The following is a 57671-nucleotide window of genomic DNA, read 5'->3' as shown; positions in this document are numbered from 1 at the left end:
CGGGTGGCACCGCTCGATTGCCGCATCTAGGGCAGCCAACGCAGCTTTTTCTTCGCTGCTTGCTGGAAATGCCGCCAAGAGGTTGTCCACTTCCTTAGGCTTAGCCATAGCTACGCACATACCGGGATCGTTGACTGGCTTTGTGCTAGGCATACTGACCTTTGCAAAAAACAATCCACTGACGCGATATAGACTTTCGGACGCCGCTCCAGCGAACAAGACCTGATTGAAACGCATATTTGCGACTCGCAAACAGGCCCGATTACGCTGTACTATGCTTCGAACTTCGCCATTTTGCGGCACAGCAAAGTTACCCTCTCTCAAAAAATGTATGACAGCTTTAGGCTCACGCGTAACGACGCAGTCGGCAAACGTAACCATGTCACGAAGCATCGTTGGGTCGTCCAATTGCACAACAAAAGGCGGACTTTCATTCGATGGGGCGTGCTCGATCTGCGTCGCTTGCGCAGAGCATTTGCCTTGAATTAGGCCATTGGCCGCGAGGGCAACTATGCAACACAAAATCCTCAACCTTCTACCTCCGGTTTAGCATCAGTTTTTCATCGCCAAGGTATGACTGCTATGTTGCGCGGTGGCCATATGATATTTGTATTTATTCTTCGTTCATCACGCGATCTCTTCCGCATCCTGTGCTTCAAACAACGTTTCTCTCTCTGCGACGTGCGTGCGTTCATTTTAAAAGAGTTTTCGGAGAGGTAGGTTCTGGTTCGATGGGGGCTTCCGCCCATGATTGGACATTGTTAACGGGCAAGGAAGCAACCCACCGCGTCGCCCCTCGGTCCGGGGAGCACCAAGTTTTTAACGCTCCCGACTGCCAACGCAAAGTCACCGCCTTCGCTTGGATCGTGAACGACAAAGCTCCCAAGCTCGTCGTCCGCAACTACGAATACCGCGCGGCTCTCTCCAGCATCGTCAGTGATTTGGACGGGATATGGGACTACCAATGCGGAGCGCATGAAATCGAGTTGTTCTGATATACACTCGCGTCCGGGTGCGCTGCCAAGGCCGAGGTTTGAACAGGACGGCGCAGCATAACCGTCGATTTCCTCTACGATACGTCGTGCCACAAGGATCAAGTCGGTCATTGCGCGACCTTAACGCGGACGTCCGCTAACCACCAAAAGCGGACATCAGTCCGATGACTTGCTTTTATAGAAGGGAAAGCGTTGGAGCGGGTAACGGGAATCGAACCCGTGTATTCAGCTTGGAAGGCTGCTGTACTACCATTGTACTATACCCGCACGACGTTGAAAAACCGGGGTTCTTCAGTCGGGGCCCATGTGCGGTCCGATCGGTGCACCGGTGGAATTCCGATGGCCAACCGCGATGGGCAATCGGCTCTTATGCAAAGCATCGCTGCGGTGCAAGTCGGGCCGGGCGGGATGTTTCATGGCTTGCTTACCAAAATCGGGTAACCCGGCGGCATGTCCGACGTTTCCCTGCCCGTCCAAGCCCCCATGCCGGCGTCGCAGCACCGTGGGGCGGATCCGCGTCCGGCGTCTGCGGTAAGCCATGGCGCGGGGCTGGCCGGGCTCGTCGGGGTGCTCGTCTGGGTCGGATGCGCGCGGACGTGGGGAATGGACGGGCCCTATGCGGCGCTGGTCGACCTTGTGGCGTGCGGCGTGCCGATGGTGCTGTGGTCGCTGATCGTCGACAAGGTGCACCGGCGTCCCAGTACGGGGATCGACTGGTCGCTGGCGCGGCCGTGGCGCGAGACGATCGACCTCAGCCTGACCAAGCTCGCCGCATTCTGGGCGACCTGGGGCGCGATCGCGGTGATCTACGGGACCGGCCGGTTCTACTGGGAAGGCAATTTCGCGTTCGCGATGTGGTGCTTCACCAATGTCGCGCCGATCCTCCTCGTCGCCTCTGTCCCCTATGTGATCTGGCTCGACCGGTATCTCGTCGAGCCCAAGGACGGCGCCTGGTCGCTTGGCGCGTGGCTGACGGGGCAGGCGGGCGTCGACCATGGAGCGATCCACAATCACCTGCGCAGCTGGGGCGTGAAGGCGTTCTTTCTCGCGTTCATGCTCGCGATCGTGCCCGGGGGGTTCGGCGAGTTCATCCGCGGCGACGTGCCGGTGCTGATGCGCGATCCGGTCGCGCTCGCCAAATGGCTGATCACCTTCATGTTCCTGATCGACGTCGCGTTCGCGACGGTCGGCTATATCCTGACGCTGCGTCCGCTCGATTCGCACATCCGCAGCGCCAATCCGTTCGCGGCCGCGTGGATGGCGGCGCTGATGTGCTATCCGCCGATCATCCTGATGAGCGACGGCGGGCCGCTGGACTATCATCCGGGCACGCGCGAATGGGATGTCTGGTTTCAGTACCACCCGGTGCTGCTCGCGCTGGTCGGCGCCGCGCTGGTCGCGCTGACCGCGATCTATGCCTGGGCGACGATGGCGTTCGGACTGCGCTTTTCCAACCTCACCAACCGCGGGATCCTGACGCACGGGCCCTATGCCTGGTCGCGGCATCCGGCGTATCTGTCGAAGAACCTGTTCTGGTGGCTGTCGACAATGCCCGTGCTGACGATGGGAACGCCCGTCGATGCGATCCGCGCGACGCTGATCCTGGCGGCAGTCAGCGGCGTCTATTACTGGCGCGCGCGGACCGAGGAGCGTCATCTGGGGCTCGATCCCGACTATCAGGCGTACAGCGCCTGGATGACGCGGAACGGGCCCGTGCCGCGGGTCTTCGCGTGGGTGTCGGGAACGCGCCGGGCAGACGGGGACGCGGCCGCGGCGGGACGGGATGGCGGCGAGCTGTAAGTCTTGGTGGCACCCCTATCGGGCGATCAACGTCCGGTAGAGGTCGGCATAGGCGCCGATGATCGTTGCGTGATCATAATCGCGGCGGACGCGCTCGCGCATCGTCTCGCCCATCGTGCGGCGCAGCTCGGGGTTCCCGGCGATCGCGACGATGCCCGCCGCCGTCGCCGCAGGATTGACCAGCGGCGTGACGATCCCGCCATGCCCGCTGTCGACGCCGCCGCGACCCTCGATCATCTCGCGGCAGCTGCCCACGTCGGGCGCGACGACGGGGATGCCACATGCCCCCCCTTCGAGGATCACGAGCGGCTGTGCTTCCGACAGGCTGGTGAGCACGAGCAGGTCGATCTTCGCCATCCAGTCCTCGATCCGCACGCGTCCGGCAAAGCTGAACACCGGCGTGAGATCGAGATCGCGCACCAGGCGCGCGCACTCGGCGGCATATTCGGGATCCTCGTCCTCGGGACCGAGCACGACGAAGCGCAGCTCGGGGCGTTCGGCATGCGCGATCGCGGCGGCGCGGATGAACGTCTTCACGTCCTTGATCGGCACGACGCGGCCGAGCAGGGCAACGAGTGGATGCGCCGGATCGCGCTGGTCGGGCAGCGCTGCGAACCGGCCCGAATCGATCCCGTTCGGAATCACGCGGACGCGGTCGGCGGCAGCACCCAGGCGGCGCTGGACCGCGGTGTTCTCGCCATAGAGCGCGACGATCGGATCGCAGCTGTCATAGCAGGCGCTTGCATAGCTTGTGAACGCGCGCACCCACAGGTCGCGCAGATCGCGGACGCTGCGGTCGAGTTCGAGCCCCGTGTCGACCTGATCGCCGATCCAGTCGGCCATCATCACCTCGATCTGGCGTTCGAGAAGATAGATGCCGTGCTCGGTGATGAAGGCGGGGCGTCCGGTCTGACGCGCGGCGCGAGCGGCGAGCAGGCCGGCGAACCCGGTCGATATCGTGTGATAGGCGCGTGCGGGCGGCAGCGGTGCGGTGAGCACGGACAGCAGCCCGCCGAGCAGCACGCGCATCGCCCAGAAATAATGATGGAAGGATGCCTTGGGCAGCGTCGCCTGATAATGGCGCCGCAACCGCGCGAACACCGCGGGATGCGACAGGATGTCGCCGGGTGCCAGCGTCCGCGGCGTGGCGCCGAGCAGGTCGATCAGGATCGTCAGGCGCGGCGCACCGCCCGCCGCGACGAACGCGATGAGCGCGTCCGCGATCGGGACCGCGATCCGGTCCGGGATCGTCCGCGGGATCGCGGCGGCGGGCGCCAGACCGATCTCGACGACACCGACGACGTTGGGCGGCGGCGTCAACCGGAACGGCAACGGTGCGCCGTCGGGTTTGATCGCCGCGATCACGAACCGCACATCGGGGGTGTGCGTGATCAGGTCCTGCAACCAGCCGGACACGCCGCCGATCACATAGGGATAGGCGCCCTCGACGATCAGGCAGACGTCCGCCTCTGCGGCGTCTGCCGGCGCGGCGCCGGTCGGCTCGGCGAACGCCGTCAGGGGAATCACGCGGTTGCCCCCGCGCGCCACCACTGCGCGAGCCTGGCCATGTCGCGGGTCGTTGCGTCCGCCGGCTGCGTCTCGATCGCCGCGACCATCGTGTCGATCGCGGCATAGTCGCCGTTCGCCCAGAATGTTTCGAGCAGCATCGTCTGCCGGTCGCGCGCGTCCGCGGTCCCGCCGCCATCCGGCGTGCCGGAAGCGATCGTCGCGGCCGCATCCTCGCGCAGGTGGATGCGCTGCGAATCGGACAACAAGACGTCTGCGCGGGCATGATCCGCGAGCAGCCTGGCCAGCGTCTGCGCGGCGTCGGGGTCGGTCCCGTCGGGCCCTTCCGCCGCCAGCGCGATCCGCGCGGACAGCCGTTCGCGCGCGGATGCCAGGTTCTCGACGACGCGCGCCGATGCGGCGGCGGCGAGCGCGCGGATCGTCTGGTCGCGATCGGTCAGGGCGAGCGCGATCAGCGGCGACAGCGCGGGTTCGAACGACCGCACCACGGTTTCGAGCGCACGGCGGCGCGCCGCGACATTGCCGTGCCGCATGATCGTGACGAGCGAGCCGAGCGTCTCGGGTGTCGCATGCCGGATCCGGCCGTCGAGCAGGCGCGCGACCGCGAGCCGTGCGCCGCGCCGCGCCATCCGCGGCGAGACCCGCCCAAACAAATCGTCGCTCGCGCGGGGGACACCGGCACGCGAAAGCCGCCCGAGCGGCAGCGCGGCGAGGAGTCCGATCGGCCCCAGCACGCCGAGCATCGCCGACGCGAACCCGCCGGCCGCACCGCGACGCAGCCAGACGGCAAGCCCGAGGATCGTCAGCGCGCTGTGGACCGCCATCACCCAGCCGACGTCCACGCCCATGACGAGATGCGCCGGCAGCAACAGTGCATCACCCACCGCGAGTGGCAGCAGGACGGCGATCACGCGACCAGTCCGGCGGGCCGTACCGTCGGGTGCGTCGCGCGCGCGCTGTCCGCGAGCAACGGCGTGAGCCACGATGCGATCTCGCAGAGTTCGGCGGTGCGGCTGGCGTTGAGCGCGTCGAAGGGCAGGCTGTGCAGAATTAGGCATCCGACGAGATCGCCGCCCGCGCGGTCGAGCAGCGCGATCGCGGCGACGCCGACGTCCTCCAGCATCGCCCGGTCCTCCATGTCGGCGACGTGCAGGATCGCTCGCGGCCGTCCGATGCAGGTGACGAGCCCGGCGGGAAGAACGTCGCGGTGGCGTACGGTCATCGCGCCGTGCAGCCACGCGCGGGCCTCGCCGCCGGCGACGCGGTAACAGGTGAAATCGGCGGTCCGCGCGGCGAGCGTGATCAGTTCGCCGATCGCGCCACGCCGCGCGGCGGGATCGATCGACGACACGCGCGTCGCGGTATCGATCGCATGCCCGATCGTATGCGCTTCGGTGGCGATCTGCACCTGAAGCCGCCGGTTGGTATGGGACAGCGCCGCAAAGGCCTCGGTCAGCCGGGCGAGGTTGCGCGCGGCGACCTGGCCGTGCTTTTCCAGACGGGCATGCCGCGTGGTCCGCACGATCGTGACCTCGCCGATCGCGACCGCGGCGGAGAACCACATCAGCGGTTGCAGCGACAGATGGAAGAGATGGTCGAGATAGTCGCGCTCGCCCGCATTCTCGTGTGCGTAGAGCAGCCACAACCCGGAGGCGATCGCCGCAGCGAGGACGCCGGGCCCGGTGCCGTACGCCAGCGCCATCGCGAGCACGGGAAGCCAGTATGGATTGGGCTGGACCTGCGCGAACCCGGTGCCCCCGGTCAGCCACCGGTCGATCGCCACGAGCATCGCGACCGCGAGCAGCAGTTCCAGCGCGATCCGCGCCGTGCGCCGCCAGCCGCTTCGCCAGGATCGTTGTCGAGGCTGTTGCGTCACTGCGTATCCCCCAGGCTGCGCGTCACCAGCGCGCGCGCGAAAAGCTGACGGCCCGAAAAACCGGGCCGCGTGATCGAGGTGATCCCGGCGCCCCCCTCGACGCGCCAGGCGATCGCGATCGGCGCGGCCAGCCCGATGCTCGCGGTCGGGCCGTCGCCGCCGAACCGGTCGACCGTCCAGCCCGCGAGCGCGGTAAGCTGCACCGCTCCCAGCGCGCCGCTGACCAGGCCCTGCAGCGTATGGTTCTCGCGGCTGGCGAGCGGGATGATCGCGGTGCCGTTCGCGCCGAGCATCATCCGCCGGACATATTCCGCCTCGAACCGGTAGGTCAGGCCGAGCGCGGGAAACTGGCGGCGGATCAGGTAATCCGCGCCCGCATTGGCCACCAGCGTATCGCTCGCGCCATCGTCGCCCGCGATCCCGTAGCGGTTGGCGCCGATGTCCGCCTGCGCGACGAGGCCCGGGGTCAGCCGATAGGTGACGCCCAGTAACGCGCGTGACAGATAGCCGCCGCCAAGCACCTGCGCGGGCGTCGAATAATCGGGCATGTGCCGCGTCACGCTGCCGCGGACCTGCGCGTCGGCCGACCCTGCGACGAATTTCGCGCCGCCGCCGGTGACCGCATCGTCGAGCGCCGCTGACGCGATCAGCTGCACGCGGACCGCCCCGTCGAACGCCGCGGCCAGCGTGGCGTCGACGACTGTTGCGCCGCTGCGCACGTCGCGTCCGATCGTCGCGACCCGGCTCTCGATGTGGCGGAGGCCGCCGCCGACGGCAAAGCGGTCATCGATCGCAGCGTCGATCCGCGCGGCATATTCGGCCTGCGACAGGTCGCTGCCGTCGCGCGCGCTGACGCCGATACTCGCCGTACCCGGCGCGGCGGCGATCGCACGCCGCGCGACGGGATCGTCGGCGGCCAGCGCGCGATACCCGCGACCGGCGGCTCGCACATCGCCATCCGCGAGGCGAACGTCGGCGAGCAGCCGTGTCACGCGGCGATCGCGCGGATAGCGTTGCGCGAGCCGGTTCGCCGCCCGCAGCGCCCGGCCCGGATAGCCCGCGGCTATCGCCGCTTCGATCGCCGCGATGTCGGTCTCGGGTGCGTCGCCGCCGCCCTGGTCCGCGCCGGTCGCGTCAGGTGTTGTGGGAACAAAGGCAAAGGCGAGTTCGGATCCCGTCCGTCGCCATGACATGATCCAGCCCGGTGCAGGCCGCAGCACCAGGCTCGTGTCGTTCCACCGCAGGTCGCCGACCGCCTCGCCAGCGGCATCGCGGAATGCCGCGATCGGCTCGGGTGCGATCGGTCGGTCGAAGCGGATCACGACTTCGTCGCCGGCATCCTGGATATCGAGCGTCGCATCGCCGGGCCAGCCGAGTCTGGCATCGGGCGCCAGCACGCGCGCGTCGGCGAACACCGTGCGCGGGACGGTCAGCGCAGGCGCATCCGCCATGCCGAGCAACAGCGCGATCATTGCGCGAGGAGCGCGCGTGCGCGGCCCGGCTGACCCCGGGCGATCAGCAGCCGTGCGTGCAGCGCAGCGAGCGCCGGGTCATTGGGCGTATCGGCGCGCAGCGTTTCGACGAGCGCCACCGCCTCGGCACGGCGACCCAGCGTATTCAGCAGTTCGGCGCGCGCGCGGCTTTCGTCGGGCGTCTGCGCCAGCGCGCGCTCGAGCCATGGACGCGCCGCGCGGTCGCCGCCGATCCGCGACTGGACATCGGCCATCAGCCGCAGCGTCGGCAGGTCCGTCGGGGTGCTCGCAAGCTGGCCATCGAGCCATTTCGCGGCAGCCTTTGCATCGCCGGCGTTCCACGCCGTCCAGGCCAGGTCGAGCTGGTCGCGTGGTCCGGCGACACCCGCCGCGATGCGCCGCCGCGCGATCTCCGCCGCCTGCGCTGGACCGATCCGCGCGGGCGCTGCGGCAGACAGCGCCACCAATTGTCCCGGGTCGAGCGGGCGTCCGTCGAGCAATGCCGCCAGCGCGGCGCGTCCCTCGCTGTCGTCGTGCGCGGCGCGGGCGAGCGACAGCCGCATCAGCATCACATCGGTCTGTGCCGCGAGCGGATGTCGCGACACGAAGGCAAGCGCGTCGGCTGGCCGGTCGCGCTCGACATAGGACGACAGCCAGCCGCGCTGCTGTTGCGTATCGCCCTGCGTCGTCTGCTGCCGCAGCCATGCAACATCCTCCGCACCGGGCCGCGGTCCCATCAGATAGAGCAGCCGGCGTGACACGGCGGCGGTCGATGGCTGTCCGGACGCGGCGCGGCGCAAGAGTGCGATCGCGTCGTCGCGATAGCCCGCCGCGAGCAGCCGTTCGGCGCTCGTGTCGGAGCGGGCGCCCGGGATCGCGGCGCGCGCGACCAGTTCGGCGCGCAGCCCCTCGCGATCGCCCGACTCGATCAGGATCGCCTCGCGTGCCGCGGCGCGCTGGTCGACCGGGAGACCGTTCGCCGCGCGCAGGCCGGCGGCGACGTCCCGGTCACGCGCGGCGAGGCGGATCGCGAGCCAGGGGTCCGCCGCGCGCCAGTCCGCCCGCGTGGCCCGGTCGAGCAATGCGATCAGATCACCGCGACCGGCGGCGTCGGCGCGGCGTGCGAGATCGAGCGCGAGACGCGTATCGGGGGGCGGAATGACGCCCTTCGCGCTGGCCAGGACGACGAGATCGGGCCGATCGATGGCATAGGCCGCGGCGACCAGATCGGCAGGCGGCACCGCGCCGCGCGTCCGCGCTGCCGCTGCGACCAGCGCGGCTGCGGCGGGTTTCCGACCCGTCCGGTTCAGCAGGTCCACGCGCAATCGCCACGTTGCGACGGCGCTGCCATCGGGGCGCGCGGCGAGATAGGCGAGCGCGATTGCCGGGCGCCCCGCCGCGACCAGATCATAGGTGATCTGCGCCGTGGTGACCGGAACGCCGTCGGCAATCAGCTGCGCCGTCAACGCGGCGAGCCGGGCGGCGGTCGCGGTGCTGATCTCCACGGCGATGACCGGGTGCGGCGGTGCCGACGCCGGAGCCGGCGCGGGTGTTGCGGACGGCAGGGTGCTGCTGACACCGGACAGCGGCTGCGCGCGGCGTTCGGCGGGCAGGATCTCACGCTGGCTGGGGAGCAGCATGAGCCCCACCGCGAGAAGACCGAGGCCGGCCACCGCGGGCAGGATCAGCGCGAGCTTGCCGTTCTGGCGGTCGACCCTCATCGGGTCGGCTCCGGCCACAGGCGGTCGAGCGCGAGCGTCGCGACATAGGGGCGAAAGCCGGCCCTGCGTTCGCGTGCATAGAGCGATCTGACATGATCGACGTCGGCTTGGTCCCAATAGTCGAGCGTCATAACCTTGAGCGCGGGATTGCGCGCCTTGGCGACCCGCAAACGCGCGGCCTGCCATTCCCAGTCGTCATCGCTGAGCATTTCATAGCGTTTGGCAGCGAAGTTCCAGCGCGACGCCATCGCTTCGCCCAGGACATAGTCGAGCTTGGGTGCGACGTCGGGAAGTACCGCATAGCCGCGGTTGAGCATGATCCGGATCTTGGGAAACCGCGTGCGTACCGCGCCGATCAACGCGGCTCCCGCGGCGATCATGCCCTTGTTCGCGACCGGATCCTGCCGTTCCATCGCTTCGGCGTTATCCATCGTATCGATGAAGATTCCGTCATAGCCGAGCGCGAGGATCGCCGGCACGAGCTGGTCGATGACCGCCGCCCGCCACGCGGGATGTCGCAGGTCGACCAGCCGCGCATCGGGCCAGTTCGGGTTCGCGGGACCCAGCGCACCGGCCTTTTCAAGACCGGGAAAATAGGGTCGCGACCGTTCGATCTCGCCGAAGCTGACATAGCCGAGCAGGCTGCTGCCGGTTCCGCGGAGCGGCGCGATCGGACGCGGGTGATGCGGCTCGAGCACGAGCAACCGGCATGCGCGCGCGAGTGCGGGGTCCGTCGCCGCGCCATAGTCTATCGCCCACCGCGCATCGTCGTCGTCCGAGCGCCGTGCCGGTCCGGCGGCGGCATCGAGCGGTGCGCGCAGTCCGAACGTCAGGCCCAGCGCGCCGAGCGCCAGCATCCGTCGCCGCGCCAGATCGGTGAGACGCGTCACAGGAAGCGCCCGCCATGCCCGACGACCGAGGGGTTGTTGCCGACGAACAGCAGATAGGTGAGGTTGACCGTGGCCTCGGCGACGAGCGCAAGGCCGACCGACGCCCCCACCACCGCGCCGGCCATATAGCCCCATCCGAACGCCGCGAAGCCGATGTCCCATTGCAGGAGCGTCGCGATCGCGCTGCCGATCGCGAACGCCAACCATGTCAGCACGATGCGGCCGAACAGATCATAATAGGCGAGCACGACCGTCGTCGCGATGACGACGAGGTGGAACACGGTGCCAAGCGATGTCTGGCGGAACGCGAAGATCGCGCGCGCATCCGCGCCGATCGCCTCGAACAACGGCACCGCGAAGACCCACGCGAATGCCGCGACCAGCGCCTGCGCCAGCACCAGGATGCGCAGCCCGTCGAGCATGGCGCGCGCGACGTCGCCACGCGCCTCCTCGATCCGCTGCAGCGTTGACGTCCCGGTGCACCGGACGATCATGCCCTCGAACGCCCGGTCGAACCGGGTCTCGGTGACGATCAGCAGCAAGGTCAGCCCGGGCACCATCGTCAGCAGGCCGAGGAAACTCCCCTGATCGTTGATGGGGTTGAGGCGTAGCAGGCCGATCGTCGGGATGCTCGCGGGGCCGAACCACAATTGCCATTTGTCGATCCAGATCGCGACCACCCCAAGGACCCCGGCCGCCGCGACGATCTGTGCGAGCCGCGGTGCCATCGCGGTCCGGTCGGGAAGGACTGGTGCTGCGGAAAAATGGCGGCGGACGACGTACATGACCGCGGCGAGCGTCGTGGCGATGCCGGCGGCGATGACCGCGAGCACCATGATCACGCCGGGCCCCGGCAACACAGCGAGGAGGAGCGCGGCGAGCGCGATGCCCGCGAGATAGGCGAGGGGGATCGCGCGATAGCGGCGCAGCGCGGTCAGCAGCGGCGCGGCGATCCAGATCTGCGTGAGCCAGGCGAGGATCAGCGTGGCGAGCACGGCCTGCGCGAGCGGCAATTGGCCGAGCAGGCCGAACGTGACCGTGCCGATCGCGAGCGCGAAGCCGCCGCCCGCCGCCAGCGCCACGAGCATGATCCCCGATACGCCGCCTGCGTCGCGCGCGAAGATGCGATCCGCCACCAGCCGCGTCGCCAGGATACCCACCGGCGCCGCGGCAAGCGCCGACAGGCTGAAGCTGTAGACCAGGATCGTCTGAACCGTCCGTGCCGCGTCGCTGCCGAGATGCGCCGCGGACCAGCGGTTGAGCATCGCCATCGCGATCGCCGTGATCAGCCAGGGGCCGGCGCTGATGACCGCGCCGAACGCGGCGGCACCGACGATCCCGCCAACCCCGCCTTCACGCGCGGTCCTCGCCAACTGGAAGCCTATGCCTGCCATACCATCGCCGGCTATGCCTTGCGCTACATGAAGAAATCGTTCGCGCTCAGGAAGTGGTGGCCGAGCAGCGCGATCGAGAAGTCGGCTGCGGACCCGGTATCGGTATTGCCCTCGACGACGGTGTATTCGCGGCCGCCGATCATCTGATAGCTGTAGCGAAGCTGTTCCGGCGCGGTGAAGCGCGCGCCCATTCCGATCAGGTTGAACGACTGGTCGCCACGCGCGAAGATCGAGCTGTTCGCGTCGATCATCGACAGGTCGATCTTGTCCTGTCCGACCGTGAAATCGTTGATCACGTCGCGCAGCGAGGATGCCGGGCTGTCGCCCTTCGCCTCGAACCGGAAGATGTCCGCGCCCGCGCCGCCGGTCATCACGTCCTGATCGTCGCCGCCGGTCAGGATGTCGTTGCCGTCACCCCCGGCGAGGGTGTCGCGGCCAGTGCCGCCGATCAGCGTGTCGTTGCCCGCCCCGCCATTCAGCGTGTCGTTGCCAAGACCACCGATCAGGCGATCATTGCCGCCGAGACCGTTCAGCACGTCGTTACCCCAGCTGCCGTCGAGCACGTCCTGTTCGCCCGTGCCGTTCATCGTCTCGGCAAAGATCGTCCCCGTCCGGGTGATGCCGACGATGTCGGTCACGCCGATCGACAGTATCTGCGTGTCGACCGCGCCCCGGGTATCGGTGGCGACCACCGTCACCGCATAGATGTTGTCACGGTTCGCGTCGGTCGGCGTCTCGAAATCGGGCGCGGTCGCGAACTTCAGTACGCCGGTGGTCGCATCAATCGAGAAATTGGCGCCGTCGCCGCCCGTGGCGATCGAGTATCGGATCGAATCGCCCAGTGCGATATTGGCGTCGGTCGCGGCGATCGTCGTCAGCGCGGTGCCGTTCTCGGCGATCGACAGCATCCCCGTCGTGCCGCCGCCGAACGACGTGATCGCCGGGCCGACATTGGCCTGATGCCCGATCCTGACGGCATGGACGCCGATCGCGCCGAGGTCGATCGTCAGGATCTCGCCGATCTGGCTGGCGATGGTCGCGCCGGTGACGGTCGTCCAGTCGGTGCCCGGCGCCTTGAGATCGACCGTCACCTTGCCTTCGCCCTCGACGGTGAACGCCAGATCGCGTCCGTCGCCGCTGAGCGTTTCCAGCGTCGCGCGCATCGGCAGCGCGGTGATGTGGGTCACGTCGTCGGCGACCGCGCCCATCGTGATCGCATAGGTCCCGCCGGTCCTGGGGAGGAACACCGTGTCGGCGTCATAGGCGTACCAGCCCGCGACGTTCCGGATCACCTGTCCGCTCGCCTGTCCGTCGATGTCGAGCGAGAAGGTGCCCGTGGTCGCACCGACCGTCGCCGTTATCGTGTTGCCGGCAACGGCCGAGGTGATCGTCGCGTCCTGGAACGCGCTGACCCGGGTCGCGAGATCCGCGAGCGTCACGAACTCAAGCCCGGCTCCGGCGGCACGCGCGATGAAGTCGGTGAACATCTGCTTGGCATAGGGGCTGACGGTGCCGTCGCTGGTCCACATCGTCGGGCCGTAATCATGCCATGGCCATACCACCACGGGCGCGTCCGCACCGCTCGTCAGCGCGCTGAATTCCTTCGCCCAGGCCGCGCTCGCCTCGGCCACCGTCTTCTTCTGGAACTCGATCAGCGAGAAATCGAACGACGTGTTCGGCGCGATATAGACCTTGTCGTCCGCGGCGTTCTGCGGCGTCATATAGCCGATCGCGTTGGGATAGCCCGCGCCGACGCCCGAATAGCCGCCGCTGAGATACGTCACATATTTCAGGATTTCCTGGCTGGTGGCGATCTGCTCGGGCGCGCCGGGCACTGCTGCGCCGCCGACCGTCACGGCCTTGCCGAGATACGCGCTCAGCTGTTTCTCGAGCTCGGCGCGCGACTGGCCGAACTCGGACGCGATCTGCGCGTCGGTCAGCAGGTTGGTGTTCTCCGGATGCGTATAGCTGTGCGAGCCAAGCTCGTTGCCCATGTCGAGCAACGCCTTGTAATAGGGCAGCGACACCGCCCAGTCGGTCGACTGGCCGTTTGCGGGGTCGTTGCCGATATTGACGTAATAGCTGCCGACGAAATTATACGCCGTCTTCCATTCGGTCAGGATGGGCATCAGCTTGTCGTAGATGCCGGGCGCGTTGTTCGCCGGATTGACCTCCGCGGCCTCCTGACTCTGATCCATGTCGACGCGCGACGCGAACAGCCCGGACTGGCGGGTCATCTGCAATCCGACCGACAGGCCATTGCCGTGGACCGAATAATCGATCGCCTTTTGCAGCAGGTTGTCGTCGGCCATGACCGCTTCGCTCGAGAAGAGGACGTTGCGGCCCCCCGTCTGCGTCGCGAGCGCGGCCGCATAGGTCTGGCCGTTGACGGTCTCGGTCGCGATCGTCGTCCCCGTGCCGCTGACGCTGGTGAACGCGTTCCAGCCGATCCCGTTATATTGGCGGATCACCTGACCCTCGTCATAGCCGTCGAGCACGAGATGCGCCGCGTCGCTCGCCTTGAGCGTCACGTCGGCCGGGAAACCGCCGGTCACGCGCGTCGCGTCGAACAACAGCTTCATGCGCGAATAGGAGTCGCCGGCGAGTGCGGCGTTATCCGCGCCGTTGGTCATGAACTCGCCCGCCGCGACCAGCCCGATCCCGAACTGCCTGGTCGCCTGTTCGAGCGTCTGCGCGATCAGGTCGGCCTTGCCCGCATCGACGTTGCGGAACGACGGGAAAATGATCGTGTCGTATTTCGCGAGCGTCGCCAGACTGGTCAGGTCGCTTTCGTTGAGCACGTCGAACGGCACGCCCGCCTGCATCGCCCGGCTCTGTGCCGCCATGAACAGCTGCGAATAGGCGGTCTTGCTGAAATAGGCGTTGGCGGTGGTTTCGGACCAGACGATCGCGACGCGGTGCGCGGGGTCGGCGACGAGACCCGTGTCGTTGAACACCGTGAACGGCGTGCTCGAATAATTGCCCGGCAGGAACGCGGTGTCGTTGACGTCGTAGATCGTATCGATCGCCTGCGGGGTGCCGATCGCGACCTTGGGCACGCGGAACTCCACCGTCATGCGGTCCGCCGACCATGCCGCCTTCAGGCCGCTCGCCACCAGCGTTTCGCCCGCGGCGCCGCTGTATAGCGAGACGGTCCCGTCGGCGGCGAAGTTGACATTGTATTCGGCGCCGCCTGCAAAGCCGAATACCTGATGCCCCGTCGCGGCGTTGCGATCGGTATTGAGCCAGGCGGTCGTGTTCGCGCCGATCGCGGTCGGCGCCGTCATCGCAAAGGCGAAATCGGCACCGTCGCTCCGCGCGTAGATCGCGTATCCCGTCCCGAGCCCGCGATCGATCCGGTCGCCCGGCGCCCAGTCGTTCAGGTTACCGTCGAGCGTGATCGGTGTTGCGTTCGCCATCATTCGTCCCCGTTGCCCCAGCTTTTGCAAAGCGGTCGTCGTCGCAACCCACCGAGCAGTGTCGATCTGCGCGTAGCAAGAGCGGCGCCCGCTCCGGAACTCTCCATTTTTTTGCAATTCCGGGCACATGTGCCAACCGGGCACGACGTCGCACGGGCCATCGCCCGGCGCGCTCAGCCGCTGTGCCGCGTCATATTCTCTGCCGCCGCCGGCCCGACACGCGGGCGCCGACCGAATTGATTCCGAAAACGGAATCGACGCGGCCGGGCGTCCGCGACCCCCGTTTCTGGTTCCGAGACAATGGAATGATCGCGCGTCGCCGACGCGCGGTGCGGCCGCGGAGCAGTCCGACGATCGTGCACCAAAAGGGGAGAGTCCGATGAACGCCGAAGTGATCCTGAAGTCGACTGGTGCCGTGACCGAAGTTTCGGGTGACGTCGTCGACCTGACTGCGCCGAGCATCGTCCGCCTCGATCTGGCCCGCGCCGATATCGCGACGATGGAGCGTCAGGGCAGCGACCTCGTCATGCGGCTGGCCAATGGCGAACAGATGCGCGTCGCCGACTTCTATCCCGAGGGCGATGCCGCGGTCCCCCACGACCTCGTGCTGCGCGAAAACGACGGGACGCTCTGGCATGCGCGCACGGTCACGGGCGTGCCGCGCTATGCCGCGTTGCAGGACCTTGACGATCTCCTCGCGGCGCAGGCGGCGGGGGGTGGCGGATCGTCGCTCGCGCTGCCGGCGGCGTTGCTCGGTGGTGCGGCCGCGGCGGGTGCGGCGGCGGCGGCGGCGGGTGGCGGCGGCGACGATGATGCCGGCGGCAATACCGGTGGCGATACCGGCGGGACCACGCCGGGCCAGCCTGTGCCGGGAACCGGCGGCACGACGCCCGATCGGGATCCTCCCGCCGGGCCGAGCGTGACCGTGCGCGGTGACGGCGCGCAGATCACCGGGCGCGGCGAGGCCGGTGCCACGGTCCAGGTGCGCGGTACCGACGGCGTCGTCGTCGGCACCGGCGTCGTCGGGGCGGATGGTTCCTTCACCGTCACGCTGTCGCCGCCCCGCACGGGCGGCGAGCCGCTTGTCGTCACGCAGACCGACGCTGCGGGCAACGTGTCCGCGGCGACATCGACGCAGGCGCCCGACCTGACGGCCCCCGCGGCACCCACGGCAGAAATCGGCGCGGATGGCGCGGGGATCACGGGGCGTGGCGAGTCCGGTGCGACCGTCACCATCCGCGACGCCTCGGGTGCGGTGGTGGCCACCGCGATCGTCGGCACCGACGGCACCTACACCGCGACACTGACGCCCGCGCAGGCGAATGGCGGCACGGTTTCGGTCACGCAGAGCGATGCGGCGGGCAATGTCTCCGCGCCCACGACCGTCTCGGCGCCCGACATCACCGCGCCAGGCGCACCCACCGCTGCGATCGGCGCGGACGGGGCGAGCATCACCGGCACCGGGGAGGCGGGGGCCAGCGTCACCGTGAGCGACGCCGCTGGCGCCGTCGTCGCCACCGCGACGGTTGCAGCGGACGGATCCTACAGCGCCTTGCTGTCGCCGGTGCAGGATTCGGGCGCGCCGGTGACCGTCAACCAGACGGACGCGGCAGGTAACGCGTCGGCTGGCGTGACCGTCGCGACGCCCGATCTGACCGCGCCCGGTGCGCCCGTGGCGACGCTGGATGCGACCGGGTCGGTCGTGAGCGGGACGGGCGAGCCAGGTGCGCGCATTTCCGTCAGCAGCACGGGCGGCGGCGAGATCGGCACCGCGACGGTCGATGCCCGCGGGAGCTACAGCATCATCCTGTCGACGCCGCAGGGGGACGGTCAGGCGGTGGTCGTGACCCAGACCGATGCCGCGGGCAATGTGTCGCCCGGCACGTCGCTGACCGCGCCGGATATCACCGCGCCCGCCGCGCCCACCGGGGTCGTGGCGGCCGATGGCGCGAGCATCGCGGGCACCGGCGAAGCGGGCGCGACGATCACGATCCGCAGCCCCGTTGGCGCGGTGGTCGGAAGCGCCGTCGTGGGTGCCGATGGCAGCTATGTCGCGGTGCTGTCGCCTGCGCAGATCGATGGCGAGCTGCTGAGCGTCCGCCAGGCCGACGCCGCAGGGAATGTGTCGCCACCCGCGGACGCCGCTGCGCCCGATCTCGTCGTGACGGCCGGTCCCGATGCGCCGACCGCCGCCGTCGGTGCCGATGGATCGAGCGTGGCGGGGACCGCCGCTGCGGGTGCGACCGTCACGGTGTTCGATGCGGCCGGGGTCGTGATCGGAACGGGCGTCGCGGGTGCCGACGGGGGATACGGGATCGCGCTCGCGCCGCCGCGCACCGATGGCGAGACGATCCGCGTCACGCAGACCGACGGCAATGGCGCGGTTTCGCCGCCCGTCACGGCGATCGCACCCGACCTGACCGCGCCCGACGCGCCCGCCGCTGCCATCGACGCGACGGGCTCCGTCGTCACCGGGACGGGGCAGGCCGGCGCCGCCGTCACCGTGCGTGCCGCCGACGGGACCGTGATCGGTACCGCGACGGCCGGCGCGAACGGTGCGTTTGCGGTGACGCTGACGCCTGCGCAGACCGATGGCACCAGCGTCGCGGTGACCCAGGCGGACGGCGCGGGCAACGTGTCCGCACCGTCGACGATCGCGACCCCGGATTTCGCCGTACCGCTCGCACCGACGGCCATCGTCACGGCCGATGGTGGTGCCGTGACGGGTGGTGGCGAAGCCGGCGCAAGCGTCGTCGTCCGCGATGCGTCGGGTGTCGTGCTGGGCACCGGTACGGCTGGCGCCGATGGCGCGTTCACGGTCCGCATCGCGCCGGCACAGGCCAATGGCGAGACGCTGAGCGTCACCGTCAGCGACGCGGGCGGCAACGTCTCGCCCGCGACGGTCGTCACGGCGCCCGATATCACCGCCCCGGCACTCCCCGTGGCGCAGATCGACGGCGATGGCGGAACGGTGGCGGGTACGGGCGAGCCCGGGGCGACGATCACGGTCCGCGACGCCACCGACACCGTCATCGGCACCGCGATCGTCGCGGCCGATGGCAGCTATTCGGTCACGCTGACCCCGGCGCAGACCAACGCCGAAACGGTCCGCGTGTCGCAGGTCGATGCCGCGGGCAACGTCTCGGCATCGGCCTCGGTGGTCGCGCCCGACTTCACCGCCCCCGCACAGCCCAGCGCGACGATCGCCGGGGACGGCGCCAGCGTCAGCGGAACCGGCGAGCCCGGTGCCGCGATCCTGATCACCGGTGCGACCGGCGCGACGCTCGGCACGGCGGTCGTCGCCGGCGACGGCAGCTACACGGCCCCGCTCGATCCCGCACAGGCCAATGGGGAGGCACTGCGCGTCGTCCAGACCGATGCCGCGGGCAATGCGTCGGCGCCGTTGCCGCTGACCGCGCCCGACATCACCGCGCCGCCGGCCCCCGGTGCGACCCTCGACCCCAGCGGTGCGGTGGTCACGGGAACGGGCGAGATCGGCGCGCGCGTCACCGTCGTCGACGGCGCGGGAACGCTGCTCGGCTCGGCGATCGTCACCGCGCAGGGCAATTACAGCATCACGCTGTCGACGCCGCAGATCGACAGCCAAGCCCTGAGCGTGGCGCAGCGCGATGCCGCGGGGAATCTGTCGCCCGCCACCGGCCTTACCGCACCGGACATCACCGCACCGGGCGCACCGATCGCGCAGGTCGGTGCCGATGGCGGCACGGTGACGGGGACCGGCGAACCGGGCGCGACCGTCGTCGTCCGCACGCCTCTCGGGGGCGTCGTCGGCACCGCGATCGTCAACGCCGACGGCAGCTACTCGGTCGCGGTGACACCCGCGCAGATCGACGGGGAGGTGCTCGTCGTTCGCCAGACCGACGCTGCCGGCAATGTCTCGCCGATTGCGTCGGCGGTCGCCCCCGATCTGGTGGCGGACACGGCCCCCGACGCGCCGACCGCAACGGTGGGTAGCGATGGCGCATCGGTCGGCGGCGCAGCGATCGCCGGCGCCGCGATCACGGTCTATGATGCGACGGGTACCCAGATCGGGACGGGTGTCGCAAACCCGGACGGGCGTTATGCGGTAGCGCTGAACCCCGCGCGGATCGACGGCGAGATCGTGCGCGTGACGCAGACCGACGCCGATGGCGACGTGTCGCCGCCTGCGACCGCGATCGCCCCCGACCTGACCGCGCCAGCCGCACCGACGGCGGCGATCGACAATACGGGTGCGGTCGTCACCGGCACCGGCGAGCCCGGCGCGACGATCACGATCCGGGCGGCCGATACCACGCTGGTCGGCACCGCGACGGTCGGTGCCAACGGTGCCTATGCAGCGACGTTGACCACGATCCAGATCGATGGCGAGGCGCTGTCGGTCGCGCAGATCGACGTGGCGGGCAACGCGTCGCAACCGATCGCATTGCGCGCACCCGACTTCACCGTGCCCGCGGCACCCGTCGTGCAGATCGGCGGCGACGGCAGCGTCGTGACGGGTACGGGCGAGGCTGGCGCGACGGTGACGGTGCGCGATGCGGCGAACGTGGTGATCGGCACGGCAACGGTTGCGATCGATGGCAGCTTTACCGCGACGCTGACGCCGGCGCAGGCGAATGGCGGTACGCTCAGCGTCGTTCAGGCGGATGCCGCCGGTAATGCCTCCGCAGCGGTTCCGCTCGTGGCGCCCGACATCACCGCGCCCGCGGCTCCGGTGGTGCAGATCGCGAATGACGGCATTACGGTCACCGGAACCGGCGAGGCCGGGGCAAGCGTGACCATCGTCGTGGGGGCTGTCACCGTCGTGACGCAAGTTGCCGGCGATGGCAGTTTCGCCGCCACGCTGAGCCCCGCGCAGGTCAACGGCGAGACAATCACCGTCACCCAGGCGGATCCGGCGGGCAATGTTTCGGCAGCCGCGATCATCGTCGCACCCGATCTCACGGTCCCCGCTGCACCCACGGCGACGGTCACGCAGGACGGCGCCAGCGTCGTCGGTACCGGTGAAGTCGGCGCGCGGATCGTCGTCACCAACGCGGCAGGCGGAGTCGTCGGCGTCGCGGTGGTTGCGGACGATGGCAGCTTTAGCGCGAGACTCGATCCACCATTGCTGGACGGTGAACGGCTGACGGCGACGCAGACCGATGGCGGTGGCAATATCTCGCCGCCCGCGGTCGCGGTTGCACCCGATCTCACCGCGCCTCCGGTCCCGACGCTCATCGTCGCGAACGACGGCGCCTCGGCCAGCGGTGTCGGCGAGGCAGGCGCGACGGTGACGTTGCGCAACCCGGATGGCAGCGTGATCGGCAGCGTCGTGGCGGCCGGCGACGGCAGCTTTACCTTCGCGCTTTCGCCGCCGCGTCTCGATGGCCAAATCCTGTCGGTGACGCAGGCCGATGCGACCGGCAACGTGTCGGTGGCCGCGTTTGATGCCGCGCCCGACACGACCGCGCCGGCCGCACCAACCGCGTTTATCACGACGGATGGAGCGACGGTCCAGGGCGTCGGCGAGCCTGGGGCCACGGTAACGGTCAGAGGGATCGGCGGCGTGCCGCTGGGCAGCGGTGTCGTCGCCGCGGACAGCAGCTATTCCATCGCGCTGGGCTCGGTGCAATCCGATGGTCAGGCGTTGCTCGTCAGCCAGCGCGATCCGGCGGGCAATGTGTCGCCCGACACGCCGGTCACGGCACCCGATGTCACGCCCCCGGCGGCGCCGACGGCAATTGTCGCGATCGACGGCGCAAGCGTGACGGGTGTCGGCGAAGCGGGTGCGACGGTGACGATCCGCGATGCCGACGGCTTGCTGCTGGGAAGCCAGGTCGTTGCGATCGATGGCAGCTATACGGTGACGCTGTCACCCCCGCAGACCGATGGTGAATTGCTCAGCGCCAGCCAGCGTGACCTGAACGGGAATGCGTCGCCGACAACGTCGGTGTTCGCGCCGGATACGACCGCCCCCGACGTCCCAGTCGCCATCGTGTCCGCGGACGGGACGTTCGTTACAGGCCGTGGCGAGCCCGGGACGACGGTGACGGTCACCGGCGCTGGCGGCGGAACGCTCGGCACGGCGACCGTGGGGGCCGGGGGGACATATGCGGTTGCGCTGTCATCTCCGCAGATCGATGGCCAGACGCTGAGCGTGACGTTGACCGATAGCGCGCGCAACGTCTCGTTGCCCGCCACGCCGATTGCCCCGGACGGCACCGCGCCACTGGCGCCGACGGCGAGCATCACCGCAGACGGCACCGCTGCGGTCGGGATCGGGATCGTGGGTTCGACGATTACCGTCACCAACGCCGCTGGCCTTGTGCTGGGCACCGCGATCGTCGCTGCCGATGGCAGCTACGCGGCACCGCTCGATCCGCCGCAGCGCAACGGCGAACTGCTCGGCGTCGTCCAGGCGGACATCGCCGGCAATTTTTCGCCGAGCATTCCCGCCGTCGCCCCCGACACGACCGCGCCCGCTGCGCCGGCCGCCGTCGTCGGCAGCGAGGGAACTGTCGTCGTCGGCAGCGGCGAGCCGGGCGCAACCGTCACGATCACCTCGTCTGGCGGCGTCGTGCTCGGTACGGCGGTGGTCAGCACCGCAGGTGCCTATGTCGTGACGCTCGCAACCGCCCAGCGTAACGGCGAGACCGTCGTCGCGACGCAGAGCGACGGGGCCGGGAACATCTCGGGCAGCACGACCGCGGCCGCTCCCGATCTCACCGCGCCGCCGCCGCCGACCGTGACGGTCATCGCGGACGATGGCGCGGCGCTGACGGGCCGTGGCGAAGCCGGTGCGCGCGTCGAGGTCCGCGCGCCTGACGCCACGCTGCTCGGCAGCACGACCGTCAACGCGGATGGCAGCTTCGCCGTCGGTCTTGTCCCGGCACAGACTGCGGGCGCGACGCTGAGCGTCACGCAGGCCGATCTCGCCGGGAACGTGTCGTTGCCGTCGACGATCGTCGCACCGTTCGATATCTCGGCATTCGACAATGTCGATACCGCGGCGGTCGACCTGTTGCCGGCCACGACCGCGGTGAACCTCGGCCAGGCGGACTATCTGGCGTTGGTCTCGCTGAACGTCGTCAACCTGCAGGCCGAAGTACTGACGACGGGCAACGTCCGGTTCAGCGTCCAGCAGGGGCACAGCCTCGATGCCGTATTCACCTTCGGCACCGTGGCCGACATCGAAGTCGCGGGGTCCTATGTGGTCGCGGTCCAGCGGCTCGAAAACGGTCGCTGGGTCTCGGTCAACGGGACCGGTGCGGCATCGCTGCTCGAGATCAACGTGATCAACGGCGATCTCGTCGCGACCAATACGCTGGGGCCGGGCGAGTATCGCGCCTTCGCGACGGTGCAGGGCGGGGCCGCGGGTGTCGCCTTGCTGAGCGCGCTGAACGTGACGGGTGTCGACTCGAATTTCACCGCGGTCGCGGGCGCTGCCCCGATCCCTGCGACGGGCAACGTCATCACCGAGGCGGGACCGGGCGGTGAGCTCGACATCGTCGGTCCGGGTACCCGCGTGGTCAGCGTGACCGTCAACGGCGTCACGACCGAACTCGCGCCCGACGGCAGCACGGTCACTGGTGCCTGGGGAACGCTGACGATGAACCGCGATGGCAGCTACAGCTATGCGCCGACCGCGGATGTCGCGACGATCGGGAAGACCGATGTCTTCACCTATACGCTCATCGATCCGACCGACGGGGAGCGTGCGAGTGCCAATCTGTCGATCACGATCGGCAGCCCGGACATCGGCGGCACGCCGGTCGCGGTCGCGGACCAGGCGTTCGCCGACGTCACGTTCCAGAATGTGGTGACAACATTGCCGCCGGCGCAGGCGTTCTCTTTCTCTGCCGGGCTTACCGGTTCGCGCAGCGGCAGCTTCGCCGTCGCCCCGAACACGTCGAGCGACATCACGATCGTTGCGGATCGTCAGGCGGGTCTCGGGCTTAGCGTGCTGCCGCAATATACGGTCACGATCCGCAATTCGAGCGGCGCGACCGTGCGAACGGCATCGGCGACCGCAGTGGCGAACGGTCTTCTGGGCACATCGACGTTCACCTTCGACGATCTTCCGAGCGGCGCGTACACCTATACCGTCGCGAGCCAGAGCACGCTGTCGCTGGGCAGTTTCACGACGAACGTGTCGCTCGGTTCGAGCACGACCTTCCTCGATCAGTTCACGCTGGCGAGTGCCGAAACGGCGACGGGCAATCTGCTCGCCAATGACAGCGCGAACACGGCGTTCGCCGCGATCCGCGTCGATGCGGGTGGGGGCTTTACGGAGATCGGCGCAACACCCGTCACGCTGACCGGCGTATATGGGACGCTGACCGTCAACGAGACGGGGGGCTATGTCTATCAGCCAAGCGCGTCGCTCGGCTATTCGGCGGTCGATCTCACGGACAGCTTCACCTACCAGCTCGTCCAGCCCAACGGGGTCGCTTCCAGCGCGGTATTGACGGTGACGATCGACGTGCCGGCGGACGGTCCTGCGGTTGCCCCCGTGCCGGCAACGCTGTTCGCCGCATTCGCCGCGGGCGAGGACGGCGCGATCCCGCTGGACGCGCTGACGCTCGACAGCGGCGAATCAGCGATCGTGACGCCCGACGGCGCCGCAATCGGCCTGGCCGCCTATGATCTGTTTGAGGGGAAAGGCGAATTGGAGGACGTGCTGTCGCACTATCTGACAGAACCACAGGCTGATCCGGCAAGCGATACAGCCGAATTCGTTCATCCGGCTGCGGTCGAAAACACGATGCTCCCGGTGGTCGAGGACCCGTTCAGCTTCCTCGCGACGTTGCCCGATCAGGACCAGAACGGAACTGTCACCAATCATGTCGTATAAAAGTCCAAACTCGGGAGAATATAGACCCAATTCAGGATCTTATCGTCGATAGACTTTATAAGATTTGTTAATGATCTCTGTCCCTTTCTGGTCGGCATGAAAGGGACAGAGATATCGTGATCAACCCGAATCTTGCCGGCGCAATGCCGTTTGTTCTCAGTATCCTGCTGGTTGCCACACCGTGCGCGGCAGGGCGTGCGGCGGATGCATCGCCGGTGACGCTGGAAGGCGCTGCGCGCGAGGCGGTCGAATGGCATCCGTCGCTGATCGAGGCGGCGGGGATGCTGGCGGCGCGGGGCGAGGACGTGAAGGCGGCGCGGGCCGGGTATCTTCCCACGATCAGCGCGGGCGTTGGCAGCGGCTATGACAGCCGGGTGTCGGGGACCCTGCGTCCACGGCCGCAGGTCGGCGCGTCGCAGATGCTGTTCGACTTCGGCAAGGTCTCGAGCGAGATCGCGGGGGCGAATGCAGGTACGCGGATCGGCCGTGCCGAGATGCTGCTCGCGGTCGACGCGCTCATCCGCGACACGGGCTATGCCATCATCGAGTATCAACGCGCGGCGGCGCAGCGCGACATCGCGCGCGAACAGGCGCAGCGGGTCGAGGAGATCGGCGACCTGGTCGGCAAGCGCGCCGCGCTCGGTGCGGCGACGCGCTCCGACGCGCTGCAGGCACAGGCGCGGGTCGAGGCGGCGGTCGCCAACGTCGCGACGGCGGAGGCCGCCGAGCGGCGCTGGGCGAGCAACCTGGCCTTCCTGCTCGGGCGCACCACGCCGCCGCCGTCGGTGTCGGGCGAGGTGCCCGACTGGCTGATGCGCAGTTGCGCGGGCCCTGCGCCGGTCTGGGATGCGGTACCGTCGGTGATGGCTGCGGACGCACAGGCCGAGCGCGCGGTCGCGGCGCTGCGCCGCAGCCGGGCAGATCGCTACCCGACCGTATCGCTGGGCGGGGATGCGTCGACCGACATCACCGCACCGTTCGGCGACCGGGGAATCTTCAATTTCGGATTGCGCGTCTCCAGCAACATCTTCGGCGGCGGCATCACGCGCGCGCGCGTCCGCGGCGCGTCGTACGAGCTCGAAGCCGCGCAGGCCGCGACCAAGCGGATACGCAACGAGAACAGCCAGCGCTTCGCCGAAGCCCGCCAGCAGATCGACAGCCTGTCGCAGGTCGTCGCGACGCTCGAATCGCGCGAGGGCAACATGCGCGAGACGGGGCGTCTGTATCGGATCCAGTATCTCGAAATGGGCACCCGCACGCTCGTCGACCTGCTCAACGCCGAACAGGAGTTGCAGCAGGTCCGCTTCGAGGCGGTGAACATCCGGCAGAATCTGCGCCGGCTCCAGGTGGATTGCCTTTTCCTGTCCGGACGGATGCGCGACGCCTTCCATCTGTCCGGCACGTCGGTGCGCGGGGTGATGCTGTGAGCACGCAACTGGCAAGCGTGCCCGCGCTCGAGGGCTGGCTCGATCTGCTTGGCCGGGTCGCGCGCCATTACCGCCTGCCGGTGTCCGAGCAGCGCGCGCGGCTGGCGGCGCAATGGGATCTCGGCGGCGATGACGAGGCGCGGATCCGGACGCTTGCCCGCGCGACGGGGCTCGGCGTCCAGTTCGTGCCGTCGAACGCGATGCGGCTGACCAGCTGGCGCCTGCCGGCCATCGTGCGCCTCAACGACGGCGAGATCGCGCTGATCGAGGGGATCGACGCGGATGGGTGCGCGCGGCTGGCGATGCCCGGCGATCGCGGCGGGCAGGCGCGGCTGTCGCTCGACGCGGTGCTTGACGGGGCGACCAGCTTCGTCGTCCCGCGTCCGTCGCGCTCGGCGCCGGACGCACGCGTCGACGCCTATATCCGCCCGTTCGAGGATCACTGGCTTCGCGACATTTTGATGGCCGATGCCGGCTCCTATGCGCATGTCATGGTGGCGTCGGTGGTGACGAACTGCCTCGGGCTGGCGGGCGTGCTGTTCTCGATGCAGGTCTATGACCGGGTCGTACCGGCGGGGTCGATCCCGACGCTCACCATCCTGTTCGTCGGCGTCCTGATCGCGATCGGGTTCGATTTCGTGTTGCGGCGTCTGCGCACCGATATCGTCGATGTGCTTGGCAAGCGCGCGGACCTGCGCATCTCGGACCGCGTGTTCGGCCATGCGCTGCGCGTTCGCAACCGCGCCCGTCCGGCCTCGACCGGGACCTTCATCGCGCAGCTTCGCGACCTCGACCAGGTCCGCGACATGCTGACGTCGACGACGGTGGCGACGGTGGCGGACCTGCCGTTCTTCTTGCTGTTCCTCGGCGTGCTCTGGTATGTCGGCGGTGCGCTCGCGCTCGTGCCGCTTGCCGCGCTGATACTGCTCCTGCTCCCCGGCCTTCTCGCGCAGCGCCGATTGCGCATGCTCGCGACCGAATCGATGCGCGAATCCTCGCTGCGCAACGCGATGCTCGTCGAGGCGGTGCAGGGGATCGAGGACGTCAAGGCGCTGCAGGCCGAAGACCGCTTCCATCATCAGTGGAACCATTACAACGCAGTCGCCGGAGAGGCGCAGCTGCGTCTGCGCGGGCTCACCAATGGCCTCTCGGTCTGGACGCAGAGCGTGCAGAACGGCGTCTATGCCGCGATCATCTTCGTCGGCGCGCCGCTGGTCATCGCGGGCGACATCACCACCGGCGTGCTCGTCGCGACCTCGATCCTGGGTTCGCGGATGATGGCGCCGATGGCGCAGGTGACGCAGTTGCTCAGCCGGTTCCAGCACGCGAAGGTCGCGATGGGCAGCCTCAACCAGATCATGGCGCTTCCCGTCGACAGCGCGGACGCGGATCATCGTATCCCGCTGCCTGCGGCGACGGGCGACTTCACGTTGCGGTCGGCGGTGTTCACCTATGCCGATCCCAATGCGCCGCCAGCGCTGACCGTCGCCAGTCTGGACATCACCGCCGGCGAGCGGATCGCGTTGCTCGGGCGTAACGGCGCGGGCAAGTCGACGCTGCTTCAGGGGTTGTCGGGTATGCTCCAGCCCGTCTCGGGTGAAGTGCTGATCGACGGGCTCGCGCTGCACCAGGTCGACCCCGCGGACGTTCGCCGCGACATCGGCCTGCTCACGCAGCACAGCCGCCTGTTCCACGGCACGCTGCGCGAGAACCTCACGCTCGGGGCGCCCGCCGCCTCCGACACCGAGATCGTCCAGTGCCTCGCGATGGTCGGTGCGAGCGCGATGGTCAGGCGTCTGCGCGACGGGCTCGGCCATGTCGTGCAGGAGGGCGGGCGGGGGCTGTCGGGTGGCCAGATCCAGGCGCTGCTGCTCGCGCGGATGCTGCTCCGCCAGCCGACGATCGCGCTGCTCGACGAACCGACCGCGTCGATGGACGAGGGGACGGAGCGACATTTCATCGAGCAGCTCGGTGCCTGGAGCTGCACGCGGACTCTCGTCGTGGCGACGCACCGGATGCGGATGCTCGACATCGTCGACCGGATCATCGTCATCGACAATGGCGCGGTGATTCTCGACGGACCCAGGGACCAGATTCTCGCGAAGATGCGCGGAACGCGGAGTGCGGCGGCATGACCGGGGTCGCGATCGACGACGACCATCTGTTCGGGGGAGAGGGCGAGACACGGCTCACGACCGCGACGCGGCTCGTGTGGATCCTGGCCGCTCTGTTCGTCGCGGCGCTCGCCTGGGCCTGGTTCGCGGCGCTCGACGAGGTCGCGACCGGCGAGGCGCGCGTCGTGCCGACCAGCCGCGAACAGGTCATCCAGTCGCTCGAGGGGGGCATCCTGACCAAGCTGTCGGTGCGACAGGACGATATCGTCAAGCCCGGACAGTTGCTGGCGCAGCTCGATCCGACCCAGGCGGGCTCGACCGTCGAGGAGAGTGCGGCGAAATATCGCGCGGCACTCGCCAGCGCGGCGCGGCTCCAGGCGGAGGCGAACGGAACCTCGCTGACCTTCTCCGCCGAACTCGATCGCTTCCCCGATCTCAAGGCGGCGGAGACCCGGCTGTACGAGACCCGTCGCCGCAGCCTTCAATCCTCGCTGCAGCTGATCGACCAGAGCCTGTCGCTGATCGGGCGCGAGGTGGCCATCGGCCAGTCGCTGATCGCGGTCGGTGCGGCGAGCAACGTCGAGGTGCTCCGGCTGCAACGCCAGCGCGCCGAGCTCGAACTCAAAAAGGCCGACCTGCGATCGCAATACATGGTCGAGGCGCGGCAGGACTTTGCCAAGGTCACCGAGCAGGTCGATTCGCTTGCCCCCGTCGTCCGCGGCCGGTCGGATACGCTGTCACGGCTGACCTTCCGGTCGCCGGTGCGCGGCGTCGTCAAGAACATCGAGGTCTCGACCGTCGGCGGCGTTGTCCCGCCCAACGGCAAGTTGATGGAGATCGTCCCGCTCGACGAGCGCCTGCTGATCGAGGCGCGCATCCAGCCGCGCGACATCGCCTTCATCCGTCCCGGCCAACCCGCAAGCGTGAAGGTCACTGCGTATGATTATTCGATCTATGGCGGTCTTGCCGGCACCGTCGCGAGCATCTCGCCCGACACGATCCGCGACGAGGTGAAGCCCGACATCCTGTATTACCGGGTCTTCGTGCGAACCAAGGCGGATTCGCTGACCAGCAAGTCGGGCCGGCAGTTCGCGATCACGCCGGGCATGGTTGCGACCGTCGATATCCACACGGGCAGCAAGACCGTGCTCCAGTATCTGCTCAAACCGCTGAACCGGGCACAGGAGGCGTTGCGCGAACGATGACCGACAGCGAACGCCGCCTCCACAATCCCGATCAAGGGACGAACCGCCCGCAGATCCCGCCGGTCCTGCTCGCGCGGGCACGCCAGGCGCGTCGGCTGCGTGCGACGATGAGCGCGTTCCTGCCACAGGACCTGCTGGTCGATCCGGCGTGGGACATGATGATCGACCTGTTCATCGCCGCCGGCACCGGCGAGCGGCTCTGCGTCAAGGATCTGATTCTCCTTTCGGGGGAAAGTCCGGCAAGCGCGATGCGGCGTATCGACCGGCTTCAGCAGGCGGCGCTGCTTGCGCGGCATGCTGATCCGAAGGACCATCGCCGCGTTCACGTCACGCTGACCGACACCGGTCTGACCGCAATGGCCGCGATGCTCGAGCATCTGTTCGATCGTGGCGAGGAAGCGGAGGTCCCGGCGACCCCACGGTCATTCCGGCCGGGCGCGCTGCGCGGCTGAGGGCCGATCGATCGCGACGTCACCCCGTTACGCAGGGCTCCTCGTCGAACGCCAGCGCGAGATACATGTTGGCCAGCGCGTAGTGGCTCGCGCACGCATTCGGATCGTCGGTCGCGGCGGCCATGGCGATTTCCCGCTCGGCGCGCCGTTCATAGTAATTTCGATCCTCGTCCGTCACCACGACTTACCTCTGCACCTTGCGTTCCGTTTGATGTCCGCCGAAGCGATTGCCCGCTTTCTGGGCGGGTCCTAGTCCGCAAGCGGTGCCGTCGCAAGGCCGTTCGTTCCCGTTACGTTCAGTGTTTGCGGCATCACGCCGCCGACCGCGCAAGCAGGCCGGTAACCGCGACCAGCGGCTTGGAGAGCAGCGTGTAGCACTGCATCGCGGCAAAGCATGCGGCCCCGAGTCCGATGATCACGAGGCATGCGAACTGAAACGTCGAGGACAATCGACGGTTGCGATCCGCCTGTTCGGCCGTGCGACGCACGGTGGTGTCGCGCGTTTCGCTACGTCGTTCGGCTGCTGCGGGGCGGCGGTTGAGGACGGGTTCGCTCAGCAGCGTGGCAAGACCGACGGGATCCTGCATGCGAACGCCGAAGCGGTTGCCGCCAACCCAGATCACGCGGCCGATGATGATCAGCGTCCCGCGCCGGATGTCGACATAGGTGCCGATCGGCGGCGGGGCGATGCTCGACAGCAACAGGCCATGGTCGGACACGTCGTGAATGCACCCGCTCGACCATTTGCCGCCGACGTTGATCCGGCACGGTATCGACAGTTCCTTCAGCGCCGCCACGACACATCCGATCCGGTTTCTGCAGGCGTGATCGACCGGGCGTCGATGCCCACGCGCCGCCTGTCCGGGCCTGCGGCCGGGCTGTGGCGATCGACGGTCATCGGGCGAGCGCGATCAATTGGGCGATGCCGTTCGCACCCGTCTTCGCGACGATGGCGGCGCGGTGGTCCTCCACGGTCTTCGGACTGATGTCGAGCGCAGCGGCGATAGCCTGGTTGTTGTGCCCCTTCACGAGCAGATCGAACACCTGGCGCTGCCGCGGGGTGAGCGTTGCGGTGCGCGCGATCGCGGTGCGTTGCGCACGCGACCACGCGACACCCTCGGCGACCGCGGCGAGAAGCCGGGCCTCGTCGAGCGGCTTCTCCAGATAGTCGAGGCCCCCGTAGCGCCGTACCGAATCCACCGCGTTTGCGGTGGTCGGCCATGCGGTCATGAACACGATCGCGACCGCAGCATCGAGTGCCCGGACGCGATCGGCGAAATCGAACCCGTCGATGTCGCCCATCATCACGTCGGTCACCACGCAGTGCGCGGGCGCCTGGGGATAAAGGTCAAGCAGCGCGACCGGGTCGAGAAACGATTCGGCGACATGTCCGTGCCGGCACAGCAACCGCGCGACCGTGGCGCCCAGATCATCGTCGTCGTCGACCACATAGACGGTGCCAGACAGTGCGTCGCTCACGGTCATTGCGGCTCTCCGATCAGCGGCAGCAGAATCGTCGCACGCGCTTCGCCGATATCGTCACCGACGCGCGCGAGGCTGCCGCCATGCGCCTCGACGATCGCGCGCGCGACCAGCACGCCGACCCCCATGCCGGCTTGATCGGGGCGATTGCGCCGGCATCGGTTGGTCACGACGATGCGTGCCTGGTCACCGACCTGCGTCGCTGCGAGCGATACACGACCGTCGCCGCTGGCCTGTACCGCGTTGCGCACCAGATTGACGATCGCCTGTGCAAGCTCGACTTCCTGCGCAAGCACGACGAGGTCCGGGGCGACGGGTTCGATCGTCAGCGTGACGTCGTGCGACCGCGCTTCGGGCTCCGCGAGCGCGGCGGCCGTGGCGATCAACGTCGCAAGCGGAAGCGGCGTCGGCTTGTCGACCGTGCGCCCGCCGAAGCGCCGAAGCCGGCGTACGAGCGTGGAGAGCGCCGCTGCCTTGCGATCGATCAGCGCGGCGGTGCTGGCGATCTCGACATCGGCGGATACGGTGATCTCGTGCAGGTGCTTGGCTTCGATCGCGAGGGTCGACAGCGGCTGGCTGATCTCGTGGATGACCGCGACCGACATCGCGCGCAGTGTCTTCAACCGCTCGGCCTGGAACAACAGCCGGTCGCGGCGCTGCAGATCGCTGCGCGTCCGCGCCTGTGCATCCGCGAAGCTGCCGGCGAGGTACCCGACGACCATGATCGAGGCGAGGCTCATGTGCAGTGCAAGTCGCGCATCGACGCGCATCGGCATCGCCGTCTGCGGCAGCGTCATCGCCGCGACCGCGACGATCGCGAGCCAGCTCGCGGTACGGCCGAACCGCAGCCCGATCCACGCCACCGCAAGGAGCAGCGGGGTATGTGGCGTACCCAGCCCGATCGACGCGAGCAGGACCTCGCTCGCGAAGGAGAACAGCAGCACGAGCACCGCCTCGATCACGCCCGCGATGTTGGGCCGGGCGGGGCGCGACGCGCTGCCGCTCGCGAGTTCGGCGAGCCACAGCAGCGGCGGCGTCAGCAGCAGCACGCCAAGCAGATCGCCGACGATGAACCCGGTCAGCGACGCGATGACTTCGCGCATCCCCGATACACCGGTGAGATCGGGGCGCCACAGCGACCAGGGCAGCGCGGCCATCGCCGCCGCAACCGGTGCACCGACCGACGCGAGCCCGAGCGGCATCGGTGCGACGCTCAGGCTGGTCGTTGCATGATCGGTCATCCGGCGCACGAGCAGGACGACCAGCGCATAGGCAAGCGCGGGCCGCACGACGCCGCCGAGCTGCGTGGCGAAGCCCGCCGACAGCGGATCGATGATCCCGGTGACGAACTGGACGGCGACTTCGGTGGCGGCAACGCCCAAGACCAGTCGCGGCCCGCGCCGCCAGAGCAACGCCATGCGCAACCCCGCCGCAGGGTAGAGCAGCGAATAAAAGCCACGGCCGCCCCATTCCGCGGCGACGTAATGCGCGACCCAGAACGCGACCGCATATCCGGCGAGCCAGGGCAGGTCCGCCGCCGTCGGCACGATCACGGCAAGACGTGAAGAGGGGCGGGGCAGTGCAAAGGGCCGGGCAAGCGTCGTCATCAGCCCCCGTCTGCACGATCCGGGGGGCGAGGACTATCCGGGCAATTCCCGGACGGCGACGTTCGATACGGGCCGATCGCCGTCACGGGCTTACGCTGCCCTGGATTGCAGCGCGAGCATGCGCGAGACGAACGGCAGCGTGTCGGCGAGTGGGACGGGGCGGCTGAAATAATAGCCCTGCGCGCTGTCGCATTTCTCCGCGACGAGGATGTTCAGCTGATCGAGCGTCTCGACGCCCTCCGCGGTCGACATGATCCCGAGGCTGCCGCAGAGGCCGGTCACCGCGCGGACGATCGCCAGGCTGTCGCTGTTGGTACCGAGGTCGCGGACGAAGGACTGGTCGATCTTGACGCGGTCGAACGGAAAATTGCGGATATGGCTGAGCGACGAATAGCCGGTGCCGAAATCGTCGAGCGAGATCAGCACGCCGAGCCGCTTCAGTTCGCGGAGCTGCTTGATCACGCCGGCGGTATCCTCGAGCATCGCGCTTTCGGTGATCTCGAGCTCGAGACGGCGTGGATCGAGCCCGCTGACGCGCAGCGCGCGGGCGACCATGGCGGGCAGCGTGCCTGACTTGAACTGCAGTGCGGACAGGTTGACCGCAATCTTGACGCTTTCAGGCCAGCACGCGGCGTCGCGACACGACCGCATCAGGACGAACTCGCCGACGGCGCCGATCAGACCGATCTCCTCGCACACCGTGATGAAGTCGTTCGGGGGGACGATCCCGCGCTCGGGGTGATACCAGCGCGCCAGCGCCTCGAAGCCGACGACGGCGTGAGACCCGATCTCGATCTGCGGCTGATAATGTACTTCGAACTCTTCGGACTTGAGCGCACGCCGGAGTTCGATTTCCAGCTCACGGCGGCGTGTCGCAAACACGTGCATGTCGGGCGTATAGAAGCAGTAATTGCCACGCCCGCCGCTCTTGGCACGGTACAGCGCCAGGTCGGCATCGCGCAGCATCGTGTCGGGATCGAGCGAATCGACCTCGACCGTCTCCACGCCGATGCTTGCGCCGATCTGGATATGGTGGCCGGCAATCTCGAACGGCTGCGTCAGCTCGTCGATGATGCGGCGGCAGAGCTGTTCGATGGCGTGGTCCGACGTCACATGCTGAACAAGGATCGAGAATTCGTCGCCACCAAGACGCGCGACGACGTCGTGGTGGCGCACCAATGAGACGAGGCGTTCCGCCACCGCAACCAGCAGCGCATCGCCGATCGGGTGGCCGAGCGTGTCGTTGACCAGCTTGAACCGGTCGAGATCGAGGCACAGCATCGCACACCGATCGCCACGGCGGGCGTTGCGCATCATCTCGTCGAGCCGCTCGCGCAGCAGCGTCCGGTTGGGCAGGTCCGTCAGCGCGTCGTGGCGCGCCAGATGCGCGATCTGCGCGGAGGCGTTGCGGGCCTCGGTGACGTCGGCAACCGTGTCGAGGAAGCCGCCATCGACCAGCCGCGTGCGTTCGATCGTGATGGTTCGCCCATCGGGCCAGCGCTGCTCGATCTTCGCTCCATAGGCCGACGCGGCGCCGTCATATTCCTTGACCAGCCGACGATGTTCGCTGGCGGTGCTGACCGACAGATACGGGCTGCTGCGGAGAACCTCGTCGAGCGTCGACCCGGGTGTGGCCTGGTTGAGGCCGTATATGTCGAGGAACCGCTGGTTGGTCAGAACGAGATGACCGGCGGCGTCGAACAGCGCGAGCCCCTGGTTCATATTGTCGAGCGCCGCCTTGAACCGCAGATTCTGGAGCGCGCTTTTCGCCAGCGCCACCTCCAGTTCCTCCGCCATCAACCGGTTCGCGCGATCCGACCGGCGCCGATCGACGTCGGTTTCGGTATAGGTCGCGGAGACGAGCGCGAGCAGGCGATCGATATCGATGCCGCCATCGGGCAATCGCGCCCGCTCCGCCTGCCGCGCCGCGATCTGATGCAGTGCCGGCCGCGGCGGCGCCGGCGGTTCGACCGGTATCGGGAGTGCCGAAAGGGTCATGTGCGTTCGCCGATCAGGGTGATCGTCATCGTCTGATTATGCAGGCACGGTACCGCGGTCAGATTCTGCGGCGCGATTTCCCCGTAGGAATAGAAACCTGCGAGCGCGATGTCGGCGCCGAGCACGGTCGAGACGGCCGCAAGTTCCTCCTCGGTGCGCTGCCCCATCAGCAGCCGGCGGCCGACACAGCTGATCGCAAGGCAGGCGGATGGCGCGACGCCCCATGTTGCCGCCTGGTCCGCGGCGTGTCGCGCGGCGCTCGATGCGCCGTTGATCAGGTCATCGAACATCCCGCGCATCAGTCGCGCCTTCCATCCCTGCGGCATGTCGCCAGCAAAGGTCAGCGTGCCCTTGGCGCGGTCGATCGCGAGCAGCGTGCGGACGACACGGTCGTCGGGTTTCTGCGGATCCCAGATCTCGAGCGGATACAGAAGGCCCGATGCCGGCAGATCCGCCGCCTCCTCGCCCAGATAGCGTTCGTAAAGCGCGAGTGCCGGCTCGTCGTCGAGGCCGCGCAACTCAGACCCCGCCGCATCGCTGATCGTGCGCAATGGCCCGAAGGGCTGCCATCCGCCCGCGCTGCCGTGCGCGATGCGGACATGGTCGCCGTAGAAGCCGATCGCGGCGACGACGTCCGAGGGGTTCCCGCCCCGTGCGAGCACGCGGGTGTCGCTGAAGCGCGCGCCATCGCCGGCAAGCCCGCCGCTCAGGACGACGGTATCGCCGACCGCGCTGCGGATGCCCGCGACCAGCGCACTGCCGTTGACGTTGAGGCCGTTCGACAGGATGAAAATTCCTGCCAGCGAATCGTCGGCGAGATCCCGCGCGAGCCCAGCCCCTGCGGCGAACGACAGGTCCGAGTCGGGCAGCGGCTGCACCGCCAGCGCAAGCCTGGTATGGTCAAATCCCATGCCGAGAACGACGACCGCGTCGTCGTCGATCTGGTTGCCGGAGACCATGGTACCCGAACTGCAACCGGTCAGGATCGCGCCATCGTAACGCTGCGCAAGCCGATCGATGAAGGCTTGATCGGCAAGGCGTTCGGTCGGGCCGAAGACCATCACCAGATCGGGCGCGGCCGGGAAGGTCTCGGTCTCGATGCTGCCGTTGATGCGCTTTGACCACATAGCTTGACGTCCCGGACTGGCGGTGAGCCCCGCTTTTGCCGGTCGAATGGTTTCGGCTCTATTGTCGGATCCCTAAGGAAAAACCCGTAATGCGCCGACGCCCGCGTCTCGCGTCCTCGCGATATACGCTGAAAGTCTTGAAGAAATCTTCCCGCGCTTCAGACCAGCAACACCGACGCCGCCAACGACAGCAGCAGCGCGACCAGCGACGCGGCCATGATCACGAGCAGCGGCCGGGTCCCGGTGCCGAGCAGCGCCTGCATCGGCGCGCGGATCCCGGTCGCCGCGACGGCACAGGCCAGGAATGCGGCTGCGACACCTTGCGCGAACCGGCCGACGATGGCGGGTACGGGGACGACAGAGTTGATCGCCGCGACGACAAAGAACCCGGTGACGAACCAGGGGACCGACAACCGCGCCCGCTTGCCACCTTCTGCGGGGAGGAACGTGGCGATCAGCGCGAGCACGGGTGCAAGCAACGCGACGCGGGTGAGCTTGACGATGGTCGCGATCTGGCCCGCATCGTCCGAAAAGGAATAGCCGGCGCCGATCGCCTGCGCGACATCGTGGATCGACGCGCCGAGCATGAACCCGGCCTGCCGTTCGGACAGCCCGAGCTGATGGGCGATCAACGGGTAGAAGAACATCGCCGCCGCGCTCGCCGCGGAAATGCCGACCAGCACGAACGCCAGCTGCCCCTGATTGACGCGCCGCTCGCCGAGCGTCGTCGCCAGCGCGAGCGCGGCGGATGCACCGCAGATCGCGACCGATCCGCCGGCCAGCATACCAAAGGCACCGGTGAGCCCGAGCGCCCGCGCCACGACGATCCCCGCGCCGAGCGTCGCGAGCAGGATGAGGACGACGGCGAGAAGCGTCATCGGCCCGAGCCCGACGATCTGCCCGATCGTGACGCGCGCGCCGACCAGCACGATCCCCCAACGCAGCAGCGTCCTCGACGCGAACCCCAGCCCCGGCGCCATCCGCGCGTCACCGCGGAGGAAGTTCAGCGCCAGCCCGATTAGCAGCGCCATCAGCGTGAGCGGTGCATGATAGCGATCCGCGACGAATCCGGCGGCCATGGTCGCCAGCACCGCCACGCTCAGTCCCGGCCACAGGTCGCGCCAATGCCTGCGGGGTTCGTCATCGAGATCGTTGTAGAGATCCGCGGCCTCGAACTGCGCGAACCTTTCGCTCATCGGGACGCGGCGTCGACCAGGCCCGCAAACAGCGCGGCATGGTCGCTGCCTTCGCGCCAGAAGACGGGGGGCTGACCGATCGGGGCCGCGACCTCGATCGCGCTGCCGCCGGTGAAACGTGCGTCCGACCAGAGATGCACCCAGGTCGCGCCAGCCGGAAGATAGGCTGTCCAGCGGTCGACGCCGGGTTCGATCACCGGTGCGACGATCAGGTCGGGGCCATAGCCATATTGCGTCTCGATCCCCCAGCAGTCGCGGTCGTCCTCCCAGTCGAGCAGCAACGGGCGCTGCAGCGGGAGTCCGGTCTGTGCGGCGGTATCGCACAGCGTCGCGACATAGGGCGCCAGAGCCGCGTGCACGCGCGTCATCGCAACGAAGTGCGCAAGCACCGCCGGGTCGCCGTCGAGCTGGAGATTTTCGTCGGGCCGGTTGCCCTCATGGCTGCGCATGACCGGCGAAAATGCGCAGAGTTCGGTCCACCGCATCAGCAGTTCGGGCGTCCGGACGTTTCCGTACAGGCTCGTATATCCCCCCAGATCACTGTGGTGATAGGCATTGCCGAGCATGCCCGACGACAAGGCTGCGCGCACCACCGTGCCGATCCCGTCATGGCGCGAAAAGTCGACGCACTGGTCGCCCGCCCAAAGCAGCGGGCAGTAGCGACCCACGCCGGTAAAGCCCGCGCGCATGAAGAACAGCGCATCGCCGGTTTTGCCGCGCGATTCGATAGCGCGTGCGTTCACCTCGGCCCAGATCGTCGGCCAGGCATTGTGTGCGAGCATGCCCTCGGTGCCGTCGTGCAGCCGGACGTCGGTCGGCAGATACTCGCCGAAATCCGCCATCCAGCCCGACAATCCGTAATCGATCATCTCGTGACCGATGACGTCGTCGGCGAACCATTGCGCGGCGGCGGGGTTGGTAAAATCAACGATCCCGCAATCGAATTCCCCGAAATCGACGCTATAGGGCGCATCGATGTCGAGCCGGCGGACCAGATATCCCGCCGCCAGCGCGTCCTGGTACAGCGTTCCGTCTATCGCGAGATACGGATTGACGTAACCGAGGAACCGGATGCCGCGATCACGAAGCGCGGCGATCCGGTCGCGAAGCCCGGGATAGCGTGTCTCGTTGGCCTTCCAGTCCCAGAACAGCCGCTTGCCGAAGCTGGTGACGCGTAGGCCGACCCAGTCCTCGCACCACAATCCGCTGACGACGGCGCCGGCCTCGATCATTGCCTCCATCCGGGCAAAGCTCTGCTCGCCCTGTTTGAGGCCGAGGATCGCGCCTGCATATGCCCAGGCCGGCAGCACAGGCTGGCGGCCGAAGCGCGTCGACAATTGCGACACCAGCCCTGCAAACCGGTCGGCGGCGAACAGGTCGATCCGTTCAGGGATCTCCCAGACCTCGATCTCGTGGAAACCGGCATCGCGAAAATCGAAACAGCTATACGCGGTCGTATCGCAATGCAGCGCGTAATGGCGCGACGAGACATAGCTCGGCTGCGGATAGTTGGTGTTCCAGTAATCGCCTCCCGATCGGCCGTCCCGGTCGCACTGGAACGTCATCAGCGTCGACTTGTCCCGGCCGACGCCGGGTTCCGACGTCCACATCGGGAAACGCCGGCCCGCCATGTCGAAATAGGACAGCTGCTCGCCGCCGCCCCACAGTCGCTCACTGGGCTCGGCGACGCAGCGCAACCACAGGCGATTGAGTGCAGGGTCGAGCGCCGCGAACCGAATGCCGGCGGCGTCGATCGTGATCCGCAGACGTGGCGCGGTATCGGCTGCCGCGGACAGCGTCACGGTGTCGCCGTCGATCGTCGCATGCGTCAGCGGAAGGCGCGCATCGAGCCGGTCCGACAGGAAATAATTCCCGCGGTACATGTCGACGTCCGCGCGTCCGCTCCCGACGAACAGCGCAGGCGCGTCGGTGCGATGGCGCATCACCAGCGTGTCGCCGATCGACAGGTCGAAGCCATTGCCCGCTGCCGCGCGGTGCAGCGTGATCAAAGCACCAATATCGTCGAGGCGGGGGGGCGTGGCGTCCATCATCGTCTCTCCGGTGCGGCGTGCGGCGCTGTCAGTCGAGTGTCAGCGGCCCATGTTGCATGTTCGGCAGCACGTGCCGCGCGAACAGGTCCGCTTCGGCGGCGTGCGGATAGCCGGACAGGATGAAGGCCTCGATCCCCATGTCCTGATACATGCGAAGCTTGGCGAGCACCTGGTCGGGATCGCCGACGATCGCGGCACCGCAGCCGGACCGTGCCCGACCGACGCCGGTCCACAGATGCTCCTCGGCATACCCGCCGTCGGTGGCGTTTTCGCGCAGCGCGACCTGTGCCGCGACACCCGCCGAGTTGGTATCGAGCGACTTGTTGCGAATGGCCTCGCCCTGCGCGGCGTCGAGTTTCGACAGCAGCCTGTCGGCGGCGGCGCGTGCCTCGGCCTCGGTATCGCGGACGACGACGTGCGCGCGATACCCGAATTTGAGCGTTCGGCCATGCCGTGCGGCGCGCGCGGTCATGTCGTCCATGATCTCGCGGACGACCTCCTTCTTGTCGGGCCACATCAGATAGACGTCGCAGCCCTGCGCCGCCGCTTCGCGTGCATCGGGCGACAGGCCACCGAAATACAGCGGCGGGCATTTCCCCGATACCGTGGTGACCGCCGGCGGATCGAGCTTCAGGTTCCAGAACTCGCCCTGGTGATCGAGCGGTTCGCCATCGAGCATCGTCCGCAGGATCTGCATCGCCTCGAGCGTGCGCGCATAGCGTGGCGCCGACGCCAGCGTCTCGCCGGGTAGGTCGGAGGAGATGATGTTGACCGTCAGCCGCCCGCCAAGGATCCGGTCGATCGTCGCGATCTGGCGCGCCAGCTGCGGCGGCCAGCTCTCGCCGATCCGGACCGCCATCAACAGCCGGATGCGGCGGACCATCGTCGCGATCGCCGCGGCGAAGGCGGTGGTGTCGATCCCGAGCGCATAGCCCGATGGCAGCAGGATATTGTCGAAACCGCCGCTTTCCGCCTGCAGCACGATGTCGCGGCAATGCTCCCAGCTCGACATCAGCTTCGGATCGGGAACGCCGAGAAACTCGTAATCGTCATCGCACAGCGCGGAGAACCAGCTGACCTCGCAGCGCCGCGTCATGGCAGTTTTTCTCCGAGGCTGGCTTCGAGGACCGCATACCATTCGGCGCGGGTCCAGGTCGGCGTATAGGCATCGCCGATCGCGGCTATCCGTGCGGGGTTCTGCGTCCCGACGATCGGGATCGGCCGGGCGGGATGCGCCATGATCCAGCTATACGCGACCGCTGCACGATCGACGCCGGCGTGCTCCGCCTTGCGATCGAGCAGCGCGACGACGGCCCGGGCCCGCGCGTCCTGCGGCGCGGCAAGCCGACCCCCGCCAAGCGGCGACCAGGCAAGGACCGCCATCCCGCGCGTCATCGCCTGGTCGAACAGCCCGCTAAACAACGGACCGGTTTCGAGCGCGGAGAATTCGGGCTGGTGACTGGCGATCGGCACGGTCAGGAACGATGCGAGTGCCTCGGTTTGCGCCACCGTATGGTTGGACACGCCGATTGCGACGATCTTGCCCGCGGACCGCGCGTCGTCGAGCGCACGCGCGACTTCCTGCGGGTGCGCGAGCAGGTCGGGGCGGTGGATCTGATAGAGGTCGATCCGCTCGCAGCCGAGCCGCGTCAGCGACGCATCGATCGCGCTCGCGAGATATTCGCCGCTCGAATCATACGGCACGCCCATGCTGATGCCACCCTTGCTCGCGAGCACCATCCGGTCCCGCAAGCCGGGCGATTCCGCCATCACGCGACCGAGCAGGGCTTCGGCGGCACCGAACGACTCGCCATTGTCGGGGCCATAGATGTCGGCCGTATCGAGCAGCGTGACGCCGGCATCCAGCGCCGCCTCGACCAGCGTGCGGGCTGCCGCGACATCGGTTCCGCCAAAGCGCCACATGCCCCAGGCGATCGTGCTGACGGTCAATCCGGTGTCGCCAAGGGCAACGGTGCGAGCGGGGGGAGCGATATAAGACACCGTTGTCTTATGCGAAAAAACGGGCGTAAAGAAAAGCCGAAATGGCGACGTTGCGATCGCCAAAGACATACTTTGGCGCGGGCTTCGCCTGTGCTGCGTATGAGACCGTTTCGGAGGTCGCGGCTCGGCTGGCGGCTCAGGGGAGAATGACGATGAAGACGACGACGCGGGTCCTGATGCTGATGGGGGCGGCGCTCCCCGCGCTGACCGCGGCTTCTGCCAACGCGCAGGATGTAGCGCCATCGGCCCCGGCATCGAGCCCAGCGCCACAGGCCGGACCCGCGGCCCCACCGGCGCCGGGCGTCGCTGCCGAGCAGCCGGCCGCCCTTTCACCCCCCGCGGATCTGCCTGCCGCACAAAATGGCGAGATCGTCGTCACGGCGCAGAAGCGCAGCGAGCGGTTGCAGGACGTTCCGATCGCGGTCTCGGTGGTCAGCGGCCAGGCGCTGGCGGCGCTCAGCCGTCCGGGCCTCGAAGGGGCGGTCACGCTGGTGCCCGCGCTCAATTTCCAGAAATCGGGCACGACGCTCAACCAGTCGCTGTTCCTGCGCGGGGTGGGTACGACCACCTTCTCGATCGCGGGCGAGCCCTCGGTATCGACCGTGGTCGACGGTGTCGTGTTCGCACGGTCGGGCGAGGCGTTCGGCGATCTTGTCGACATCGACCGGCTCGAGGTGCTGCGCGGGCCACAGGGGACGCTGTTCGGCAAGAACGCGTCCGCGGGCGTCGTCAACATTGTGTCGGTCCAGCCGACACGCGAACTGGGCGGCTATGTCGAAGGTGGCTATTTCACCAACGGCAACGAGCCACGCGTCCGCGGCGCGCTGAACATCCCGGTCAGCGAGGATCTGCTGACGCGCTTCACCGGCTTTTACGGCCGCTATGACGGCAATATCCGCAACGTGGCGACGGGTGGGGGCCGGGTGAACGGCTATGAGCATTACGGCGCGCGCGCGCAGGTCAAATGGACCCCGAGCAGCGCTACGACGATCGCGCTGATCGGCGATTATCACCGCAATGACGACAATTGCTGTGCCGAAGTCATCGGCACGGGCGCGCTCAACGCTGCCGGCGCGCCGATCACCAGCCCGGTCTTCGCGGTCCTGCCGACGCCGCTCGGCGACCGGACGCGCACCGTCAACCAGAACCTCGTCACGCGCACGAGGGAGGAGGGCTATGGCGTTTCGGTTCAGGTCGATACCGAGCTCGGAACGCAGACGGTGACGAGCATCACCGCGTACCGCGACTATCGCAACACCGAGATCCGCGACGGCGATTTCCTGCCGCGGGCCTATGTCGGCTTCAACCAGTTGCACGATACCGGGCCACAGACAGGCAACACCTTCAGCCAGGAGTTGCGCCTGACATCGCCCGCGCGCCAGTTCCTCGCCTATGTCGTCGGCCTCTATTATTCGCGCGCCAAATCCGAACGGATTTATTCGCGATCGGATATAGTCTGCAACGGCGCGACGACATTGGTACAACCGGTGCCGTGCGACACCGCCGGCGCGCCGGCCTCCACGACGCCGTTCGGGCGTGCGGATTTCGGGTCGGTGTTCAAGAACATCTCCGCCTTCGGTCAGGCGACGGCGAACGTCACCGACCGGTTTCGCTTCATCGGCGGTCTGCGCTGGACCGCCGACCAGCTCGATGTCTTCCACAGCCGTGCGACGACGCTGGCGGGGCCGGGGATCCAGCCGAGTTTCCCGACCACGCCGACCGGGACGGGCAACCCCGCAACCGCGTTCACCGGCAAGACGACGAACACCAACCTGTCGGGCAAGGCGTCCTTGCAGTACGACGTGACACGCAACGTGACCGCCTATGGCGGGTATACGCGCGGCTATAAGGGGCCGGCGTTCAACGTCTTCTTCAACCTGACCGCGACCGGCACGAACGTGATCGCGCCCGAAACGTCGGACAGCTACGAGGTCGGGCTCAAGAACACGCTGTTCGGCGGCAAGCTCGTCCTCAATCTCGACGCGTTCTACGCCAAGTACGACAATTTCCAGGCGAACAACCCCGACCTGGTCGCAGGCGTGGTCGTGACGCGCTTCACCAATGCGGGGAAGGTCTCGACGCGCGGCGCCGAGGCGGACATCGTGCTCCGCCCGGTCGACGATCTCTCGTTCTCGGGCGGGATTGCGTATACCGATGCGCGCGTCGACCAGTTCCTGCAGGCACCCGGCGCAGCGGTCACGGCCGTGATCCCGGCTGGCACCGCGCTGCCGTTCGCGCCCAAGTGGAAGGGGTCGCTCGGCGCCGATTATCGCTGGCGTACCGGCGGCGCGGTCGACCTCTTCCTCGGCGCGCAGGGGAATTACCAGTCGAAGCAACTCGCCCTGTTCTCGCCCGACGCGGTCCAGCGGCGCCTGGGGACGATCGACAGCTATGGCCTGGTCAACCTCTCGGCGGGGGTAGGCGATGCGGACGATCGCTACCGGCTGACGTTCCAGGTCCGCAACCTGTTCGACCAGAGCTTTGCCGCGGCGATCCAGAATGGCGGGCCAGCGGGTTCGTACCGCTATCAGATCCCGCGCGATGCGGATCGCTATTACGGGATCACCGGGCGCATCAATTTCTGACGACGGGGACCTGGATCCGAGCGGCCCCGGCATGATCCGGGGCCGTTTTCGTCAATGCGCCGGCGCGGTTGTCCGCGCTGCGCCGGGCTCGGCGAGCACCAGCCGGGGCACCAGCAGGTGCACCAGCGCCAGACCGATCAGATACGAGCCGCCGCAGACGACCAGCATCGGCGCATAGCCATAGCCGGCGTCGAGCGAGAAGCCCGCGCCTTCGATCATCGCCATCCCGCTCAGATTGCCGGCAAAGGCGCCGATCCCGATCGCGGTGCCGATCATCCGCGATGGAAAGATGTCCGCGGTCATCGCGAACACGTTGGTCGAGAATCCCTGATGCGCGAACAGCCCGAGGCCGAGCAGCGACGCCGCGACCCAGGCGTCGCCCGTTAACAGGACCAGCGGGACGGGCAGGATCAGGAGAGCGTAGAGCAGCATCGACCCCTTGCGCGCGCGGTTCATGCCGACGCCGCGCGCCATCAGCCATGTCGGCAACAGCCCGCCGCTGAGCGAGCCCAGCGCGGCGAGCAGGTAGATGAAGGCGATTGGCAGCCCCAGTTCGCCCTGCGACAGCGCGAACATCCGGTGGAACAGGTCGGGCATGAAGAACAGCAGGAACCACCAGCACTGATCGCTCAGCGCCTTGGCGGCGATGACCGCCCATTGCCGGCGATCGCGCAACAGTTCACCCCAGGGGATCCGCGACGCAGGCGTGTCGGTGGCGGGGGCGGCTGCGCTGCCGGTACGCGGCGTGACGACGAGCCAGACGACGACCCAGACGAGGCCAAGCCCGCCGGTAATGAGGAATGCGGCCTGCCACCCGAGCCACAATGCCAGCGCGGGCACCGTCAGCGGGGCCAGAACCGCGCCGAAATTGGACGCCATGTTGCCGATGCCGAGCATCACCGATCGCTGTTCGGGCGGGAAATAGGTCGCGGCGGTCTTGACCTGTGCGGGCGTACCGATCGATTCCGCGGCACCCAGCAGCGCGCGCACGCCGACGAAGCCCGCGACGCTGGTGACGAACGCATGCGCCATCCCGGCGATGCTCCACGCCGCGACGCCGATCGCGAACCCGCGGCGCAGGCCGATCCGGTCGATGAACCAGCCGGTGCCGAGGAACGACACCGCCGCGCAGAACTGGAACGCCGACGCCATGTGGCTGTAGTCGCGGTCGTTCCACCCGAACTCGCCCTGCAGCATCGGCTTCAGGAGTGCGATCACCTGACGATCGACATAGTTCAGCATGATCGCCGTAAAGGCGAGAACGACAATCGCCCATCGCCGTGCGTCGACGCGGTCCTGCATCTGGCCTCTCCGATTTTCTTGAGGCAGCGGTGTCACGTTGCGGTCGAATCCGTCAAGCCGGGGGGCGAACTGGTCGACTCGCGGACGACAAGGGCATGCGCGAGACAGCGCACACCTTTGGCCTCGCCGAACAGGAGATCCGTCGCCTCGACAGCGAGTTGCCGGACGGGCTGGTGAATCGTCGTCAGCGGCGGCCAGACCAGCTGCGCGAGCGGCGCATCGTCGAACCCGGCGACCGACAGCGTCGCCGGCACCGCGATCCCGCGACGATGCGCCGCGACCAGCACGCCCGCCGCCATGTCGTCACTCGCCGCGAAAATGGCGGTCGGAGGATCGGGCAGATCGAGCAACGCGTCCGCCGCCGCCTTGCCCGAGCCGAAATCGAACGCGCCCTGCCGCACGCAGGCGGGGTCGTCCGGAATAGCTGCCTCGGCCAGTGCCCGCCGATAGCCGGCAAGCCGCTGGCCCGAGGTCGCATAGCTGCGCTCGCCGACGACGAACCCGATCCGGATATGCCCCAGCCCGATGAGGTACGCGGTCATGTCATAGGCCGCCGCCTCGTTGTCGATCGCGCTGCCGGGCACGCCGGCGGTAGCCGTGCCCGGCTGCAGCCGGACGAACGGGATCCGGCGCCGTGACAGCTCGTCCATGACCTGCCGGTCGTCGCAGGCTGGCGGCGTCAGTACCAGCCCGTCGGGATGCGCCTGGTCGATCAGCGCGACGATGTCGTCGAACAGCGTCGGCGACGCCCGGTCATAGGGCTGGGCGATCATGCGTACGCCTTCGCGCTCGCAGCGCTCGCGGACGCCCGCCTGGACTTCGAACACGTACCACGGGTTCGGATTGTCGCAGATCAGCGCGATCTGGTGCGAGCGGTGCCCGGCCAGCGCGCGCGCCGCCTGGCTTGGCTGGAACCCGATCTCGGCCATCACGGTGCGAACGCGGTCCCGTTTGTCGGCGCTGACATAAGGCTGGTTGTTGATGACGCGCGAGACGGTCTTGAACGATACGCCTGCCAGCCGCGACACGTCGCGGATGGTCGGGCGCTGCGGCTTCGGCGCGGAGGACTTGTCGGCCATCGCGCCTGCCTACGCAGCGCCGGCGGATCGGGGAATAGCGATTGTCAGCGCAGCCCGCCATGCAGCGTCTCGACCAGCGCCACCCCCGCATCGCGGCATGCGCCGGCGAGCCTGGGGTCGGCGCGGTCGGTGACGAGGAAGTCGATGTCCGCCATGCCGCCGATCCGGACCGGGGCAGGGCGGTCGAGCTTCGAGCAGTCGAGCGCCAGCAAGACCTGGCGCGCCTGTCGGATGATCGTCTGCGACACGCGCACCTCGTCGAGGTCGAAGTCGAGGAAGCTGCCATCGGGCTCGATCGCCGACGCGCCGATCAGGGCGAAGTCGACCTTGAACGCGCGGATGCAGTCCATCGCGAGCGCGCCGACGATCGCCCGGTCGCCGGCCCGAACGCGCCCGCCCGCGACGATGACCTCGATCGTCGGATGACCGCGCAGGATGTCGACGACGTTGAGGTTGTTGGTGATCACCATCAGGTCGCGGTGATCGATCAGATGCCGCGCGATCGCTTCGGTCGTCGAACCGATGTTGATGAACAGACTGGCGCCGTTGGGGACGAGCGCGGCGGCGGCGGCGCCAATGCTCGCCTTCGCTGCGGCGGCCACCGTCCGTCGTTCGTCATAGGCCAGGTTGTCGATGCCCGACGTCACCACCGCGCCCCCATGGACGCGTGCCAGCATCGAGCGCCGCGCGAGCAGGTTCAGGTCCTTGCGGATCGTCTGCGGCGTGACCGACAGCGTCTCGGCCAGGCTGTCGACGGTGACGCTGCCGGTGTGGCGTGCGATCGCCAGAATTGCCGCATGCCGCTCCGCCACCACGTCGGCGGATCCGACAGCGATCATGCGGGCGCCCCGGGTTTCAGATAGGCGGCGACCCGATCGGCGGTTCCGGCGGGAACGTGCAGGCCAAGCTTGCTGCGCCGGTAGAGTATGTCTTCCGCGGTTCGCGCCCATTCGTGCGCGACGAGATAGTCGATTTCCGCCTGATACAGGTCGCCACCGAAGGCGGTGCCGAGATCGTCGACCTGCGTGGCCTTGCCGAGCAGGACCCGGACCCGCGTTCCATAGGCGCGCGCGAGCCGTCGCAGCATCGTCTGGGGGAGGGCCGGATAGGCGTGCTCGACCGTCTCGAGGAAACGCTCGAAATCGGCATCGGCGATGTCGCCGCCCGGCAGCACGGCGCCCGCCGTCCACGGCTTTTCCGCGACACCGAGCAGCGGAGCGAGGTCGCGCATCGCGTGCTCGGCGAGCTTGCGATAGGTCGTGATCTTGCCGCCGAAAATGCTCAGCAGCGGCGCGAGGTCCTCGCCCTCGGCGCCCGTGTCGAGGTCGAGGACATAATCGCGTGTCACCGCGGAAGCGTTGGCGGCCTTGTCGTCGTAGAGTGGCCGGATCCCGGCATAGCTCCATGCGATGTCCGCCTCGGTGGTGCGGCGCTCAAAATAGCGATCGATCGTGTCGAGCAAATACCGTGTCTCCTCCGCCCCGATCGCGGCCTTGGCGGGGGCGTCGGTCCATGGCTCGTCGGTCGTGCCGACCAAAGTGAACCGCCCCTCATAGGGGATGGCGAAGACGATCCGCCGATCGGCATTCTGCAGCATGAACGCGTGATCGCCCTCATACAGCTTGGGGACGACGATATGGCTGCCCTTCACGAGGCGGACGCCGCGATCCGCACGCGCCCCTGCGACGCGACCGATCACGTCGGCGACCCAGGGCCCTGCGGCATTGACCAGCGCACGGGCCCGGACCGTGCGGGGCGCACCGTCACGGGGCTCGATCGTCGCGATCCAGCCACCGTCCGCCCGCCGCGCGTCCACCAGCCGCGTCAGGGTCGCGATGATCGCGCCATGCTCTGCCGCATCGATCGCGTTCAGCACGACAAGCCGGCTGTCCTCGACCCAGCAGTCGGCATAGACGAACGCCTTGCCAGCGCGTTGCGCAAGCCCGTCGCCGAACGGGGACCGGTCGAGCGCGACGGTGCGCGTGCCCGGCAACCGGTCGCGCCCCCCGAGATGGTCGTAAAGGAAAAGGCCGAGGCGAACCATCCAGGCGGGGCGCGGCGACTGGGTCTGCGGGAGTACGAACGCCAGCGGCCAGATGATGTGCGGCGCCATGGCAAGAAGCCGCTCGCGTTCGATCAACGCCTCGCGCACCAGCCGGAACTCGCCATATTCGAGATAGCGCAGCCCGCCATGGATCAGCTTGGTCGATGCGGACGAGGTATGGCTGGCCAGATCGTCCTGTTCGACGAGCATCACCGACAGGCCGCGCCCCGCGGCGTCGCGCGCGATCCCCGCGCCGTTGATGCCGCCGCCCACGATGAGCAGGTCGACCGTCGTCACTGCGTCCGCCACCATCTTGCCGCCTTCCCAATCTCCAGCGTAGCACCGTCTATAGCTCCGGATCGATAAAACCGAAAGCATTGACGTTCGAACGAAAACGACGGACGGGTGCAAACGAAACAAGGAGAGGCGCGTGGCCAAGTCGCATATTCTGGTCGTCGATCAGGGGACCACGTCGACACGCAGCATCGTCTTCGACGATCAGGCGCGGCGCGTTGCGATCGCGCAGGCCGAATTCGCGCAGCATTATCCTGCTCCCGGATGGGTCGAGCACGATCCCGAGGACATCTGGCGCGACGTCCTTGCAACCGCGCGCAGCGCGATCGACGCGAGCGGTGTCGGCGCAAGCGGGATCGCGGCGATCGGGATCACGAACCAGCGCGAGACCGCGGTGATCTGGGACCGCGCGACGGGCGCGCCGATCCACAACGCGATCGTCTGGCAGGATCGGCGCGGGGTCGAGGCGTGCCGCCGGCTCAAGGCGGACGGGGTGGAGGAGCTGATCCGCGACCGTACCGGATTGCTGATCGACCCGTATTTCTCCGCGACCAAGGTCGCCTGGATGCTCGATACCGTGCCGGGCGCACGCGCGCGCGCCGAGCGCGGCGAACTTGCATTCGGGACGATCGACAGCTTCCTGCTGTGGCGGCTCACCGGTGGCGCGGTGCATGCCACCGACGTCACCAATGCGAGCAGGACGATGCTGTTCGATATTCACCGCAACCGCTGGGACGCGGACCTGTGCGAACTGCTGCGCGTGCCGATGGCGATCCTGCCGGTCGTCCACGACAATGCGCATCTCTTCGGAACGACCGATACCGCGCTGTTCGGCGCGCCGATCCCGATAGCGGGCATGGCGGGCGACCAGCAGGCGGCGTTGTTCGGCCAGGCATGTTTCGACCCGGGCATGGCCAAGTCGACCTATGGCACGGGCTGTTTCCTGTTGCTCAATACCGGGACCGAGGCGATCACCTCGCGCCACCGCCTGCTGACCACGCCCGCCTATCGTCTCGATGGCCGGACCACCTATGCGCTGGAGGGTTCGATCTTCGTCGCGGGCGCGGCGGTGAAGTGGCTGCGCGACGGACTCGGCGTGATCACGCATGCCAGCCAGACCGACGACCTTGCCACGCAGGTGCCCGACAGCCACGGCGTGTACATGGTGCCGGCGTTCGTCGGGCTTGGCGCGCCCTATTGGGAGCCCGATGCGCGCGGTGCGATCTTCGGGCTGACGCTGGGGGCGACCGGCGCGCATCTCGCCCGCGCCGCGCTCGAATCGGTTGCCTATCAGACGATGGACCTGGTCGAGGCGATGTCGGCGGATGGCGGGGGGCGCCCGGCAATCCTGCGCGTCGATGGCGGGATGGCCGCGAACGACTGGCTGTGCGCGTTCCTCGCCAACATGATCGCGACGCCGGTGGAGCGCCCGGGCGATCTCGAGACGACCGCGCGCGGCGCGGCGTTCCATGCGGGGCTCGCGACCAATGTCTGGTCGGGACTCGATATGCTGAAGGGACTGTGGTCGCGCGAACGGTGTTTCGAGCCCGTTATGGACGACGAAACCCGTGCGCCGCTCGTCGCCGGCTGGCGCGACGCCATCCGCCGGACGCTCGCCCCGCCAGCCTAGGCGATGAGGTCGGCTAGCATGCGGCCCGAAAGCCACGCCGCCTCGACACGCGAGGCCAGCAACCAGTCGCCGCATGCGCCCAGCCGGCGGTCCGCGAGCCACACGGCGCCGCGCTGCTGTGCGCCGGACTTGGCGTAGCGCCAGCGGTGGGCGCTGGTCGTGACGACCGCGGGCATGTCGGCTCCTATTGTGTCGGCGAACGCCGCGAGCATCGCTGTCTCGACCATGGCCGGCTCGTCCTCCAGATGGGACCGCGACCAGTCCGCACTGGCCTGCAGGACCCACGCCTCGGGCCCGGTTCGTCCAGGTTTCGCGCCGTTGCGCACCGCCGATGCCAGCGGTCCGCGATCGACAATGCGATCGGATCCGATCGGCACGCGCGCGTCATAGGCGACCATCACCGTCCAGCACGGATCGGACGGCGTCGCGCGCGCCAGCGCAGCGATCGACGGCGCCGCGGCTTCGGTCAGCGCCGGCACCTGTTCGGCGGGTATCGCGATGACCGCGCCGTCGAACGGCGCGTCCGCTACGCCGTCGCCGTGAAAATGCCAGGCCTCGCCGGTGTATGCGATCCGGTCGATCCGCGTGGCCCAGCGGACATCGAGTACGGCGGCCATCGCGCGGACGGGCGCGTTCATCGCGGGCGTGCCGACCCACGCATCGTCGCCCGCCACGGGCCAGCGTGCCACGTGACCCGCATCCGACCAGTCGTCGACGGCCTTGACGAACCGTGCATCGCGCGCCGTGAAATACTGCGCGCCGTGATCGAACGCGGCTTCGCCCAGCGGCGTCGCGAGGCGTCGGGTCGACATGCGGCCGCCAGGGCCGCGCCCCTTGTCGAACAGCACGACCTCATGACCGCGCGCCGTCAGCGCCGTCGCGCAGGAGAGTCCGGCCATGCCGGCGCCAATGATCCCGATGCGCATCCGATTGTCCCTGTACCGCAACGGCCTGCAGAAATCTGCTGCAGCCGCTTGTTATCCGGGCACTCGATAGGCGTCCGACCGTTCGTGTCGCAACCCAACACAGGACATTGCCATGACCGAAGATCCCCGCACCAGCCAGCCCACCCGGTTTCCCGACGAACCGCAACAGCCAAGCCCGGGGCTCGAGACCGCGATGCGGACAAAGCCCGATCATGGCGAGGAAAGCTATGTCGGCAAGGGGGCGCTGAAGGGCCGCGTCGCGCTGATCACCGGCGGGGATTCGGGGATCGGTCGTGCGGTCGCGATCGCCTATGCGCGCGAAGGGGCGGACGTCGCGATCTCGTATCTTGCCGAGGAACAGGCGGATGCGGACGAAACGCGCGCCTGGGTCGAGAAGGCGGGGCGCCGGTGCCTTCAACTGCCAGGGGACATCCGTGATCGCGCGCATTGCGCGGTGCTGGTCGAGCGGACCGTCGCCGAACTTGGCGGCGTCGACATCCTCGTCAACAACGCCGCCGCGCAGACGGTGAATACGGGGCTCGACGATATCGACGACGACGAGATGCAGGCCGCCTTCGCCGCGAACGTCTATGCGATGATCCGGTTGAGCAAGGCCGCGGTGCCGCACATGAAGCCGGGCAGTGCGATCGTGAACTCCACGAGCGTGCAGGCCAAGGTCGCGACCGAGAACATGATCGTCTATGCGACCACGAAAGGCGCGATCGCCAGCCTGACGATCGGCCTGTCCAACCTGCTCGCGCCCAAGGGCATCCGCGTCAATTGTGTCGCGCCGGGGCCCGTATGGACGCCGATCCAGCCGATCGCCAAGGGCGCGGACGAACTCGAGACGCTTGGCCAGAACACCCCGCTGGGTCGCGCGGGCCAGCCCGGCGAACTCGCGCCCGCCTATGTCCTGCTCGCCTCGGACGAGGGGAGCTACATGTCGGGGGCGCTGATCCCGGTCACGGGTGGCATGCCGATGCTATGACGCGGGCCGTCGCACGGACTCACCGGCCGATGCTGCATTATGTCGGGTTTCGCGGCGACGAATATCTTCGGGCGGTCCGCGTATTCGGACCGCCCGATTTCGTGCATATCGGGTGGGATAGCTGGGCGAGGATGGAGGTCGTGGAAGGCGATACCGCGATCTTCGCGCGGGGCACCTTCGACGACATGCCGTCGGCCTATGGCTTTCCCGACTTGCGCGAGACGGGCGATGCGGAGCGATAAGACAGGACAGGCGATGGGTGTGACGGCGAAGGACGACATGATGGTGGCCCGATGGCGGTGATCCGTCCGACCCCCGATGCCCCGTTGCCGGGACAGGAAAGTGTCTGGGCTTATCCGCGCCCCGCGATCGCCTGTCCCACGCCGCGTCGGATCAGGATCGTCCATCGCGGGATCGTCCTGGTCGACACGCGCGCGGCGGTCCGCACGCTCGAGACGAGCCATCCCCCCAGCTACTATATCCCGCCAGCCGACATTCTCGCGGATGCGGTGCGACCGTCGCGACGTGGGTCATTCTGCGAGTGGAAGGGGCAGGCAGTCTATCATGACGTCACGATGGATGGCGAAGTCTTCCACGATGTCGCCTGGAGCTATCCTGCGCCCACCGCGCCCTTTGCGATGCTGCGCGATCATCTCGCCTTTTATGCGGCGCCGTTCGATGCGTGTTTCGTCGATGACGAACGCGTCGTGCCGCAAGCGGGCGACTTCTACGGCGGGTGGATCACGAGCGATCTGGCAGGCCCGTTCAAGGGGGTCCCTGGCAGCAGGTTCTGGTAGGTATCGGCGCGCTCAGCGACCGAGCCGGGCACCCGCGGAGGGGCCCGGCGCGTATCGGGTTTTCAGTTGACGCCCTGCTTGCGCGCGCCGGTGATCATCTTGCGCGCGATCGTGCGGACCGCCTCGTCGTCCTTCGTGCCGTCATTCGCCGGATCGCCGAGATGGTCGAGGCTCTGCTCGAGGAAATCGAGCAGTCCTGCATGACGATCCTCGACGAATTCCATCATCTTGAACAGCAGATGCTCGGTGGCGATCTCGCGCTGACGCGCCAGCGTCGCGGTGTCGGCCATCATGCCTGTCCCGACCGTTCGGATGCATCGAACTCGGCGAACGCCTCGCGTACCTCGCTGGCGGCTGCGTCGTCGGCGACCTCGACGGTGACAACGACCTTGCCGTTCAGTTCCGCATCGTCACGCGCCTCGGGGCTGGGCTGTCCCGCCTCGTTGTCGGAACCCGCTTCCTCGACGCCGGCCGTGTTCTCGTCGCCATCGGCGGCAACAACGATCTTGCCGCGATCGATATCGAACTGCTGGACCAGTCGCTCGACGGTCATCTCGGCTTCGCGTCGCGTATCGAATTTCCCGGTCAGTTTCATGCTGCTTACCCTTCAGCCGACATGGCTCAGGGACAGAACCATCGAGTTCCGCGTCGGTGCCATCGTGCGCCGTCGTTTCGCCTGTGACGGCGACGTCGGCGCGTCGGGCCGTTGCATCATCCCGTTGTCGGGCGCGCCCAGAGAGCGACGGCCATCCCCTCGAGATAGCGCGCGGCAGCGGCGGCAGCCGCGTCCGCCTGCAACATGGTCAGCGCTTCGGGGGCGAGCGCCTTGGCCGCGTCGAGCAGCCCGCGCCACGGCGTCGATGCGCCCGGCCAGTTGAACAGCGCGATAGCCGCGCCAAGCTCGGCCAGTCGTTCGGCCTTGCGAACCTGCTCGTCGAAATAGCGCCATTCGGGTGCGCACACATAGGGGCGTCCCACGCGCGCGATCTCGTGGACGATCGTGTCGCCTGCGGAGGCGACGACGACGTCTGCCGCGGCGAGGTAGTCGGTGATGCCGGAAACCCATCCCCGCATGTCGAGATTGCCGAAATCGGTTTCGTGCCCCTCGCGCTGGACGGGGCCGAGCACCAGCCACTGCGTGTCGGGGAGTGCGCGTGCGGCCATCGTCAACGGCGCATAGGGCGTGCCCGCGCCGCCGCCGCCGGTCAGCACCACGACGATCTCGCGCTGGGGGTCGAGGCCAAGCCGGGTGCGCGCCTCGGCCTTGGTCGGCACGATGTCCTGCGTCGTGCAGAGCCCGCCGGTGTAACAGGTCCTGGCGCGGATCCAGTCTGGCGTATCGCGTTGCTCAAGCGCTTCGTCGAACGGAGCGAGCAGCCCGACGCACGCCTGATACCCCGCCAGATGTGCCGGATCGCCGCGGTTTCCGTGCATCCGGATCCCAATCGCAGGCACGCTCGCGATCCGGGCGAGCAGCGCGATCTCCGCGGAGACGTCGATCACGAACAGCGCGGGGTCGACCGTGTCGAGATGCTCGAGGATCGTCCGCATCGATCGGCGGATCGCCGCGTCGCCGAGCGGCGCGCGGTGCATGATGTCCGGCGTCGGCTGGGCGGAGAGCAGGGGTGGGGGGCTGTATGCCGCGTCAGCCTCGTCGGGCAACGCCGTGATCGCGACGTCGCGTGCGAACCCGTCGAATAGCGCGGGGCGTGCCGTCAGGATCGTGACGGCGCGGTCTGCGGGCAACGCGCCGATGATCGCCATCGCGCGATTGGCATGCCCCCGGCCCTGATGGCCGACATAGAAGGTAATTGGCTGCGTCATCGCCGATCGATACCCGCTCGGCAGGCTGAAATCGCGCTTAATTCGGCATGGTCGATGACGGTCGAGTGAAATGGACCGCGGATCGACGCTATGCCGGCGCACTCGCTAGAGCAAGGTCGCGCATGCCTCTTCGATGGCACCGTAGATCGCGTCGAGGTCGGTCTCGTCGATGCAATAGGGTGGCATGACGTACACCGTGTTGCCGAGCGGGCGGAGCAGCAGGTTGCGGCCCACGAAGAACCGGGACAGTCGTGGACCAAGGTCGGAGAGGTACCCATCATCCCCGACCTGCAGGTCGACCGCCGTGATCGTACCGATGCGACGCGGATTGGTCACGCCGCGCACGCCCGAGAGCCGGTCGAGACGGGCCGCCTGGCGTGTGCCCAGGAGGGCGATCCGGTCATGCACCGGTTCGTCGCGCCAGATCGCCAGATTCGCGTTGGCAGCGGCGCACGCGATCGGGTTCGCGGTATAGCTCGACGAATGGAAGAACATCCGCGCACGGTCGTCGGACAGATGCGCGTCGAAGATCTCGGCGGTCGCCATCGTCACGGCAAGCGGCACCGCGCCGCCGGTCAAGCCTTTGGACAGGCACAGGATATCGGGGACGACGTCCGCCTGCTCGCACGCCAGCACGGTCCCGGTGCGACCCCAGCCGGTCATCACCTCGTCGGCGATGAACAGCACGCGGTGGCGCGCACAGATCGCGCGCATCCCGGCGAGGACGTGCGGGGGATAGATCAGCATGCCGCCCGCGCCGAGCACCAGCGGCTCGACGATGAATGCGGCAGGGGCGGCCCGGCACGCCACCTCCAGCGCGTCGAGACTTGCCTGCTCGCAACCGGGATGCGGAAAGGGGATCGTGTCGACGTCGAACAGCAACGGCGCATAGGCGCGGTTGTAGACGCCGCGCTCGCCGACCGACATCGTGCCGATCGTATCGCCGTGATAGCTGTGCTCGAGCACCAGGATCCGGTCGCGCGGCTCGCCCCGGTTGCGCCAGAAGCCGAGCGCCATCTTCAGCGCGACCTCGACCGCGGTCGAGCCGGAGTCGGAGAAGAAGACATGCTGCAGGGCGGGCGGCATGATCTCGATCAGCCCGCTCGCCAGCGTTTCGGCGGGTTCATGCGTCCAGCCCGCGAAGATGATCTGGTCCATCCGCCCCGCCTCGTCGGCGATCGCGGCCATGATCCGCGGATGGCGATGGCCATGCGTGGTCACCCACCAGGACGAGATCGCATCGACGATCCGCCGGCCGTCGCTCGTGTAGAGCGCGGCGCCTTCGGTCCGCGCGATCTGCGGAATCGGGTCGCCAAGCCCGTGCTGCGTGAAGGGGTGCCAGATCGGCGACGTCATGCGAAATCCTCGATCGCGAAGCCCGCCGCGAACGCCGCGCGCAGCGATGCCGCGTCGAGCGTTGGAAGAATGGGCAATCGCCCCAGTCGCTTGACGCCGCCAAGCCGCATGATCGCCTCTTCGCTGTGCGGAACCGGATCGCCGATGAACGCGACCCCCAGGATCGGCACGTCCCTGCGGCGCAGCGCCTCGATCGACAGGAGGCTGTGGTTGATCGTGCCGAGCGTCGTGCGTGCGACCAGCACGACGGGAAGGCGCCAGCGCGCGAACAGGTCGGCAAAGACGACCGTCTCGGTCAGCGGGACCATCACGCCGCCCGCGCCCTCGATCACCAGCGGACCCGGCACCGTTGGCGGGACCAGCCGGTCGACGTCGATCGTCACGCCGTCGAGCGTTGCGGCGCGATCGGGCGAGCACGGCGTCTCCAGCCGATAGGCCTCGTCGAGGATCTTGCCGCGCGCGAGGCCCGACAGCGCGGCGACGCGCGCCGCGTCGCTGCCGCCGTCGAGGCCGGCCTGGACGGGCTTCCAGTAGGACGCGCCGAGCGCGCCGGCGAGAGCGGCGGCGAACACGGTCTTGCCGATGTCGGTATCGGTGCCGGTGACGACGAAACGGGTCATGATAGGGCCTTCTGAAGCGCGTCGGCGAGCGCGGTGATGTCGTGTTCGGTCACGTTGAGCGTGAGCGAGATCCGGAGCCGCGACGTCCCCTGTGGTACGGTCGGCGGGCGGATGCCGCGGATGTCGAACCCCGCCGCCTGCACCGCGGCCGCGATCCGCATCGTCGCCGCATCGTCGCCGATGACGAGCGGCAGGATCTGCGACCCCGTCGGCGTGACGCCGTGCGGCGCGAGTGCATGTTCCGCATGCGCCACCAGCGCGTGCAGCGCGGTGCGACGGTCGGGTTCGTCGGCGAGGATGCGCAGGCTCGCGCGCGCGGCGCTCGCCATCAGCGGCGAGGGTGCGGTCGAGAAGATGAAGGCGCGCGCGCGGTTGATCAGGAAGTCGCGAACCACCGCCGGCCCGCACACCAGCGCGCCCTCGCATCCCATCGCCTTGCCGCAGGTGCGCAGCGTGACGACGTCGGGGCGTCCCTCGAATGCGCCCGCCAGCCCGCGTCCGTCGGCACCGAACACGCCCGTCGCATGCGCCTCGTCGATCAGCAGGACGCCGTCATGCCGCTGCGCAACGGCGAACAGGTCGTCGAGCGGTGCACGATCGCCATCCATGCTGTAGAGGCTTTCGACCGCGATCCAGGGGCGTCCCCGTCCGCCGCCGCGCCGCCACGCGAGGATCGCATCCTCGAACGCGGTCACGTCGTTGTGCGGGGCCGCGACGCTGTCTCCGCGGCCAAGACGCATCCCCTCGTGCGCGCTCGCATGGATCAGCGCGTCGTGCACGACGAGGTCGCCGCGCTGCGGCAGTGTGGCGAACAGCGCGGCGTTGGCCGCGTAACCGGTTGAAAAATAGAGCGCGGTCTCCGCGCCGAAGAAGGCCGCGGCCTCGGCTTCGAGCATCTCGTGCTCGGGATCGTTGCCGCGCAACAGCCGCGATCCGCCCGAGCCGATCGGCACGCCGCGCGCGATCGCGTCGGATACGGCCACCGCGATCCGGCGGCTCCGTCCGAGCGCCAGATAGTCGTTGGACGAAAAATCTTTTCCCTGTCGTTCGATCAGCACACGCCGCCGCGCGATCGCGTCGAGAGCGGCCAAGTCGTTGCGATGCGGGTCAAACACGGACATCGCGCAAGCCTCTAGCGGCAATGCACCGGCCGCGCGACCCGGTTGCGCCGACCCGTGCGCGTCGGTCAGATCGGGATCGTTCGGCCGAATGGGGTATTTCTCTCCTATGGTATAGCGGGACCGGCTTGGCTAACCCCGTTTTCTCCATTCCGGTCGAAGGTATCCCGCCCCATGAAGCGCAAGACGCTGACCCAGTTTCTGATCGAACAGCAACGCGAAGCCGGCACGCTGCAACCCCAGCTGCGCCTCCTGATCGAGGTCGTCGCGCGGTCGTGCAAGGCGATCAGCCATGCGATCGGCAAGGGTGCGCTCGGCAACGTGCTGGGCAGCCTCGACAGCGAGAACGTCCAGGGCGAGGTGCAGAAGAAGCTCGACGTGATCGCCAACGAGATGCTGCTCGAGGCGAACGAGTGGGGCGGCCATCTCGCGGCGATGGCGTCGGAGGAGATGGAGACGATCCACCTCGTCCCCAACCGCTATCCCAAGGGCGAATATCTGCTGCTGTTCGATCCGAT

The 57671-nt window shown here is 68.1% G+C and carries 43 protein-coding genes and 1 tRNA gene (2 of these 44 only partly in view); 13 read left to right on the top strand and 31 right to left on the bottom strand.

What is annotated here, in order from left to right; genetic code table 11:
- Positions 1 to 393 carry the 5' portion of a hypothetical protein gene (locus tag ASE72_RS20120; protein WP_156350113.1) on the bottom strand. Its footprint begins 105 nt before the window's first position, so only the first 393 of its 498 coding nucleotides appear in the window; the start codon lies at positions 391 to 393; its stop codon lies beyond the left edge, outside the window.
- A 338-nt stretch (positions 394 to 731) separates the two neighbouring features.
- Here ASE72_RS20120 and ASE72_RS20775 point away from each other — a divergent pair, with 338 nt between their 5' ends.
- Positions 732 to 995: a hypothetical protein gene (locus ASE72_RS20775; protein WP_056017230.1), complete on the top strand. Its 264-nt coding sequence runs from the start codon at positions 732 to 734 to the stop codon at positions 993 to 995.
- A gap of 193 nt (positions 996 to 1188) precedes the next feature.
- Here ASE72_RS20775 and ASE72_RS04625 read toward each other — a convergent pair.
- Positions 1189 to 1262, bottom strand: a tRNA-Gly gene (locus tag ASE72_RS04625).
- Between the two features lie 183 nt (positions 1263 to 1445).
- Here ASE72_RS04625 and ASE72_RS04620 point away from each other — a divergent pair.
- Entirely contained in the window at positions 1446 to 2795 is a 1350-nt protein-coding gene (locus ASE72_RS04620) for a methyltransferase family protein (RefSeq protein WP_235532231.1), read from the top strand.
- Positions 2796 to 2810: 15 nt separating this feature from the next.
- Here ASE72_RS04620 and pelF read toward each other — a convergent pair whose 3' ends face one another.
- Genes pelF through ASE72_RS21015 form a run of 8 tightly spaced genes read right to left on the bottom strand, consistent with a single transcriptional unit; the run spans position 2811 to position 15094 of the window.
- Complete coding sequence (pelF, locus tag ASE72_RS04615; protein WP_235532230.1) at positions 2811 to 4322, bottom strand: GT4 family glycosyltransferase PelF; 1512 nt, start codon at positions 4320 to 4322, stop codon at positions 2811 to 2813.
- Positions 4319 to 5233, bottom strand: a complete 915-nt coding sequence (locus tag ASE72_RS04610; protein WP_056017223.1) for a hypothetical protein — start codon at positions 5231 to 5233, stop codon at positions 4319 to 4321. The genes pelF and ASE72_RS04610 overlap by 4 nt, the downstream gene beginning before the upstream one ends.
- Complete coding sequence (locus ASE72_RS04605; RefSeq protein ID WP_056017220.1) at positions 5230 to 6198, bottom strand: hypothetical protein; 969 nt, start codon at positions 6196 to 6198, stop codon at positions 5230 to 5232. The genes ASE72_RS04610 and ASE72_RS04605 overlap by 4 nt, the downstream gene beginning before the upstream one ends.
- Positions 6195 to 7670: a hypothetical protein gene (locus tag ASE72_RS04600; protein WP_056017217.1), complete on the bottom strand. Its 1476-nt coding sequence runs from the start codon at positions 7668 to 7670 to the stop codon at positions 6195 to 6197. The genes ASE72_RS04605 and ASE72_RS04600 overlap by 4 nt, the downstream gene beginning before the upstream one ends.
- Complete coding sequence (locus ASE72_RS04595; protein WP_156350111.1) at positions 7667 to 9391, bottom strand: tetratricopeptide repeat protein; 1725 nt, start codon at positions 9389 to 9391, stop codon at positions 7667 to 7669. The genes ASE72_RS04600 and ASE72_RS04595 overlap by 4 nt, the downstream gene beginning before the upstream one ends.
- Entirely contained in the window at positions 9388 to 10281 is an 894-nt protein-coding gene (locus ASE72_RS04590) for an endo alpha-1,4 polygalactosaminidase (protein WP_235532229.1), read from the bottom strand. Before ASE72_RS04590 ends, ASE72_RS04595 begins: the two co-directional genes overlap by 4 nt.
- Complete coding sequence (gene pelG / locus ASE72_RS04585) at positions 10278 to 11675, bottom strand: exopolysaccharide Pel transporter PelG (protein WP_056017211.1); 1398 nt, start codon at positions 11673 to 11675, stop codon at positions 10278 to 10280. Before pelG ends, ASE72_RS04590 begins: the two co-directional genes overlap by 4 nt.
- A gap of 23 nt (positions 11676 to 11698) precedes the next feature.
- Positions 11699 to 15094: a M10 family metallopeptidase C-terminal domain-containing protein gene (locus ASE72_RS21015; protein ID WP_082445868.1), complete on the bottom strand. Its 3396-nt coding sequence runs from the start codon at positions 15092 to 15094 to the stop codon at positions 11699 to 11701.
- Positions 15095 to 15473: 379 nt separating this feature from the next.
- Between ASE72_RS21015 and ASE72_RS04575 the strand changes: the two genes are divergently transcribed.
- From ASE72_RS04575 to ASE72_RS04555, 5 genes are all read left to right on the top strand, one after another.
- On the top strand, positions 15474 to 23930 hold the full coding sequence (locus ASE72_RS04575) for a BapA/Bap/LapF family large adhesin (RefSeq protein WP_056017205.1): 8457 nt from the start codon (positions 15474 to 15476) through the stop codon (positions 23928 to 23930).
- A 116-nt stretch (positions 23931 to 24046) separates the two neighbouring features.
- On the top strand, positions 24047 to 25357 hold the full coding sequence (locus tag ASE72_RS04570) for a TolC family protein (RefSeq protein WP_235532228.1): 1311 nt from the start codon (positions 24047 to 24049) through the stop codon (positions 25355 to 25357).
- The gene (locus ASE72_RS04565) at positions 25354 to 27492 is read left to right on the top strand and encodes a type I secretion system permease/ATPase (RefSeq protein WP_056017200.1); all 2139 of its coding nucleotides are present in this window, start codon (positions 25354 to 25356) and stop codon (positions 27490 to 27492) included. The genes ASE72_RS04570 and ASE72_RS04565 overlap by 4 nt, the downstream gene beginning before the upstream one ends.
- On the top strand, positions 27489 to 28676 hold the full coding sequence (locus tag ASE72_RS04560; protein ID WP_056017197.1) for an HlyD family type I secretion periplasmic adaptor subunit: 1188 nt from the start codon (positions 27489 to 27491) through the stop codon (positions 28674 to 28676). Before ASE72_RS04565 ends, ASE72_RS04560 begins: the two co-directional genes overlap by 4 nt.
- Positions 28673 to 29128, top strand: a complete 456-nt coding sequence (locus ASE72_RS04555; protein ID WP_056017194.1) for a MarR family transcriptional regulator — start codon at positions 28673 to 28675, stop codon at positions 29126 to 29128. Before ASE72_RS04560 ends, ASE72_RS04555 begins: the two co-directional genes overlap by 4 nt.
- Before the next feature lie 19 nt (positions 29129 to 29147).
- Here ASE72_RS04555 and ASE72_RS20610 read toward each other — a convergent pair whose 3' ends face one another.
- The 10 genes from ASE72_RS20610 to ASE72_RS04510 form a co-directional block, all read right to left on the bottom strand.
- Positions 29148 to 29309: a hypothetical protein gene (locus tag ASE72_RS20610; RefSeq protein ID WP_200916158.1), complete on the bottom strand. Its 162-nt coding sequence runs from the start codon at positions 29307 to 29309 to the stop codon at positions 29148 to 29150.
- 130 nt (positions 29310 to 29439) lie between these two features.
- Positions 29440 to 29925, bottom strand: coding sequence for a PilZ domain-containing protein (locus ASE72_RS04550; protein WP_056017191.1), 486 nt, complete (start codon positions 29923 to 29925; stop codon positions 29440 to 29442).
- Positions 29926 to 30022: 97 nt separating this feature from the next.
- On the bottom strand, positions 30023 to 30613 hold the full coding sequence (locus ASE72_RS04545) for a response regulator transcription factor (RefSeq protein ID WP_056017188.1): 591 nt from the start codon (positions 30611 to 30613) through the stop codon (positions 30023 to 30025).
- Positions 30610 to 32217, bottom strand: a complete 1608-nt coding sequence (locus ASE72_RS04540; protein WP_056017185.1) for a sensor histidine kinase — start codon at positions 32215 to 32217, stop codon at positions 30610 to 30612. The genes ASE72_RS04545 and ASE72_RS04540 overlap by 4 nt, the downstream gene beginning before the upstream one ends.
- A 90-nt stretch (positions 32218 to 32307) precedes the next feature.
- Positions 32308 to 34215, bottom strand: coding sequence for a putative bifunctional diguanylate cyclase/phosphodiesterase (locus ASE72_RS04535; protein WP_056017183.1), 1908 nt, complete (start codon positions 34213 to 34215; stop codon positions 32308 to 32310).
- Positions 34212 to 35342, bottom strand: a complete 1131-nt coding sequence (locus ASE72_RS04530) for an FIST signal transduction protein (protein ID WP_056017180.1) — start codon at positions 35340 to 35342, stop codon at positions 34212 to 34214. Before ASE72_RS04530 ends, ASE72_RS04535 begins: the two co-directional genes overlap by 4 nt.
- A 158-nt stretch (positions 35343 to 35500) precedes the next feature.
- Positions 35501 to 36538, bottom strand: a complete 1038-nt coding sequence (locus tag ASE72_RS04525) for a YeiH family protein (protein ID WP_056017176.1) — start codon at positions 36536 to 36538, stop codon at positions 35501 to 35503.
- Positions 36535 to 38586 carry an alpha-glucosidase gene (locus tag ASE72_RS04520; RefSeq protein ID WP_082445867.1) on the bottom strand — a complete coding sequence of 684 codons (2052 nt, stop codon included), beginning with the start codon at positions 38584 to 38586 and terminating at the stop codon, positions 36535 to 36537. Before ASE72_RS04520 ends, ASE72_RS04525 begins: the two co-directional genes overlap by 4 nt.
- Positions 38587 to 38617: 31 nt before the next feature.
- Positions 38618 to 39685: an LLM class flavin-dependent oxidoreductase gene (locus tag ASE72_RS04515; protein ID WP_056017173.1), complete on the bottom strand. Its 1068-nt coding sequence runs from the start codon at positions 39683 to 39685 to the stop codon at positions 38618 to 38620.
- On the bottom strand, positions 39682 to 40590 hold the full coding sequence (locus tag ASE72_RS04510; protein ID WP_056018949.1) for an aldo/keto reductase: 909 nt from the start codon (positions 40588 to 40590) through the stop codon (positions 39682 to 39684). Before ASE72_RS04510 ends, ASE72_RS04515 begins: the two co-directional genes overlap by 4 nt.
- A 152-nt stretch (positions 40591 to 40742) precedes the next feature.
- Between ASE72_RS04510 and ASE72_RS04505 the strand changes: the two genes are divergently transcribed.
- Complete coding sequence (locus ASE72_RS04505) at positions 40743 to 43175, top strand: TonB-dependent receptor (RefSeq protein ID WP_056018946.1); 2433 nt, start codon at positions 40743 to 40745, stop codon at positions 43173 to 43175.
- Positions 43176 to 43226: 51 nt separating this feature from the next.
- Here ASE72_RS04505 and ASE72_RS04500 read toward each other — a convergent pair whose 3' ends face one another.
- Genes ASE72_RS04500 through ASE72_RS04485 form a run of 4 tightly spaced genes read right to left on the bottom strand, consistent with a single transcriptional unit; the run spans position 43227 to position 47912 of the window.
- On the bottom strand, positions 43227 to 44477 hold the full coding sequence (locus ASE72_RS04500; RefSeq protein ID WP_056017170.1) for an MFS transporter: 1251 nt from the start codon (positions 44475 to 44477) through the stop codon (positions 43227 to 43229).
- 32 nt (positions 44478 to 44509) lie between these two features.
- A complete protein-coding gene (locus ASE72_RS04495; protein ID WP_056017167.1) occupies positions 44510 to 45556 on the bottom strand; it encodes a LacI family DNA-binding transcriptional regulator in 1047 nt (348 codons plus the stop codon).
- Between the two features lie 44 nt (positions 45557 to 45600).
- A complete protein-coding gene (locus tag ASE72_RS04490; protein WP_056017164.1) occupies positions 45601 to 46395 on the bottom strand; it encodes a DeoR/GlpR family DNA-binding transcription regulator in 795 nt (264 codons plus the stop codon).
- Positions 46392 to 47912, bottom strand: coding sequence for a glycerol-3-phosphate dehydrogenase (locus tag ASE72_RS04485; RefSeq protein ID WP_056017161.1), 1521 nt, complete (start codon positions 47910 to 47912; stop codon positions 46392 to 46394). Before ASE72_RS04485 ends, ASE72_RS04490 begins: the two co-directional genes overlap by 4 nt.
- 118 nt (positions 47913 to 48030) lie before the next feature.
- On the opposite strand from ASE72_RS04485, the gene glpK reads away from it, so the two are divergent.
- Positions 48031 to 49524: a glycerol kinase GlpK gene (gene glpK, locus ASE72_RS04480; RefSeq protein ID WP_056017158.1), complete on the top strand. Its 1494-nt coding sequence runs from the start codon at positions 48031 to 48033 to the stop codon at positions 49522 to 49524.
- Here glpK and ASE72_RS04475 read toward each other — a convergent pair.
- Positions 49521 to 50450: an NAD(P)/FAD-dependent oxidoreductase gene (locus ASE72_RS04475; protein ID WP_056017155.1), complete on the bottom strand. Its 930-nt coding sequence runs from the start codon at positions 50448 to 50450 to the stop codon at positions 49521 to 49523. The two genes, glpK and ASE72_RS04475, sit on opposite strands and share 4 nt — an antisense overlap.
- 112 nt (positions 50451 to 50562) lie before the next feature.
- Here ASE72_RS04475 and ASE72_RS04470 point away from each other — a divergent pair, with 112 nt between their 5' ends.
- From ASE72_RS04470 to ASE72_RS04460, 3 genes are read left to right on the top strand one after another with little or no spacing between them, the layout of a single operon-like run.
- Complete coding sequence (locus tag ASE72_RS04470; RefSeq protein WP_056017152.1) at positions 50563 to 51438, top strand: SDR family oxidoreductase; 876 nt, start codon at positions 50563 to 50565, stop codon at positions 51436 to 51438.
- Complete coding sequence (locus ASE72_RS04465; RefSeq protein ID WP_235532227.1) at positions 51435 to 51680, top strand: hypothetical protein; 246 nt, start codon at positions 51435 to 51437, stop codon at positions 51678 to 51680. The genes ASE72_RS04470 and ASE72_RS04465 overlap by 4 nt, the downstream gene beginning before the upstream one ends.
- A gap of 51 nt (positions 51681 to 51731) precedes the next feature.
- On the top strand, positions 51732 to 52235 hold the full coding sequence (locus tag ASE72_RS04460) for a DUF427 domain-containing protein (protein ID WP_200916156.1): 504 nt from the start codon (positions 51732 to 51734) through the stop codon (positions 52233 to 52235).
- 62 nt (positions 52236 to 52297) lie between these two features.
- Here ASE72_RS04460 and ASE72_RS04455 read toward each other — a convergent pair whose 3' ends face one another.
- The 6 genes from ASE72_RS04455 to ASE72_RS04430 form a co-directional block, all read right to left on the bottom strand.
- A complete protein-coding gene (locus ASE72_RS04455; RefSeq protein WP_235532226.1) occupies positions 52298 to 52525 on the bottom strand; it encodes a hypothetical protein in 228 nt (75 codons plus the stop codon).
- Positions 52525 to 52830 (bottom strand): hypothetical protein, encoded by a 306-nt coding sequence (locus ASE72_RS04450; RefSeq protein WP_056017143.1) that lies wholly within the window; start codon positions 52828 to 52830, stop codon positions 52525 to 52527. Before ASE72_RS04450 ends, ASE72_RS04455 begins: the two co-directional genes overlap by 1 nt.
- A 116-nt stretch (positions 52831 to 52946) precedes the next feature.
- Positions 52947 to 54059, bottom strand: coding sequence for a glycosyltransferase (locus ASE72_RS04445; protein ID WP_056017140.1), 1113 nt, complete (start codon positions 54057 to 54059; stop codon positions 52947 to 52949).
- Between the two features lie 105 nt (positions 54060 to 54164).
- Positions 54165 to 55415 (bottom strand): adenosylmethionine--8-amino-7-oxononanoate transaminase, encoded by a 1251-nt coding sequence (locus ASE72_RS04440; protein ID WP_056017138.1) that lies wholly within the window; start codon positions 55413 to 55415, stop codon positions 54165 to 54167.
- Entirely contained in the window at positions 55412 to 56035 is a 624-nt protein-coding gene (gene bioD / locus ASE72_RS04435) for a dethiobiotin synthase (protein ID WP_056017135.1), read from the bottom strand. The genes ASE72_RS04440 and bioD overlap by 4 nt, the downstream gene beginning before the upstream one ends.
- Positions 56032 to 57156 (bottom strand): 8-amino-7-oxononanoate synthase, encoded by a 1125-nt coding sequence (locus ASE72_RS04430; RefSeq protein ID WP_056017132.1) that lies wholly within the window; start codon positions 57154 to 57156, stop codon positions 56032 to 56034. The genes bioD and ASE72_RS04430 overlap by 4 nt, the downstream gene beginning before the upstream one ends.
- Positions 57157 to 57327: 171 nt before the next feature.
- Between ASE72_RS04430 and ASE72_RS04425 the strand changes: the two genes are divergently transcribed.
- A protein-coding gene (locus ASE72_RS04425) for a class 1 fructose-bisphosphatase (protein WP_056017129.1) crosses the window boundary here: on the top strand, positions 57328 to 57671 show its 5' portion. It continues 664 nt past the right edge of the window; only the first 344 of its 1008 coding nucleotides appear in the window; its start codon is at positions 57328 to 57330; its stop codon lies off the right edge, out of view.

This window comes from Sphingomonas sp. Leaf20, from assembly GCF_001421535.1.
Lineage (GTDB): Bacteria > Pseudomonadota > Alphaproteobacteria > Sphingomonadales > Sphingomonadaceae > Sphingomonas.
This window is presented reverse-complemented; position numbering and strand designations above follow the sequence as displayed.

Bases quoted from the DNA above. Each gene is read 5' to 3' on its own strand.
- ASE72_RS04525 (WP_056017176.1), bottom strand. From the start codon at position 36,538: ATGAGCGAAAGGTTCGCGCAGTTCGAGGCCGCGGATCTCTACAACGAT.
- ASE72_RS04475 (WP_056017155.1), bottom strand. From the start codon at position 50,450: ATGCGCATCGGGATCATTGGCGCCGGCATGGCCGGACTCTCCTGCGCG.
- ASE72_RS04465 (WP_235532227.1), top strand. From the start codon at position 51,435: ATGACGCGGGCCGTCGCACGGACTCACCGGCCGATGCTGCATTATGTC.
- ASE72_RS04500 (WP_056017170.1), bottom strand. From the start codon at position 44,477: ATGCAGGACCGCGTCGACGCACGGCGATGGGCGATTGTCGTTCTCGCC.
- ASE72_RS04460 (WP_200916156.1), top strand. From the start codon at position 51,732: ATGGCGGTGATCCGTCCGACCCCCGATGCCCCGTTGCCGGGACAGGAA.
- ASE72_RS04490 (WP_056017164.1), bottom strand. From the start codon at position 46,395: ATGATCGCTGTCGGATCCGCCGACGTGGTGGCGGAGCGGCATGCGGCA.
- ASE72_RS04495 (WP_056017167.1), bottom strand. From the start codon at position 45,556: ATGGCCGACAAGTCCTCCGCGCCGAAGCCGCAGCGCCCGACCATCCGC.
- ASE72_RS04560 (WP_056017197.1), top strand. From the start codon at position 27,489: ATGACCGGGGTCGCGATCGACGACGACCATCTGTTCGGGGGAGAGGGC.
- ASE72_RS04515 (WP_056017173.1), bottom strand. From the start codon at position 39,685: ATGACGCGGCGCTGCGAGGTCAGCTGGTTCTCCGCGCTGTGCGATGAC.
- ASE72_RS04545 (WP_056017188.1), bottom strand. From the start codon at position 30,613: ATGACCGTGAGCGACGCACTGTCTGGCACCGTCTATGTGGTCGACGAC.
- ASE72_RS20775 (WP_056017230.1), top strand. From the start codon at position 732: ATGGGGGCTTCCGCCCATGATTGGACATTGTTAACGGGCAAGGAAGCA.
- ASE72_RS04530 (WP_056017180.1), bottom strand. From the start codon at position 35,342: ATGTGGTCAAAGCGCATCAACGGCAGCATCGAGACCGAGACCTTCCCG.
- ASE72_RS21015 (WP_082445868.1), bottom strand. From the start codon at position 15,094: ATGGCGAACGCAACACCGATCACGCTCGACGGTAACCTGAACGACTGG.
- ASE72_RS04470 (WP_056017152.1), top strand. From the start codon at position 50,563: ATGACCGAAGATCCCCGCACCAGCCAGCCCACCCGGTTTCCCGACGAA.
- pelG (WP_056017211.1), bottom strand. From the start codon at position 11,675: ATGGCAGGCATAGGCTTCCAGTTGGCGAGGACCGCGCGTGAAGGCGGG.
- ASE72_RS04535 (WP_056017183.1), bottom strand. From the start codon at position 34,215: ATGACCCTTTCGGCACTCCCGATACCGGTCGAACCGCCGGCGCCGCCG.
- ASE72_RS04450 (WP_056017143.1), bottom strand. From the start codon at position 52,830: ATGAAACTGACCGGGAAATTCGATACGCGACGCGAAGCCGAGATGACC.
- ASE72_RS04595 (WP_156350111.1), bottom strand. From the start codon at position 9,391: ATGAGGGTCGACCGCCAGAACGGCAAGCTCGCGCTGATCCTGCCCGCG.
- ASE72_RS04540 (WP_056017185.1), bottom strand. From the start codon at position 32,217: ATGACGACGCTTGCCCGGCCCTTTGCACTGCCCCGCCCCTCTTCACGT.
- ASE72_RS04575 (WP_056017205.1), top strand. From the start codon at position 15,474: ATGAACGCCGAAGTGATCCTGAAGTCGACTGGTGCCGTGACCGAAGTT.
- ASE72_RS04555 (WP_056017194.1), top strand. From the start codon at position 28,673: ATGACCGACAGCGAACGCCGCCTCCACAATCCCGATCAAGGGACGAAC.
- ASE72_RS04485 (WP_056017161.1), bottom strand. From the start codon at position 47,912: ATGGTGGCGGACGCAGTGACGACGGTCGACCTGCTCATCGTGGGCGGC.
- ASE72_RS04440 (WP_056017138.1), bottom strand. From the start codon at position 55,415: ATGACGTCGCCGATCTGGCACCCCTTCACGCAGCACGGGCTTGGCGAC.
- ASE72_RS04455 (WP_235532226.1), bottom strand. From the start codon at position 52,525: ATGGCCGACACCGCGACGCTGGCGCGTCAGCGCGAGATCGCCACCGAG.
- ASE72_RS04505 (WP_056018946.1), top strand. From the start codon at position 40,743: ATGAAGACGACGACGCGGGTCCTGATGCTGATGGGGGCGGCGCTCCCC.
- ASE72_RS04445 (WP_056017140.1), bottom strand. From the start codon at position 54,059: ATGACGCAGCCAATTACCTTCTATGTCGGCCATCAGGGCCGGGGGCAT.
- ASE72_RS04520 (WP_082445867.1), bottom strand. From the start codon at position 38,586: ATGGACGCCACGCCCCCCCGCCTCGACGATATTGGTGCTTTGATCACG.
- ASE72_RS04600 (WP_056017217.1), bottom strand. From the start codon at position 7,670: ATGATCGCGCTGTTGCTCGGCATGGCGGATGCGCCTGCGCTGACCGTC.
- ASE72_RS04620 (WP_235532231.1), top strand. From the start codon at position 1,446: ATGTCCGACGTTTCCCTGCCCGTCCAAGCCCCCATGCCGGCGTCGCAG.
- bioD (WP_056017135.1), bottom strand. From the start codon at position 56,035: ATGACCCGTTTCGTCGTCACCGGCACCGATACCGACATCGGCAAGACC.
- ASE72_RS04430 (WP_056017132.1), bottom strand. From the start codon at position 57,156: ATGTCCGTGTTTGACCCGCATCGCAACGACTTGGCCGCTCTCGACGCG.